Source organism: Niabella aurantiaca DSM 17617, from assembly GCF_000374125.1.
In the GTDB taxonomy this organism is placed as follows: domain Bacteria; phylum Bacteroidota; class Bacteroidia; order Chitinophagales; family Chitinophagaceae; genus Niabella; species Niabella aurantiaca.
In genome coordinates this window covers 1-57,671 of record NZ_KB893629.1, presented here as the reverse complement: position 1 = coordinate 57,671, position 57,671 = coordinate 1, and the positions used below count along the sequence as shown (strand labels likewise).

Genomic DNA, 57,671 nt, shown 5'->3' with positions numbered 1-57,671 from the left:
CTGCTCCGAAAGCTGGTACAGGAAACGGACACTCCTTAAAACAACGCCGATATAAATGAAAAGAAATTATTACGTCCTATCTGCGCTCCTGCTGCTCATAGCATTTTTGTCGGGTATTTTAACATCCGGCATTTCATTGGTTGGGCGCGTTGGCGTCAATACTTTTTACAAGAACTACCGTTTTTTTAAGGTATGGTGGCAGGCAGCGCTTGTATGCCTGGTATTGCTGGCGCTGGTAACGCTTTTATTGTATGGGATCGATAAAAGATTTAAAGGAAGGAAACGCGTGCTCCTGCTCCTTGTTTTTCTCTTCGCTTTCCTGGGTGGCCTCTATATCACCTATTCCGATTTTCGCAATGCGCTTTCACATCGCTGGCTTGGAGAGCGTTTTCACCTGGGCATCTATTTATACTGGATGGGGTTTTGCATCAGCAACCTGTTCTTCCTGCTTACCCAAAGAACGGCTTTGCCGGCAGCAACCGTCCCGGAAGCACCTGCGGAGGCGCCACAGGTTCAATAGGTTCCGCTGCAGGCTCTTTGAAGCGGCAACACATCCATACTAAAAAATAGCGGTCAGGGATGCTTTGCCGGTGTGAACGGTTTTCGTTCCCCCCGGCTTGCGCCCGTCATACTGGAAGCTCAGCTCCAGGTTGCTCATCAGCCGTTTGGTGAGCATAATATTCCACAGATAGTTCTTACCGGGCAGTAACCCGTCCAGCATGACATAGCTCACTGTTGTGGTATTGGCCGTTGTGGATTTATAATTCAGCTGGTCCAGCGTAAAACGCGCTGTAAGAGCGGCACTCTGTAAAATATTGTATTTCGTTTCAGCAGTAAGCGCATTGGAAACCGCTCTTTCACCTCCATAAGCCGGTTTGTTCTTTTTAGCTTCGTATTGATACCCGGCGGTTGCTCGGAAAGTAGTACCGCTTATAAAAGAAAGTGAAGGTCCTGCACTGTTCTTTGTAATTTCATAATTGCGGTTTTCAAACTGTGCGTTGTCCGAATACAGCGCCTGCAAGCCCGTCCGGAGATCCAGGTTAAAAGTAAGGCTGCTGCCAAAAAAATGCCGGTACTTCAGCGACCATTCTCTGGTTTTCCTGCTTTCATATCCATAGGTCAACAGCGATTTTCCGGTATTCTGCAGGTTGCTGATGTCCAGTCCCCAAACAGTGCTCAACCGGTTAAACGAAAGCGTATTTGCCAGGATCGAGCTCATGGCAATAAGATTGGTATCATTCAAAGCATACCGGAACGGATTGAGCGATACAAAGCCGGTAGCCTGTGCCTTGCGGGACACCTGCAACGTGCTGGTCCAATTAAAGCGGGAAAGGAACTTTTGAAACCCACCCGCTGTCTGTTCATTCCACAGCAATTTAGGATTCAGTCCCAGGCTGTAGTTGAAGGTATTATAGTTTGCTTTTATATACTCATTGGTTGGGGTGTTGATCCTTATAAACCGGGCCTGATCCTGGAATGCCGCCAGCTCAAATTCATTCAGCTGCTGAATGCTGTCCTGGTTCAGATCGATCCATGTATATTGACCGGTACCCGCCGGTACTTCAAGGTAAGCGTATTCCCTTTTTTGCTCCTGGCCGGACCCCGCTTCGTACAATACATTTCCCGTAAGAAATCCCTTAAATTCATTCATATTGTATTCCACCCTCGAAAGCAGGGTGTTCTCTTCGGGTTGCCGGCTTACCGCAGCATCCAGCACGTCCAGTTTGCGCAGCGTCGTATTCAGGTAAAGCTGCCGGTGCTCATTGGACAACAATTCCGCTTTAAAATTCAGATTATAGCTGCGATCGCCTTTTACCAGATCTCTCTGTACCGGGTATTGATCCTCCCTTGTATAAAAACTGACTCCGTACCGGTTTTGTTTTGCCTCGTCCGATTTAATAAAGAATGTATACGTGTTAAAGGAAAAAGCAGTGGCATTTAAAGTATCCGTGGCTTTGTTGCGGTTCTCATTCCGTTCCAGCGCATAACGCGCGCCAATGCTCCAGTTTCCAAGCGCCGGCATCTTCTTGCTGATATCCAGCACAGGGCGGAGAAAAGACCCTTTGTCCAGCGCGCCATTGTATTGAGTAGCCGTTACGTCATTATTAAAGGTCCAGTTCCGCCACTGCGTAAACTGGGTGAGAGCATGCTGATAGCCTGTATACCGGTCGCTGCGGTTATAGTTCGTAAACCGGTACTGCAGCCGGTTCCCTTTTTCACTCAGCAATTCCGCAGATGCACGTATAATGTGCTCGTCAGCCCGGTCCGCAACCAACGGCAGTCCCCAGTCCCGGGTAAATTCCACACTGCGCAAACGCTCTACGGGCTGAAACCGTGCCTGCACCATTTCATAGTCGAGCGAGGACAACAGCTGCAGTTTGCTGCGTTTGCTGACCATGGCCGTATTGGAAAGAGTCACCTTTGCCGCAATCCCTTTATCATCCCCGCTATGAAATCTGGAAAAAGTGTTCACATCATAACTGCTGGCGGCAACCTCCGTTTTCAGCAATGTTTGTTTGGCAAGGGCGTAGTCGATTCCCAACGTAAGCACCTGCTGCTTCCGGGGTGTTATCAGTGCCATCACCGGCGCGTAGCTCCCTTGCTTCTGACCATTCTCCGGTGGTATGTACCGGAACACTTTTCCGTTGGCATTGGTATTGTCCGGTACATAATCACCCCGGCCAGGGCCCACCTCTGTAAAAGAAACATTGTATTGCGCCGAATCACGATTCACCGTGTACCGGTAAAAAGAATCCACGATCTCCAGCCCCTTTATCACGTAGGTGCGGGCATACAGTACTTTCCCTGCAGCAAATGTATCCAGCACCGCGGAAGGATACAGCGCGTTTTGAACACTGTCGCCGATCTGCGATAAGAACTGTTTTTGCCGATTATCCAGGACCTGGTTAATGGAAGAGTTTTTTGCGTCGCTATTGTTGAAGAACCCAACCCGCAGCTTTACCCGGTCATTAAAATTCAGTTCCTGCATTCCATACACATTCGTGTTCAAAAAATTCCGGTCGGCATATTCAAACTCCACCTGGATACGGCTGTCTTTGGTGATCATGCGGCGCGGAGTAAAGCTAACCTCTGCGGTATTATAGTTGATCACATAATCCTGGTCTTCCCCCCGTTGCAGGAGCTCCCCGTCAATAAAAACCCGTTCGGTATTGGCCAGCACAATAAAGAACAATTCATTGTTTGCTCCCTGCAGCTTATACGGTCCCTGGTTCCCCTCCAGACCTTGAAAAACATTGCGCGTGAATTTCCCTTTAGCAATAGAGCCACTCACCAGTGTATTAGCGGTCGTTTTTTTTGAAAGCGCATTTTCAGTCTGAAAAGACACCCCCTGCAGGCGTTTATAAAAATTGAGAAAATAGCTGCGGTTCTCCCGGAGGTCCATATCTCCTATATTCAGCTGCCAGTTTTTCTTTTTAAACCGGATATACACCTCATCAAATTCATTCAGCTGTTGTGTATTCCCGTCGGGCTGAATGGGGATATTATTGTCGGTAATAGCGGCCTGCAGCTCGATGCTGTCGGCCAGCATACCGCTCAGCTGTACGTTTAAATTGGAGTTCAGCACCAGGCTTTGGTTATTACCAAATCCCATTTGCCGTCCAAAACTCCCCTGCGCATTGATGTTGCCAAAATTAAGCAGCGGGCCACGCTCCCGGGCAGCTGTTGCCGGGGAAGAAATGGGCGCAGCAGAATTCATTGCCAGGCTGTCAAAATTCATCCGCTGTACCGCCGGGTTCAGCTTCATCGCAAACACGCGATAGTGTACCGTTACATTAGCTGTTGCAGGCTTATGTACCCAGTACAGCAGGGCATTCACACAATCCAACCGGTAAGCGCTGCTGTCAATGCCTTCTATCCGGAAGCTTTGTGGAATGATGCTCAGACTGTCGAGCTGCACGTTATCTCCAAGCACGGCGATCCGCTTCGTTCGCAGGTTCGATAAAGGCCGGGCAGCAGGTACATCCTGCCCGTACAATCCACCTGCCATACAAAGAAGAAAGAAAAAAAATGTTATGCTTCTCAATAGACGCAATGCCGGTTGTTTTAATTCAGCAAAAATCGGCTTTTTAGGCTTACGTAAATGCGCGGTGGCGATATAACATTTTGGATCCGTATAAAGGGCGAAGATGCGCTCACAGCGCAGCACCTGGCCGGAAGTTTCGATTCATAGCACCGATCGTTCCTCCTTTCCACCGCCTGATCTGCACATCAGCCACAAAATTGCAGACGCTCTGAAAAATTCGGTGCTTCAGTAGCCATACCCGAAACAGAAGCATAAATGCCTTTACCAACACCTGCGTATCTGTGGCCATCTGTTCATTCAATTTGCCGCCGGCCAGCAACCACCTGATCCTCCAAAACCTGCCAGATAGGCACAACAGCGCCCTTATAACAGCTAATAAAACCATTTTCGAACGGAATGGCATAAATAAGCCCCCCATTGCATTCGAGCACAAAAATTGCTGGGACCTGTATTATGAATGTAATAAATGCGAATACAAATAAAATGCAGGTTGAAATATGGAGCGATGTGATGTGCCCCTTTTGCTATATTGGCAAGCGGCATTTTGAAACAGCGCTGGAAAAATTTGCAGATAACCCGCAGGTAGAGGTCATCTGGAAAAGCTTTCAGCTGGATCCTTCACTTCCTGAAAAAGAAGAGCTGGACCATGAGCAATACCTGGTAACCCGAAAGGGATTGCCCAAGGACCAGGTCAAATCTCTTTTGGAGCACGTGACGCAATCCGCAAAACAAGCAGGATTGGATTACCATTTTGAAAAAGTGGTCACCGTTAATTCGTTCAATGCCCATCGCGTCATTCAAATGGCAAAAACAAAAGGACTGGGAACTGTTGCGGAAGAGCGGCTCTTTAAAGCATATTTTACCGAAGGCTGTGACATCGCTGATAGGAACACTCTAATAGAACTGGGAAAGGACATCGGTCTTTCCGCGGAGGAGGTACAGGAAGCGCTCTCCAATGAAATATATGCCGAAAAAGTGAACCGCGATATGAATGAAGCACAGCAGATCGGCGTCAGAGGCGTTCCATTTTTTGTGCTCGACCGCAAATATGCGGTTTCCGGAGCCCAGCCGCCGGAAGTATTCACACAAACACTGGATAAAGTATTTGCAGAATGGCGCGCAAAAAATCCCGGGTCCCCGTTCGGGATCTCAGACGGGGAATCCTGTACGCCCGATGGCAGCTGCGGGTAAACAATACATCTTTTAAGAGCACTAAAGCTGTATCAAAACTGCTACAGCTTTTTATTTATCTCCGCAGCCTGGGAGCAGGACACACCGGACAACACATCGGAATTTTATAAGTGCCCCAGGCTTGATTTTCAATATAGCCTCTTAGCCAAAATCCGGAACGGGAAGCGTCATAGACCCAACATATAATGTGCCTGGTCTATAGCGCTCAACGTCTCTTCGGGATTTTTTTATACGGGTTAGAATCCGCTTTTACATATTTCCCGGGTTCCGGTGTCCCTTTTAGCTGCGCTTCTGATTCAGACGCATTTGTCCTGGCAAATGAGGAGGAATCCATACAATTTATCATATATTTGTTCGAAATAACCAGCAAATATGAGGAAGCCTCTCCTGCTACTGCTATGCATTCTCGCCTTTTCCATTGCTGACGCCCAGAAAACGGAAAAATATTACGATTACAGATGGAAGGCATGTGCTCCCCGGGAAGCGCGGTTTTACAGCATCACTACAAAAACGGACTCCGGATGGCTGCGCAGGGACTATTACATACGCGAGCAAAAATTACAGATGACGGGGTTGTACAAGGACGACTCCTGTACAATAAAAAACGGGGGTTTTGCCTTCTACTATCCAAGCGGAGCCCTGCAATCTGCAGGTCGTTATACCGATCAGAAAAAACAGGGGCTTTGGATACAACTGCGGGAGAATCAGCAACTGTGGGACTCAACGGTCTACAACTACGGGCAACCCATTGGCACCAGCCTGAAATGGCACAGCAACGGGCTGCTCAGCGACTCGGCTGTTTATCGCCCCGATGGCAGTGGCAGTCTGGTTTCCTGGTTCGATAATGCGCATACGGCTGCCACCGGAAACTATACTGCAGGAACAAAACAAAACGGGGAGTGGCGCTACTACCATCGCAATGGTCAGGTAAGCGCTGTGGAAACATACAAAAACGGCCGCCTGGTTAACAAAAAATATTATACAGAAGAAGGAGTGCCTGTAGCCGACACCACCGCCAGGGAAAAGGCTGCCAGCTTTCCCGGCGGACCGGAAGCCTGGAAGCAATACCTTTCCGGGAAGCTGAAGTTTCCCAGGGAATATAAAATCGAGAACGGCGATGCCGCCATTGTCGTGGTCGACTTTGCCGTCACAGAAAACGGCGATATTACAGATGTCGCAACCTCCAGTTCTTTCCATCCTGCTTTTGACAGGATTGCAGAGGATGTGATCCGGAGATCTCCGAAATGGGTTCCTGCCTTCGACCGTCATAACCGGAATATAAAGGCCCGGCGCCGGCAGCCGCTGGTATTTAAACAAACAAAACAATAAACCGTTTGCACATGTACAAAACGGTGCTTACCATTTATATCCTTCTCTTTTCCCTTTGCCTGCAGGCACAGCGGCCTTTTGCTGACCGCTCCTACAAGACGGCACTAAAAGAGGCCCGCCAAAAGAACAAGCTGATCTTTCTGTCGCTTGAATCTGCGTATTGTACCGGGTGCAATGATTCTATGAACCGGTATTTCAGCAATAAAGAACGGAAAGCGGCCATCAGCAGTTCGTTTATCCCTCTCAGCATCGGGCCTCATCACAATGACCGGGCCTACATTACAGAGTCGCTGAACATTGAGCAGTCATCGGGCGTTTTCTTTATCGACAAAAATGAGCAGCTTATCTATTCTTCAAAATACCGGCGACAGGGGTTCGGTGCAGTAATTAAAGAAGCACGAAAAAGAGCCGAAAGCATTGCGGTACTTGAACAAAAAGAAAAGAGTTATTTTAACAGGAACCAAAAAAACATCGGCGATCTCGAACAGATCATCCAGGCAAAAACAGACCTGGAGCAAAATACCGGCCTGCTGTTGGTCGAGTACCTGAATCTCTTACCCAAAGACACTGTGAACTCCATTCATGTGTTGCAATTCCTCGCCCAACAGGCCCCCATTTATCGTTCGAAAACCTGCAGGGCCATGCGGAACGCATCCCGGTTCAATGAAGCCTGGTACGCATTGCCGCAGGAACAACGGGTCCGCATCAACCGGCGGATCTTTCAAAAATCCATTCGGGTTGCGGCGCAAAACAGAAATGATGCGTATGCAAACGATATCTGCAGATTCGCCAGGGGCACGTATTCCGATGAGGAAGGTAAAGCCTATATAGAAGGCGTTATCATGATGAATTATTACCGGCAAACACAGGATACCAGCCGTTACCTGGCCGTTGCCGCGCCCTTCTACGACCGGTACCTCACCTTCGTTTCAAACAAAACAGAAAACACCATGGCGGACACCGCCCAGATCGCCGGCCTGCCGGAAACATTGCAAAAGATGCGGCCGCCTTCAGCAGTGATAGCCCCTTATATAAAAAAAGAATATGCTCATTACCTCTATACCGCCGCTCATTTTTTTTATAAGGCGGACCGGCAAAACAGGTACATGAACCATGCGTTGCGCTGGGCTGAAGAAAGCGTGCTGCTGTTTCCCCATTACAGGATACTGCATTTGTATGCCTTGCTTCTTTACAAAACCGGCATCAGCGATAAAGCCATCGAATACCAGGCCCTGGCTATTGAAAAAAGTAAGCCCTTTCCGTCTGTTGGAAAAGGTTGGGATGTTATCTTAAATAAAATGAAACAGGGGCTCCCATTGGAATAATAAAAAAAGCCGCTCCTTTGGGGAACAGCTTCAGCATTTTTACCTTTCGGGGATCTTTAGTATTCGTCTTCGTTGAACAGAAAATCTTCCTGGGTGGGATAGTCGGGCCAGATGTCTTCGATCGTTTCATAAACATCTCCTTCATCTTCCAGTTCCTGTAAATTTTCAACCACTTCAATGGGCGCTCCACTTCTGATCGCAAAATCGATCAGCTCATCTTTGGTGGCTGGCCAAGGGGCATCTTCTAAATAAGAGGCTAACTCAAGTGTCCAAAACATACAATATTCGGTTTTTTAATATTAACAGGATACCTGAAACAAGGTTCAGGATATTTCCAAATTTTTGCAAAAGTAACTGTATTCTGTAATTTAAAAAATACTTATTTTCTTCCAGAAAAGAACAGGAAAAACAGGGTTTCTTACTGACTGCCAGGACCAAAAAACACCCCGAAGCTCAACCGGTCCGTCGTTTGTCTGCAGACAATAACGATTTTTACGTTGCTCTATGCCCAGGACGGCGAAGAGCCGTTTCCCCGTTCCGGGAAGCGGCCTGCCTGTCGCACCTGGTTTCTTTGCAGCATAAAATTCGGTCTCTCCAGCGGTAGCCTTTCTTCCCCACCCCCAGGAACAAACCATTCCACCGGATGACAAGCAGTGCGGCAAGTCTCAGCCGGACCAAAAGGATGACCGGCCTCCGTTATTATCCGTTTTAGTACCGCCTCCTTACCGGCACAATCGTTATATTTACGGTCATATATCAACACAATGATCTCGGGGAAAAATATACACAAGGCCTATGGCACAGTGCAGGTGCTCAAAGGTGTAAACATTGAACTGACCAGGGGCGCCGTAGTTTCCATTGTAGGGCCCTCCGGCAGCGGAAAAAGCACGCTCTTACATATATTGGGCACACTGGATAAGCCGGATACCGGATCTGTTGTCATGAACGATACGCCGGTAAACGCGCTCACCGGTAAACAACTGGCCGCCTTCCGCAATAAACATATCGGTTTTGTATTTCAGTTTCATCACCTCCTGCCCGAATTTTCAGCGCTCGAAAATGTATGCATTCCTGCCTGGCTAAGCGGGCGCCGGAAAAAGGAAACCGCCCGGAAAGCCCGGGAGCTTTTGACTATACTCGGTGTTGATCACCGCCTCGATAACAAACCGAATGAACTCAGCGGCGGCGAGCAGCAGCGGGTAGCGGTAGCGCGGGCGCTCATCAACCAGCCCGATATCATTTTTGCAGACGAGCCTACGGGCAACCTGGATACCACCAATGCACGGGAACTGCATCGCCTGTTTTTTGATCTGCGTGACCGGTTTCAGCAAACCTTTCTGATCGTAACACACAATGAAGAGCTGGCCCAATTAAGCGACCGCACTCTACACATGAAGGACGGCCTGATCGTATAAAAAAAACGGCTTCACGAGCCGTTTCGGATTGATCTGTATTTTACGTTCTTATTGCCGGTCCCTGTAAAAAGCCACCACCATCTTTTTTGAGGTCGGGTCTATCAGTGTCAGGGTTTTCGAGGAAGACACAAAGTTTTCCTTTATTTCATACTCCACATTGTTCCAGGTCATTCGCTTTGTTCCGTTGTTAAACGCAAACTGATCCGTCCGGATCTGATCGCCGCTTACATTGTAGTAATGGATCAAATGATCCTGTTTGGAAAATTCGGCACGGCCACCGGTAGGCACCAGGTCCACGCCGGCTGCAGTGATCACACTTTTCCAATTACCAACGGACACCATGTTTTCTATGGTATCTGTACCGATCGCGTCCTTTGTACGTGAACAGGCGCCCAGGAAAAATACACCCGTTACCAGAATACCCAGAATAATTTTTGAGATTGTTTTCATATTTCTGTTTTTGCGGTTTAAAAGTCTGCTGTGCTTTAGCTGTTCCAAGATTTATGCCAAGCCCGGACAGGGCAAAGCACGCCACAAAAAAGACGTTCAGCAGCAACCTGGTGGATGCGGGCTGTTCCTTTAAATTTTTGTTAAAGCAGTTGCGGTACGGTACAGCAAAAAGCCCCCTGATGAAGATCAGGAGTTACGTGGCCGCCAGGGCCTGTCGGCGATTCCCGCCAGAAATCCGGTGTACCGGGCCAGGATAAACAGGTAATCGCTCAAACGGTTGAGGTATTGGATCACAATGGCATCTACCGGTTCTTCCTCCTGTAGCCGCACACAGGACCGTTCTGCGCGCCGGCAAACGCACCGGGCAATATGCAGGCTGGAGATGGCCACACTTCCTCCCGGCAAAATGAATGATTTCATTTCCGGCAATTCAGCGGTCATCCGGTCGATCGCTGTTTCCAGAAACCCGATGTCCTCCGGACGCAGATCCGGCAGTTGCATTTTTGTTTGTTTATCCGGATCCTGCGCCAGTACCGCTCCAATCGTAAACAGGCGATCCTGTATTTCCTGCAACAGGGATGCTGCCGCGGGGTTTGCCTGCATATCCCCGCACAATCCGATACAGGAATTCAGTTCATCCACATTACCGTAGGCTTCAATACGCAGGTGCGCTTTAGAAACCCTGGTTCCACCGATAAGAGCGGTTTTCCCCTTATCCCCAGTCTTTGTATAGATGCGAAAAGTCATCTGTTAAAGTTTGAAAACATGGAAAGGAACAGGCGCCAACCAGGAACATTGAACTTGAAACTTTAAGCCTCAAACCTGGAACCCGCCATCGCCCGGTCACTCTCAATTACCCCATCACGCAACCGTACAATCCGGTGCGCATGCTTGGCAATATCTTCTTCGTGCGTTACCAGTACAACCGTATTCCCATTGTGATGAATGCGATTAAAAATATCCATGATCTCGTAAGAGGTCTTGGAATCCAGGTTGCCGGTTGGCTCATCCGCCAGGATCAGGGACGGGTCATTCACCAATGCACGGGCAATGGCAACACGCTGGCACTGGCCACCGCTGAGCTCATTGGGTTTATGGTGATAGCGGTCCGTCAGGCTCACGAGCTCCAGCATCCGCATGGCTTTTTCATTCCGTTCGCTCTTGCGGATGCCGGCATAAATGAGCGGCAATGCAACGTTCTCCAGTGCCGTAAGACGGGGCAACAAATTAAATTGCTGAAACACAAATCCGATCTCTTTATTCCGGACTTCCGCCAGCGAATTGTCCTCCATTTTACTTACATCTTTCCCATTCAGGACATAATTGCCGGAGGTGGGGGTGTCCAGGCACCCGAGGATATTCATCAACGTACTCTTGCCGCTGCCGGAGGGCCCCATCAGCGCCACGTACTCATTTTTATCAATATTCAGGGAGATCCCTTTTAAAACAGGCAGTTCCTGCTGGCCCATAAAATAACTCTTACGCAGGTTGTTGATATGAATAATAGCTTGGTTCACCTTCTTTATTTACGGATCACTTTGGGTACTTTAAAAAAGACACCATCAGTAGCAGGGGCATTCAGCAGCGCATCCTCCCGGCTGATGGATCCGTTGATCCGGTCATCCCGCAACACATTGATCTCTTCGCTCATATGCATCAACGGATCAACTTCCTTCAGATCAAGCTCGTTCAATTTTTCAACAAACCCGATCATTTTTTCAAGGTCACCCTGGAATTCCAATTTTTCTTCCGGGGAAAAGCTCAGCTTCGACAGGTGGGCCAGTTTATCAATTAAAGCCTCGTTTACTTCCATTTGTCAAAGATAACGGGTAGAAATCTCAAATACCAAATAACAAATAGTAAAAATTCAAATACCAGATATGAAACCCTGAATTCTACATATCCAAATGGCAGACAGAAGCATGATTTCACTCGAAAACCGGGCATCACATATCCGGCGCCAGGCAGCTTAACCACTCTTAGCGGTTTCTGCCATGCATTGAACGATCAGCCACACCTGGTTCCATGATCAAATCGCAAAAACCATTCGCTCTCATTTCAACCTTCACTCTTCCCCTTTCACATTTCACTCGTCACTTTTCACTTTTCACCCTCTACATCTCACTTTTCACCCTTCGCTTTTCACCCTCCACATCTCACTTTCACTCGTCACTTTTCACATCTGCGTTCCCAGCCACATCGCTCCTCCCGCACTATCGCGGCTGGCCCCGGTTACCGAGCTCAGCACATTTACCTCCTCCCGCCAGCGCAGCACCGCCATCAATGCCATAATCATGGCCTCTTTATAGAGTACCAGTTTCTCGTCCGGAACGATCACCGTTAATTTCAGGACTTCTTTCATCCGGCTGATTAAAAAGTCATTGAGTGCCCCACCTCCGGTTACCAGCAACTGGTGGTCATCCTGGCCATAGCCGGCATCCGTTTCCAGGGCACGGGCCACTTGTTGCACGATATGTTCTACGTAGGTCCGTAACTGGTCTGCCACAGGGCCCCCATTTTTTTTCAGGATGGGATAAACGGTATCGGTTCCAAAATCATTTGCCAGGGACTTGGGTCCTCCTAACCGGTAGTAATCCAGTGCATTCAACTCTTCCAGCAACGCATCCAGGACCACACCGCCGGCAGCCAGTGCGCCGCCTTCATCGTAGTCTTTTCCCAGTTCACCCGCCAGCAGGTTCAATACCCTGTTGGCTGCACAAATATCAAAAGCCCTATAAACATTCCCTTTAACAGACAGGTTGGCGATGCCTCCTATATTCAGCAAATAGCGATAGTCGCTCAACAGTAGCTGTTCCCCGATCGGTACAATAGGAGCGCCCTGTCCGCCCAGCGCCACATCCATTGCCCGGAGATCCGAAACAACCGGAAGCCCGGTCTCAGCCGCTATTGCAGCACCATCGCCGATCTGACCGGTCATCCTGCGTTCAGGAATATGAAAAGTGGTATGCCCGTGAGACCCGATCACCGCTATCTTATAGTGCAGATCATGCCTGTCGATAAATGCATTGACGCGCGTGCCGATATAATGTCCGTAATCGGTATGCAGCAACTGGTATTCCCGGGCACTCAGCGTAACGGCCTGCTCCAGCTTCGATCTCCATTCGGGCGGGTACGCCAGACAGTCACCCTGCCGGATTTCAAATTGCCATTTCCCGCCGTTTTCATGAAATTCCGCAAATACGATATCCAGCCCGTCCAGCGAACTGCCGCTCATGATTCCAATAGCCCTGTAGATCATATTAAAAACTTTAGATTTGTCAAAAATAGCGGATTGCTGTATGTTAAACGCTCCTATGTTTGTTCAGGGTTTAAAGTTCAATGTTCCGTAGGATCCCCGATTCTTATAATATTGATGCGGATTTCGCCGGGCGAGAACAAATTCCGGAGCAGCATCGGGGGCGATCCTTTTACATTTAAAGTTTTTTATTGAATATTTTACATCCCTCCGCAAGGAAGGTCTCCTGGTTGGATTCTTATTTCTCCCGTTTCCACATTCTTTAGATTTTCAAATGCTCTTCCGAAGGTTCAAATCTGACAGCCGATACCAGAACTTTATTCTCAAATATTGTCTTATTTTTATTCTTCGGGGAGCACAACAATAAACAACAAACACTATGGTCATCAATTTAAGCAAGCAACATAGCCTGGTCAGCAATTGGGTGAGCGAACTGAGAGACATTGACGTTCAAAATGACCGTATGCGTTTCCGCAGGAACCTGGAGCGCATTGGTGAGGTCATTGCCTACGAGATCAGTAAAGAGTTGCCGTTTAAAACGCAGGAAACCCAGACTCCGCTGGGCATTTCCGCTGCAAAAGTGCTGCAAGAGCAGCCGGTGCTGGCTACCATACTGCGGGCTGGGCTTCCTTTGCACCAGGGGCTCTTAAATTATTTAGACAAGGCCGACAATGCCTTTGTATCGGCCTACCGCAAACACCACAAAGACGGCAGCTTCACCATCAACGTGGAATATTTAAGCAGCCCCGAACTGGAGGACCGGATCGTCATTGTGTCGGACCCCATGCTGGCCACAGGCGCTTCACTGGTAAAGACCATCCAGTTCCTGAGAGCAGTTGGCCGGCCCAAACAGATCTATGTGGCGGTGGCCATTGCCTGTACGGAGGGGATCGAATACGTGTTGCGCGAAGAACCGGCCCTAAAGCTCTGGTGCGCGGATATAGATGACGAAATAACCGCCAAGGGATATATTGTGCCCGGCCTGGGAGATGCCGGCGACCTGGCGTTTGGAGGCAAGGCACAGTATTGACTACCGGCAGATACCGGCCAGGAAGCAGTTTTACGGGCCATTACAGCGTGCCCTTGAGCAGCGCCGCTCAATTACAGGGCCGCGCAAAGAACTTACCAAACAGGCCTGGGCACAGCAAGCAGGATGCCGGCGGGTTGTATAAAGACCGGAACGTGACAACCGGGTTGATTTTTGTCAATATTCCGGTCATAAAAAACTGCATCAAAATGAGCAAAAAACTAAACATTCGCTAATATTTTTCCACATCTGATGCAAGTATTTCAAAAAAGCTAATGCATGTTAAAAAAATATTTTTGTACTTTTCCAAACTAAAACCCATCTTAGTTATTTTTAAAATATGAATGAATCAATCAGGCCTTTTATCGAAAAGGTAAGTGTAAGGAACGCCGGTGAGCCGGAATTTTTACAGGCCGTTGCAGAAGTTGCAGAATCAATCATCCCTTATATTGAAACGCAGCCAAAATACAAAGACAGCAAAATTTTAGAGCGGATCGTAGAACCGGAACGGGTAGTTATTTTCCGGGTCCCCTGGATCGATGATAAAGGAGAAGTACAGGTAAACCGTGGCTTCCGGGTTCAGATGAACAGCTCCATTGGCCCCTACAAAGGGGGACTGCGGTTTCATCCAACAGTGACACTCAGTGTTTTGAAATTCCTGGCATTTGAGCAGGTATTTAAGAACAGCCTCACCGGCCTGCCCATGGGCGGCGGAAAAGGAGGGTCTGATTTTGACCCGAAAGGAAAGTCCGATAATGAGATCATGAAATTTTGCCAGAGCTTTATGATCGAGCTTTACCGGCATGTTGGGGACGATATTGATATCCCCGCCGGTGATATCGGCGTGGGCAAACGCGAGATCGGTTACCTGTTTGGCCAATACAAACGCATTACCGGCACTTTCAACGGGGTGCTTACAGGCAAGGCATTTGAATGGGGCGGCAGCCTGATAAGGCCCGAAGCCACGGGCTATGGTCTTGTTTATTTTGTGGAAGAAATGCTGAAAGAGCGCGAAGAGTCTTTACTGGGCAAAAAAGTGCTCATTTCCGGCTCGGGCAATGTGGCACAATTTGCCGCAGAAAAATGCATTGAAAAAGGAGCCAAGGTATTGACCATGTCCGACTCTGAAGGATTTATCTATGACCCGGTGGGCATTGACCAGGAAAAACTGGAATATATCAAGAACCTTAAAGATCATCAACGCGGGCGGATCAAAGAATATGCGCAGCGCTATTCCTGCGACTTCTTCCCCGGCGAAAAACCATGGCGGATCAAATGTGATATTGCCCTTCCCAACGCCACCCAAAATGAGCTGGATCTATCGGATGCAGAAATGCTGATACAAAATGGTTGCAGCTGTGTGGCGGAAGGGGCCAATATGCCCTGTACCCCGGAGGCTGTGGCAGCTTTTCATGAAGCAAAAGTACTGTATGCCCCCGGCAAAGCAGCAAATGCAGGAGGCGTGGCCGTTTCCGGCCTTGAAATGTCGCAGAACTCCCAGCGCTACTCCTGGGGAAGGACCAAGGTAGACAATAAACTGAAGGAGATCATGAGCGATATTCACCACCTCTGCTTAAAATACGGGCACGAAAAGGATGGGCACGTCAATTATGAAAAAGGAGCCAATATCGGAGGTTTCGTAAAAGTTGCAGAAGCCATGCTTTCACAAGGGGTCGTATAGCGGTGCTGCTGCTCTTCCCGCTTCCGTTGCCATAAATTTGTCGTAACATTGCCTCATGGCAGCACAGGTATTCCTGATCCCGACATACTTGCATGAAAGCAACCTGAATGTTCTACCCGCTTATTTGCTGGAAGCCATTGAAACCTGCTCCGTACTTTTTGTAGAAAACGAACGGACCGCGCGGCGCTATCTTAAACAGCTGAAAAAGGAGATCAACATCGACTCCTTTACATGGTTCGGCCTTCAAAAAGCCGAAGAACAGGTCTTGCAGCAATTCAAACAGCAATTAAAAGAAGAAAAGGTCATTGGCATTATCAGCGAAGCAGGTTGCCCCGGGGTAGCAGATCCCGGCCAGCTGCTGGTAGCCGCAGCCCAGGAAGCCGGTGCATTGGTCGTTCCGCTGGTGGGTCCCAGTTCTATATTACTCTCCCTCATGGCCAGCGGATTAAACGGGCAGCAATTCAGTTTTGTGGGATACCTGCCTATTGACAGCGGGCAGCGCCTGAAAGCGATAAAAGAGCTGGAGCAGGAGTCGCAGCGCAAAAACAGTACACAGATCTTTATTGAAACCCCCTATCGCAATAACCAGTTGCTGGCGGCTCTGTTAAAACAATGCCAGCCCCAAACCAAACTGTGCATTGCTGCCGATATCACCGGCGAAAATGAATGGATCAAAACAAAGACGATCCTGCAATGGCAAAACGAACCGGTTGAGCTGCACAAAAGACCGGTCATTTTCCTGTTAAAAAGGTGAAACGCCCGCGTCCGTCATGGTGATGATACTGTCTACAATATAAACCGTATTCCCCCGCCAGGGCAGCACCCCGCGATACTCTTTGTAATGCAGGTCAAAACGTTTGCCGCTGTGTATGGCCAGCGTATCATAGATCTGCTTGCTTTCAATAGAAAAAACAAAATTATTCGACTGCGCACCCCCGCCTACGGCGCCTTTAATTCCTGCCTGGATCAGTTCACCTTCAAACGTCTTAAACACCTGTCCTTTCCTTACCACATTTTTTAGAATGCCAGATTTAACACCGTCCCCGAATACATTGTAGTAGTGCCAGTACACATAAGCTCCGGCCAGGAGTACAAACACCAGCAACGCCATAAAAAAGTACCGGCGGCACCCCGAACGTTTGTTTGTTCCCTTTTGGTTCTCAATTGGTAAGGTTTCCATAAAAAACGGTTTAATTAAAAAAATTTAATGCGCAATATTCAATATTGCATTATTTTTGTGAATCGAAAGTACAATTTGTTTTTAAATGAATAACTTTTTAAAACATACAAAACACGTTGCATTTCATGCAAATATAACCACGGGGATCTATGCCGTTGGTTTTGACGTGGCTGTATGTTTTCCACGACCGATGCGCTGTCCTGATTGCTGACAGGACGAACCCCTGACCTGGGCCCTGTCAGTGAAATATCCCCGGAAAAACTTATCAGGACTGGTCTTCCGCAAATCTCATCAACTACACATCGTGGACAATCACAATCAGGAAATTATCGTACGGGTAGCCGAGACTACCGATAAAAAATATTCAACGATCATTACGGACGAAATGGAATCTTCTGCAAAAGCCCGGGGTACGGGTATCGCCAAAAGAAGTCCGGAGTATATCGAAAAAAAGATCGACGAAGGCAAGGCTGTGATAGCCGTTACAAAAGGCGGGGAATGGGTAGGTTTCTGTTATATTGAAACCTGGAGCCATGGCGAATATGTAGCCAATTCAGGACTCATTGTTGCCCCTCATTTCCGCAAAAGCGGGGTTGCCAAGCAGATCAAACAGACCATTTTCAAACTCAGCCGCAAAATGTTCCCCGAAGCCAAGATCTTTGGGTTAACCACCGGCCTGGCTGTAATGAAGATCAACAGCGAGCTGGGTTATGAACCGGTAACCTATTCGGAGCTGACCCAGGACGAACAGTTCTGGGCAGGCTGTAAAAGCTGTGTCAACTACGAGATCCTTATGGGTAAGGACCGGAAGAACTGCATGTGCACGGCAATGCTCTATGACCCCAAAGACCACTACGAGCCGGAAGAGACCAAGGCCTTTTTTGAAGAGAATAAAACGGGGCTGGAGCGGCTTCAGCGTTTCAAACAATGGAAATTCTTAAAGGCATTCCGGAAAAAAGACAAGACCGGCACCGGTTCCGGAACCTTAAAATCATTTTTTAATTTATTTCATTCATAATAACAGATAAAGATGGCTAAAAAAGTTGTACTGGGTTTTAGTGGTGGTTTAGATACTTCATTTTGCGTAAAATACTTTACAGAAGAAAAAGGATATGAGGTCCACAGCATTATTGTAAATACCGGGGGCTTTAGTGAGGACGAATTAAAAAAGATAGAGGAACATGCCAAGAAGCTGGGTGTAAAATCGCACAAGACAGTAGACGCCGTTAAAAACTATTACGATTCCATTATACGCTACCTGATATATGGGAATGTACTGAAGAACAATACATACCCGCTGAGCGTATCTGCAGAACGTTTAAGCCAGGCCCTGCACATTGCCAACTATGCAAAAGAGATCCATGCGGATGCCATTGCCCACGGCAGCACCGGCGCCGGCAACGACCAGGTGCGGTTCGACATGGTATTCCACATCATGGCCCCGGAGCTGGAGATCATTACCCCGATCCGGGATATGAACCTCAGCCGCGCATCGGAAGTGGAGTATTTAAAAAGCAAAGGCGTGGAAATGAACTTCGAAAAATCGGTTTACTCCATCAATAAAGGACTTTGGGGCACCAGCGTCGGAGGTAAAGAGACCCTTACATCCAACGGGTACTTACCGGACGATGCATGGCCTACACAAGTGACCCAGACAGGAACAGAGCCTGTAAAACTTTCTTTTGAGCAGGGGGAACTAAAAACGGTGAACGATCAGCCGTTCGATCATCCGACAGAGGCCATCCGCCACCTGCAGCAAATAGCTGGCCCTTATGGCATTGGCCGTGATATCCATGTAGGCGATACCATTATCGGCATCAAAGGGCGCGTAGGCTTTGAGGCGGCAGCGCCCATCCTGATCATCAAAGCACACCATGCGCTGGAAAAACATGTATTAAGCAAATGGCAGCTGCAGTGGAAAGATCAGATAGCGCAATTCTATGGTACCTGGCTGCACGAAGGGCAGATCCTCGACCCGGTAATGCGCGATATGGAAGCTTACCTGCAAAGCAGCCAGCGCAATGTGACCGGGGATGTCTTCCTGCAACTGCACCCCTACCGTTACCAGGTACTGGGCATTGAAAGCCCGTATGATCTGATGAATAATGCGTTTGGCAGCTATGGTGAATCGAACAGGAGCTTTACAGGTGATGATGTAAAAGGCTTTACACGGATCTTTGGAAACCAGACATCCATCTATCATCAGATAAAAGAAAATGCCCACGAAGGAAAATAAAGTAGTCAGCAGTGCGGCTCCCTTGTCGTCATATCAATGGGGAGCAGGCAGCGAGGCATTTGTTTTAAGTAGCAATCCATTCTTTTCGATCAAAAAGGAACAGATACCGCCAGGATCAGGCGAGCAATTGCATTTACATAACAAGGCCACCCAGTTCTTTTATATCACAAACGGGGCGGCCACATTTGAAATGGATCAGCGTTTCTTTACAGTCGATGCCGGGCAGGGGATCGAAATTTTTCCCGGTCAGCCACACCGGATCTTCAACGAAGGAGCAGAACCGCTGGAATTTCTTGTGTTTTCTCATCCGTTAACCGAACAGGATCGCTTAAATTTGTGATTCCCAAAAAAGTACAATAAAAAACAAGACAAGCATGAAAATAAAAGCTGGAATAATAGGAGGCGCAGGATATACTGGTGGTGAATTAATCCGTTTATTGATCCATCACCCCTTTGTAACTGTTTCATTTATTCACAGCCGAAGTAATGCCGGAAAATCCGTTACAGATGTGCACGCAGACCTGGTAGGCGATACGGATCTTAAATTCACCAGCGAGATCCTGCAGGATATTGATGTGCTTTTTCTCTGTTTGGGACATGGGGAATCCACTAAATTTTTAAAAGAGACCCCCATCGCGCCCTCCATCAGGATCATCGACCTGGCCAACGACTTCCGTTTAAGAAAGGACAGCAATCAGCCGGAGCTGAACCGCACATTTGTGTACGGACTTCCCGAGTTGAACCGTGAGGCGATCCGGAAAGCACAAAACATTGCCAATCCCGGATGTTTTGCCACTACCATCCAGCTTGGACTGCTGCCCCTGGCCCATACCGGGGTCCTTAAAGAGATCTATACAACGGGCATCACCGGTTCTACAGGAGCCGGCCAGAAACTCGCAGCTACTTCACATTTCAGCTGGAGGGCCAACAATATACAGGCCTATAAAACGCTTACACACCAGCACCTGGGAGAAATTGGCGAATCATTGGATCTGTTGCAGCCGGGAACAGAAATTGACTTAAGCTTTGTACCCTGGCGGGGCGATTTCGCAAGAGGGATCTTCATCAGTTCCACGATCACCACCGATCTGTCATTAGAAGAGCTCTATATCTTATTCGAAGACTTTTACAGGGAACATCCGTTTACCATAGTGAGCCGTGTACCCATCTTCCTGAAGCAGATCGTAAATACCAATAAAGCCGTTATTCAGCTGGAAAAAGTAGGAACAAAGCTTGTAGTGCATTCAGCTGCGGACAACCTGTTAAAGGGAGCCAGCGGACAGGCGGTGCAGAATATGAACCTGATCTTTGACCTGGATGAGCGAGCCGGTTTAAACCTTAAACCGGCTGCGTTTTAAAGCTCTCAGGCTTCCGCCTAAAGATTTCAACTAAAACCGGATTCGACTTTGTCCATGATCAATGGAGCACCAGGGATGAGATGGATCTAACGTTAAACTTTATCCTGAAGTTTAAGTTCCGTAACTGAAACAAAAGAAAGCTCATCAGGCATAAAAGCGGCCCCGACCAGAAACCTCAAAACTTAAACTTCAAACAGATACAGGAGTGTCCTACCCAAACAGCCGGTTATCCAGCCCATACGGCCGGGAATCTGTGATTTTTACCTTTTCGAAATCCGGATGCCGCGGATTTAGCAGCAGGTTAGATTCTTCAGGGATCACGGCAGAAGGCATCCGTAAGCCAAAATACGCCTGTTGAAGCAGGAACTGGTCACCCATAAAACGGGTATATTCAAAATCCTCGATCCATTTATCTTTCAATACATTCAGGTGGATCTGCACCAGGCTGCTTTCCGGTATTTCCATCGTCAGCAGGTAATACTCCGGTTGCATTTTAGAGGCACTCCGGTCATAATTAACAACGATCTCCAACGCCGCAAGCGAAATATGTTCCGATGTATAAAGCGCATACACTCCCTTAGAGTTCCAGCGCCCTCCGTATAAAAAGGCCCCGTAACCGGATATATCTTCCCTGTAGGGTGCATGCACCAGGCGATAAACAAGCATCAGGCAGAAATTCCGTGTTCCATGCGATGAAGCAGATCGATAACCTCCTGTATTTCGTTATGGGTGGTAAGCAGATCTTTTACCTGGGACCCGTTCAGTGAAAAGGGACGGCTATGCAGCCATTGACCGAAACCTTCTTTCCCAAAAAATTCATTTCCGGTATCAATAAGCGTTGCCAGCAGTAAGATCCGTTCTATTTGCAGCCCGTTAAAACCGCTGCCTTCTTTTGCGTACCGGTGCAATGAGCGCTCGCTGATATAAAGAAGATCAGCCCATTCATTCAGGCTAAATGGTGCCCTGTCCGCGATTTTTTTAAAATGCTGATATGTAAAGTCTTTTACAGCGGGCTCCTTTTTTGTGGGCTTATGACGTACCTGGTAAACGGCTTCAATATCGGAAACAACAGAAAGCGGCCAATCTTCTATGATAGGATATTTCTTTACACTTTTCTTCATAACTGCCATTTGTCACAAAGATACTTGTTTTTTGTCGGTTTTCTTCTTTTCTCCTACCTTTCGCTATTACTGGTTTTGGACCATACTTCATAGATCGGCGCGCCCTTCGAGCTCAATCCTGTATGCACCCAATTCTTCCCTTCAAGCCGGTCCTTAAATTTCAGCGACATACCTACCCTTGAGCTGTCTCTTGAAAAGAACACGATCGTTTCGGTATAAACACCGTTTTCAAACGTATAAGTGCCACCGCCAGTACCGGAAAATTCGCCCGTTTCTATATTGATCGCTGCCCACTGGAACCGGTCATTGGTAAGAAATTTCAGGGTTCGCCGCGGTGCCAGCTGAATCTCCCGGAGATCGTTTCCTTCCTTTCGTTGCGTAATGCGCCAGATTCCGGTCATTTCGCTGTTTGCGTCCCCGACTTTAACCCATTCATTCATTGCTCCGGATATATTGCTTTCTATATGGCCGCCTTTTGCTTTCCATACAAAAACATCCCGGTTTCCTGTTTTACGCTTATCCTCCGAATGAAAGCGGTAATCAAGCTGCAGTTGCCCGTTTTCCACGCTCTGAAAACCGCCAAAGGTTTTAAAGAACTTTTTTCCGGCAGCGTCATAATGAGCAACCATGCAATATCCGTCTGCTGCCATCAGCATCCAGGTTTCATTACCTTTGGTACATTTCCAGCTGCCTTCTATGGAAGTTTTCGTAACCGGCGGGGAAAAACCGGCAAACAGGGCCAGGGAAAACAGGCCCCATAAAATAGGTTGATATATTGATTTCATCTGAAATGATTTTTACCATGAAATGGCCGATTGCCGCTATCGTTCTTTCAGAATATGTGCTATCTGGGTCAACTCGTCGGTACTAAAGGTACTATTTTCCAGGCAACCTACAGAATCCAGCAACTGCGCACTGCTGCTGGCGCCCACCAGAACGGAGGTGATCCGCGCATCTTTAAGTATCCAGGCCAGCGCCATCTGGGCAAGACTTTGCCCGCGCTCAACCGCCAGTGTATGAAGTTGTTGCACCTGACGCAACCGGTGTTCCGTGATCTGTTCCTTCTTTAAAAAACCATGTTTTTTGGCGGCTCTTGAGTTTTTAGGGATCCCTTTCAGATATTTACTGGTCAGCAGTCCCTGAGCCAGCGGCGAAAAAGGAATACAGCCAACGCCGTCTTTCTCCAGCAGGTCCAGCAAACCGTCCTCCACCCAACGTTCAAACATAGAATATTTAGGCTGGTGGATCAGGCAAGGGGTACCCAGTTTTTTTAATATTTTAAAGGCCTTTGCGGCCTCTTCCCTACGGTAGTTGGAGATCCCGACATACAGCGCCTTTCCCTGTCTTACGATCAGGTCCAATGCCGTCATGGTTTCTTCCAGTGGTGTTTCCGGATCAGGCCGGTGATGATAAAAAATATCCACATATTCCAGCTTCATGCGCTTCAGGCTCTGATCCAGGCTTGAAACCAGGTATTTTTTAGATCCCCAGTCCCCGTAAGGGCCGTCCCACATCGTATAACCGGCTTTCGTGGAAATGATCAGCTCATCCCGGCGCTGTTTAAAATCGGCATGCAGGATCCGGCCAAAATTGGTTTCCGCAGTGCCGGGGGGCGGGCCATAATTATTGGCCAGGTCAAAGTGCGTGATGCCCGCATCAAACGCGCTGTGCAGGGTTTTGCGGTACACTTTTTCATCATCCACATCGCCAAAGTTGTGCCACAGGCCCAGGGAAATAGCCGGCAACTTTAAACCCGATGCGCCGCACCGGCGATATTGCATTCCGGTATATCTCAACGGATTAAATTTCATTTGATTACTTTTTATATTTCCAGGTCTCCTTTCGCTATTGATTTTTCCCATTGACTATTCACCATTCACCACCAACTATTCACTCTTCATTAAAAACGATGCCCCTACTTCAGCTCATCCAGTACCTTGTACATTTTGCGGATCAGGGCATACTGGCTCCCGCTGTAATTATTGACGAGGAACGAAAAAATATAATCCTTCCCGTCCTTTGCCTTTTGGTACCCCGAGAATCCTTTTACCCGGTTAATGGTGCCGCTCTTCATCTTCATATCATTATACAATGGAAAGCTTTCGTAATAATCCGGGAACCAGGATTGCTGCCGGGCATATCTCAAAACGGTCACCTGCGCTCTCGTTGTGATCCTGTTTTGAGGAGACAACCCCGACCCGTCGTACAAATGCAGTTCATCCGGATCAACGCCCCTCGCTTTCCAGTGTTCCTGTATGGTTTCAATTCCGTTGTCTGTGGTAGCCGTTCCCTTTTGGAGCAATCCTACCGTCTTCAACAAAGCCTCCCCGTAAAGATTCACACTCTTCCGCAGGAACCAGTAAATGATCTTTGAAAGCTCGGGAGAGCTATGGGTATAAATCCATTTTACTGCTGTAGCTTCCTTACCGGTGGTACGCACCTGATCACTGGAAAAACTTACAGTGCCCTTAAGACTTTTAATGATCGTTTTTACAAACTGATTGGCCGGGTCATAAATAGAGCCCGAAACCACAAACCCGCTTTGCCCCGCCGGGATGGTTCCACGCAGAACGCCCGTTTTTCCGCCCATAGAAGGGTAATACAGGATACTATTATCTCCGGAATTCTTTTCCCCGGCAGTAGCCAGGGAGGTGATCCGGTAATCATAAAGATACGGGGTCGTCGTCACCACAGTGACCGGGCTGCCCGGTGCGCTGCCGGATCTCAGTATAAGATCAAATTGATTCTCGCGCCAGTTAATTGCCTGGGCTCCCGCGCCATAATAGTTCCCAAGATCCTGCCAGATCCATCCATCCGGGATCGTTTCATCTCCCCACTTACCCGTATAGACCATCACTGCGGCCAGTTGTTTAATCCCGGCCGTTTTTAAGGCGGCTTTCAGCTGCGCCAGGAACACCATATCTTTGGTCTCTTCCCAGCGCCAGCTGGCCAGGCTGGGGTCCCCGGAAGGGTCCACATACAAACATTTTCCATGGGAAGTGTTCACAATGCCGAAGCGGGTTTTGTATTTGTAGCCGGCCCCCAATAGATCAAAAGCTGTGGCTGCGGTCACAATTTTCTCGGTTGACGCGGTAGCCATTCCCGTGGTGCTGTTCTGATCAAAGATCACCTTACCGGTTTCTGCATCGATCACATAGAGCGAGCTCAACGCATATTTCAGCTGCGCATCCGCGTTAAATACATCCATTGCTGCAGAAAGTTTTTGAGGCAGCTGTCCCGATGCTGTCATCCATCCCAGCATGATCCATAAAAGAGAAAAAAATCGCATACCAAATACCATTGAGAGGGGAAAGTACAACATAATTCAGGAAGAACCGCAACGGGATGATAACATTTTTCAACCGGTCAGCAAACAAAAACGGGTATCCCTTTTTACACGGTCAATAAAACCGGGCACGTTCAGCCGGTTATTGATCACGACCTCCGAAAGTGTTACCATTTCTGCCAAACGTTCATTTTCCGCAGAGTCCCTGGCGGCCTCGCTTACCTGGGCCTTCATCCGCAAATGCATGCACATCAGGGAAAAAGGACAATGAACTGCTGCCAACAAGCGCTCATAGGGCCAAAAGGCTACAGCCCCGGATATCGCTGTTATCTCTTCTGCCCAATACTTCAAAGGCACCCCCGGGATGAACGATCCCCAGATCATCCGTGGCAATGAAGCTGCAGGAATAAAGATTTGCCAGGTCAACAATATTGAGCACTCCGCGACCCGGCCCGCCAATTACCGAAAGCGGATCTTCCTCTTCTCTCAGAACCGTTCTCATCCAGGGAGGAGTAAAAAAAATCCCGTCGCCTTTTGAGTACGCCTGCGAGAGCAATTCTGTCATGCCGTATTCTGAATGCACGGCAGGCACCTGGAAATGTTGTTTCAACCGGTCGTGCACCTCTTCCCGGATCAATGCCCGCCGCCTCCCTTTCATGCCCCCCGTTTCCATAACGATCGTATGGTGGAGCGGCATTGGATATTGTTCGGCAAAATCCAGCAATGCATACGTTACCCCAATGAGCAACGTTTTTTGACCGCTCTTTTCCAATATCTGCAATGTATCGGCCAGAGATGCAAAGTCGTGAAGATAGAACCCACTCTGCGGATGCCCGCTGTTTCGGATCAACTGGTCCACCATAAAGACCAGCGAGGAGTTGCCGCGCTCCAGGTACGAAGGAAGCAACCCCAAAATGCAAAAATCATGCGCAGAGCCGTAAAACAGCTCAAACGCTTTGGTAAAGCTCCGGGTGTACAGACCCGCTTCTTTTACCAGGTGCCGGCTGTTTATAGTTTCCGTAGTACCACTGCTTTCAAAAAACACCTCCGGCTCAAATACGGTAGAAGAAACAGCGTGGGTTTTAAAAAAGCGGATCGGCAGAAAGGGGATATCCGGTAAGCCGGATATGGCGGAAACCTTGCAACCAATCGCATCTGTGTAGCTCCTGTAAATCCTATTATGCTGATATTGAAAGGAAAACACCTCCATTACTGTGGATTCAAACCCAGCAGCATCAACTGAAAATATAGACGCTTTCAATGTTTCCATTCTCGAAAATAAGCCGCAAAAATACAAATAGGGAACAGATAAATAAAGGATTAAGTTTGCAGTTGAAACCGGATTTTCATGACTGGGAAGAGCAAAGTTTTCTTTGATTTTATCATCTTCAGCAACCTGTTCATCGCATGTTGTGCGGTTGCCATGTGCCTTTGTACTGTTGCCCTTTTTAACATTGGAAAACTACCTGCCGATTATGCAGCATTTGTTTTCTTTTCCACACTTTCCAGCTACAGCATTCACTGGTACCTCACCAACGAAAAAGTAGAAACTACTGCCAGCCGTACCGACTGGCTCCGGGAAAACAAAAAGATCCATGCCAGCTTTTTTATCATCAGCGCCATTGGTACGTTTGTTTTCCTGATCCGGTTAAAGCCGTTCTGGCTCTACATTCTGCCGGCCGTGGGGCTTACGCTTTTATATACAGCACCTAAATTCCCGCACCGCATCTTCAGGTCGCTGCAAAAATACATCCTCGGAAAAACCTTTTTGCTGGCCGCCATGTGGACCTATGTAACCACGGCACTGACCTTTTTTGTTCAGCAGATCAGCTGGGAGATGCGGCACTTCATCTATGTTGCCGACCGGTTTGCCCTGATCTTTGCCATCTGCATCCTCTTTGATATAAGAGACAAACAATTTGACCGGCAAACCGGCATAAAAAGTCTGGTGACCATCCTGCCTCTCGAAAAAATAAAAATAATTTTTACCCTGTTTATTTTGCTGAACATTGCAGGTTCTTACATCCTATATACTTATACTCAGGATATTATACATTTCATCTTTCTTTCGCTGCCCGCGCTGCTCACATACCTCTTGTACCCTGCCGCAATAAAATCCAAAAATGATTACCTTTTTTATTTTATTTTAGACGGCCTGATGGCGCTGACATCCGTATTGTATTTTATGAAAACCGTTTTTGCCCTGTACATACGATAAGTTAGCACAAAAATTGATAGAGATAACTTATGCATACTTCATTTAATAAAATTGTACACTTCACCCGCCTGATAAAGATCAATGGCCGACTAAGAGAATTTAATTACCGGAAAAATAACAACGCCGGCAGCTATGTATTTGATGTAGATACCGCAGATGATCGCGGCAACCGGTTATTTTTCAGGTTGCTGAAAGAAGACAATGATTGGGAATTGACCACCAAAATGTCGATACCGGATTGGGTTACAGACAACCGGGAGCTATTGATCTCAGAACTTGAAGAAGGTGTGCTGAACAATTAGCTCCTCAGGCCCTTTTCATCCCCTGTACAACACTTTTTACGACCCTGAAAACGGATTCCCCTCAACTGGATGACAGGACCGGATCAAGTCGCTTGTAAATGCCGAAACAATCCAGGATCTCCGGATCAGTAAGGAAATGGAGGCAGCCCCGGTTATACGGACCGGGTCCAGCGTCCTTTCAGGGCAAACATCGTTACTAAAAACCGGGCACACGGGAAGCCGCACCGCGTCACCCTCCCGTACCGGCAATGAACGGGGGTTCGAAGTACCTGTAGTGAAAGCCGGAGCACCATCAACCCGTCTGTCGTCAGGCGGGCCCGAACCATAAGTTGACGGTCACAGTGAAGACGCGAACCAGGATAACCAGCCATGGCTTGTGTTTCGTGCTACCTGGTAAGTAAAAATGGTATAGTTCCATCAGTTACGATTTCACCTGCAAAAGTGTAAAATAGCGTACATTGCAATGGCAGCAGCTTCTGCACCAGTGCACCGGTTATACTTTTTTATCGGCAGGCGTGCACTGCTTTTTCCGGATACAGGTATAAAAACAGGAAAAGCTGCGCGCCTTTCGTTAAATCGGTTAATTATGACAAAGTTGTCGGTAAACATTAATAAGATCGCCACCCTGCGCAATTCGAGGGGTGGAAATAACCCCGATCTCGTGAAGATAGCGCTGGATGCGGAAAGCTTTGGGGCCGACGGCATCACCGTGCACCCCCGGCCGGATGAGCGGCATATCCGGTACCAGGATGTACACGATTTAAAACCCCTGCTTACTACGGAGTTCAATATCGAAGGGAACAGCAGGGAACAAAAGTTCATTGACCTGGTGCTGGATACAAAACCCGACCAGGTAACACTCGTTCCGGATGCTACCGGGCAGCTGACATCCGATCATGGATGGGATACCCTGCAACACAAAGATTATCTTAGCGGTATTATCCGGACCTTCAAAAAAGCCGGGATCAGGGTTTCTATTTTTGTAGATCCCGATATCCGGATGGTAGAAGGGGCTGCTGCCGTGAAAACAGACCGGATAGAACTGTACACAGAGGCTTATGCACGGAATTTCCCTGTTAATAAGGAATCGGCCATAGCGCCTTATGTAAAAGCCGCAGAAAAGGCAAAGGAACTGGGCCTGGGCCTGAATGCCGGGCACGATCTGGATTTGAAGAACCTGAATTATTTCAGTCAGCAGATCCCCTGGCTCGATGAGGTCAGCATCGGACATGCGCTTATTTGCGATGCACTTTATCTCGGACTTGAAAACACCATCCAGCTGTATAAAAGACAGCTCACCATGAGAAGCAGTTTATAAAAAAAGCCGGGGGGTATGTACGATCCGGTTTTCCGGATCATGGATTGGCCGGCGGTTGCGCAGCCGGTGCTTTTTCAAGAATAAACCCGTTCTCCGCAGCAAACCGCACCTGTGTGTCCTGCAAACGGAGGATCACTTCTTCCTGTGCTGCCAGGATCTGGTTCATCCGGTTGCTTGCGGTCATGCGCGCCGCTTCATCGGGCGCATCCCCTATTTCCCTGTAGGCAGTGTACAGGCTCCGGAAGTATTCAAAATATCTAACGGCCACCGTTTTAAAATCTTCCCCACCGGTAAATCCGGAAACATCGATCTTTTCGATCTGGCTTATTTTTTCCTGTATGTTCGCCTCCATTTTTGCGGCAGCGGCGGAAACGCCTTTATAATCTGCACTGTCGGCATACATCTTGATCGCATTTTCCGTTTGCCGGATCGGCTCGGCCAGGCCCTGTTCCAGCGTGGCAATTTTATCGCTGAATTGCTTTGCTGTCATCGTGATCTTGTCTTTACATGCAGCCAGCAAAAAAAGGACCGCCGTGCATAATAGTATGTTAACGCGCATGTACATTCTATTTTTGTTATTCAATGAAACTGCCCGAATGCCGGGCAGCGACGCCACAGCATTGCCGCCGGGTGGCTGCCCATACTCAAAGAGGCCGCAGCGTCTATTGTCCGGCTTGCTCTCCCGGGGCGCCATTCGCTTTCCGGGCGTTATAGTAGTAAATCGGCACTCCAATAATAACAATAACCAGGCCTAATAATGAAGTAAAAGTCTTTGAATACAGCAAACCCACCCCTAAAGTTCCTGCCATCAGCAGATAGATGATCGGGATCACCGGATAGCCAAACGCTTTATAAGGGCGCTCCGCATCAGGACGGTTCCTGCGCAGGCGAAAAACACCGATGATCGTCAGTATATAAAACACAACTGTAATGAACACCACATAGTCCAGCAGAACACCATATTTCCCGCTGAGACACAATGCGCTTGCCCAGATACATTGTGCCCACAGCGCCCATTGCGGCACTGCATTTTTATTCAATGTACCAGCCTGGGGCAGGAACAGCTTGTCCTTGGCCATGGTATAGTATACCCGTGCGCCGGACAAAATAAGACCATTATTACAACCAAAGGTCGAGATCATGATCATCACCGCTATGATGGCGGCTCCGTAATGGCCAAATATGGAGGAAGCCGCAGCTGTTGCCACCCGGTCCTGTACGGCAAAGGCGATATTGGGCATTGCTACTTCGGATGCATACGCCACTTCTCCACCCGAGGCCGGAGGGATCATAGGTAAAACAGCCAGGTACATCAGGTTCGCCAGCAGGTAAACGGCAGTTACGATCACGGTTCCCAAAAAAAGACTTAGTCCCACGTTCCTTTTAGGGTTCTTTATTTCGCCCGCAATAAAGGTAACGTTCTCCCAGGCCACGCTGCTGAAGACCGATCCAACCATCGCCGCGCTGATCAGCCCCAGTGCCATCATCATGCTGCCCGGGGTCTGAAATATCGACCAGCCCTGCTTGGCTCCGGTAGCCGCATCAACAACCGGCGCTGTAAATTTCATATCAAACCCCGTAGCCCAGTTCGTATTCCAGATATCTGCTTTGGCAGCTACCAGCAATCCAAATACGATAAGGCCAAATAAAGAGAAGAGCTTGATAATTGTAAAGATGGTCTGTATTATTTTCCCGTCTTTGACTCCACGCGTATTGATATAGGTCAGAAAAATGATCAGCGCAATGGACACCAGCTGGGCGGGAAAGACCCGGATCCAGCCAAACTCAAAAAGCAGATTCTTTTCATCCATGGTCAGCGCCGGAATAAAATAACCGGCAAATTTGCTGAATGCAACGCCCACAGCGGCAATGGTCCCGGTCTGGATCACGGAAAAAAAGCTCCAGCCATACAGGAAGCCCAGCATGGGGTTATACGCTTCTTTTAAGTACACATATTGCCCGCCAGCCTTAGGGAACATGGAAGACAATTCCCCATAGGTGATCGCCGCAAAAACGGTCATTAATCCGGTGATAACCCAAAGGGCTATCAGCCAGCCGGCAGACCCTACCTGCCGGGTCATATCTGAGGTTACTATAAAAATACCGGAACCAATCATGGATCCGGCTACAATCATTGTCCCGTCAAATAAATTGAGCGATTGTTTAAACGTAACTTTCTCAGCCATTGTTTTTATTTATTCACTCAAAATAAGATTTTATTGGAAATAAATAGCAAAAAAAAATAAGGCGATCGCAAAGGACCGGCTGCCGCAAAGCCGGCTAAACCGTGCGCAATTGCATACAAAACATCCCGCGCCCGGAGGGTACGGGCAACCCGTTAAGAGAAAATATATTTTTGGAAACAGGCAGTGCTCACAAAGCACTGGTACCAGGGCTATTTTTTTTCCCTGGCATATTGTTCATTCAGTCCCTTTACGACTTCCCGCGTAATGTCATAAGCAGTGTCCTTATAATAGAACAAACCGGGCTCATAAGCCAAAATGAAAGAAAAGGTTTTGTCGGCATTAAAGATCCTTAGAAATTCCTCGATCTTCTTTTTTACACTCATATTTTTGCTGGCCACAAAATTGTTGAATTCATCCATCAGGCCCTGCCGTTTTTCCATCATCTGTGTTTGGGTGGTTTCCACATCCTGACGAGCAGCCAGCGCCTGTTCTTCCGTCATGGTATTGCTTTGTTGCTGATAGCCGCCCACTTTAGCTTTAAAGGACTTGTCCATCTTATCCAGCTCTGCGGTAATGGCGCCCTTTTTCCTTTCTACCTCCCGCTCTACATTCCGGGCCAGCTCATAGTGCGCCTGGATCGAGTCCATATCAATATAAGCAAATACAGCCGCCTTATTCAGCATAGAGTCTTTTCCTTTTGACAGCAGGCCATCTGCATGCCGCGGCTTGTCCGTATTGGTATTCCGGCTAAATTGTTTGTATAACAAAAAAGCTACGGCAATCACCAGCAATGCATTAACAATAAGGAGCACATTCTTCATTTCCCAGATTTTTACAATAAATATAAAACAACTTGCAATATACCAATGAATGAAACAAAAAAAATCTCAAATGGCTATCTTATGAAAGCGTTAACAGGCACAAAAAAAGCCCCGAAAGGTTCGGGGCTGTCAAAAAATATGGTTCAGCGGTTATAAGACCTATACGATCTTTTCAACCTGCATGTAATTAAGTTCAACCGGCGTAGATCTGCCGAAGATCTTAACGGTCACTTTCAGTTTTTTCTTCTCATCATTTACTTCCTCGATCACTCCGTTAAAGTCATTAAAGGGCCCTTCCACGATCTTAATGGTTTCCCCAACAATAAAGGGTTCCACCATGCTTACGCCGCCGGCTTCGGCCATTTCATCCATTCTGCCAAGCATTTTATTCACTTCGGCCTTCCGTAACGCGATCGGGTTGTCTTTTCCCAGAAAATGGATGACGCTATTGGTATTTACCACCAGGTCTCTCAGGTCATCGCTCATTTTTCCATCCAGCACCTCCACCATTACATAACCCGGATAGTAGTTCCGCTCCCGCATCACCTTTTTCCCGTTCTGTACCTTATACACTTTCTCCACCGGAAGAAACACCTGCTTTACCACTTTCTCGAACTCGCTTCTTGAGATCTCTTTATCCAGATATTCCTTTACCTTCCGTTCCTTTCCGCTAACTACCCGCAACACGTACCACTTGGTATCTGGCTGGGGTGCATCGGGGGTTATGTTATCGGTTATGTTTGCCTCTTCCATGCTTTAACTATAAAGGATTTTGTATAAAAAATTGAGCCCGCCTCCGGCAATAAAATCCATCAGCCAGATCATCAATGTGATCAGCACCGTAGCGCCCAGCACAATCATGGTAGACTGTTGCAGTTCACTCCAACTCGGCCAGGTTACTTTTTCTGCCAGCTCTTTATAGCTGTTTTTTACATAATCTGCGAACTTATTCATCCTCAAGGTTTGAGGTTTGAGGTTTGAGGTCCTTCAACATCAAACATCAAACATGAAACAAAAATTTTGGCACGGGCACAAGGATTCGAACCCTGATCAAAGGTTTTGGAGACCTCTATTCTACCATTGAACTATGCCCGTAAGAAGCGGCCTCCCCAATCCCTTCAAGGAAGGGACTAAACGAAGCCGCTATAATTTAAAGAACTTTTTCAAAAACAAAGTACCCAAGCTTACCGCCTAAGGTACTTTGCAAAAGTATAAAAAGCTTTTCCAAAGCCTCCCTCCGGGAGGGTTTAGGTCGGCTTCTATTTGATGATCTCTGTTACCTGACCTGCACCTACTGTACGGCCACCTTCACGGATCGCGAACTTCAAACCTTTTTCCATCGCGATCGGAGTGATCAGTTTTACAGTTAAAGAAGTGTTATCGCCAGGCATGATCATTTCAGTACCTTCAGCTAATGTACACTCACCGGTTACATCTGTAGTACGGAAATAGAACTGAGGACGGTATTTGTTAAAGAAAGGCGTGTGACGACCACCTTCATCTTTGCTCAGTACATAAACTTCAGCTTTGAATTCAGTGTGCGGAGTGATGGATCCGGGTTTGCAGATTACCATACCACGACGGATCTGGGTTTTCTCAATACCACGTAACAGCAGACCTGCGTTGTCACCGGCTTCACCTTCGTCCAGGATCTTACGGAACATTTCCACACCTGTTACAGTAGAAGTCAGGGGCTTTTCCATCAGACCTACGATCTCAACCGGCTCACCAGTTTTGATCTTACCTCTTTCGATACGACCAGTTGCAACAGTACCACGACCAGTGATAGAGAATACATCCTCAACACTCATCAGGAACGGCAGATCAATCGGACGGGGAGGCAGGGGAATGTAGCTGTCAACAGCATCCATCAATTCTACAACTGCGTTTACCCATTTTTCGTCACCAGCCAAAGCACCGGTAGCAGAACCTTTGATGATGGGGGTGTTGTCGCCGTCGAAACCACGCTTTGTTAATTCATCACGCACTTCCATTTCCACCAGGTCCAACAGTTCAGGATCGTCAACCAGGTCCACTTTATTTAAGAAAACAACCATTTTAGGTACACCTACCTGTGCAGCCAAAAGGATGTGCTCTTTTGTTTGAGGCATCGGACCATCGGTAGCCGCCACAACCAGGATGGCTCCATCCATCTGGGCAGCACCAGTGATCATATTTTTAACATAGTCAGCGTGACCGGGGCAATCTACGTGTGCATAGTGACGAGTAGCGGTTTCATATTCAACGTGAGCGGTATTGATTGTAATCCCTCTCTCTTTTTCCTCAGGTGCACCATCAATTTCGTCATATTTTCTTGCCTGTGCTAAACCTTTTTTAGAAAGAATATCGGTAATAGCGGCAGTCAAAGTGGTCTTACCATGGTCAACGTGGCCAATGGTACCAATGTTTACGTGGGGTTTCTCCCTCTTAAAGGTCTCTTTTGACATTGTTATCTTTTTTAATTGTTTTTACTAAATTTTTGTTTATTCACAAATCCAGCCGGGGCCGAATTGTAATACTGAGTTGAATCGCTGCTACAGAGGTGCAACCCATCTAAAATACCAAAAGAAGAGCCATATATCCCGGCCGGAACCGGAATGGCTGCTTCTATGAAGAGCCGTTGATGAGACTTGAACTCACGACCTCTTCCTTACCAAGGAAGTGCTCTACCCCTGAGCTACAACGGCGATCTCAGTTGATAGCTCCGGAAATTGTGATACACAATCCCCGCCTGCAACGGGGCAGGCTCAACTACAAACGAAACGGAGCGGGAGACGAGGCTCGAACTCGCCACCTATAGCTTGGAAGGCTATCGCTCTACCAAATGAGCTACTCCCGCTTAACTAATTTGAAAATTTGAACATGAACTAATTTGAAACTTAGCCATCCGCAAATATTCAAATTCAAAGAACTCTTAATGGTTGAAAAGTATCATTTTCAAATCTTCAAATGGACACATTTTCAATTGAACTGTGGGCAGTGAAGGATTCGAACCTCCGTACTCCGAAGAGAACAGATTTACAGTCTGTCGCCTTTAACCACTCGGCCAACTACCCGTTTGTTAAGTTGTACGTCCGCATGCCTGTCAGCATACAAACTTATCAACTTTACTGAGCCGAAGAAGGGAGTCGAACCCGCGACCTGCTGATTACAAATCAGCTGCTCTACCAACTGAGCTACTTCGGCTTGTAAAAAGAACTAATTTTCTGATAGTTAGGTGCCTTGTAAATCACTTAACCGCCCCAAAAATTTGGAAAGCAAAGGTAGGGTTTTTTTGCAATCCAATAAATTTTGTTGCACACTTTTTTTATATTTTTTTATTACTGAAATAAAACGACGATCCTGCCTTATTTAGCAGTGTTTATTCCCGCTTTTGCGCCGTTATCCGCACAAAAACAGGCCTCCGGGCGTCATTCCTTCAGGCCCGGCAGCAGCCCCTGAATTCCAGGCCAGGCCGCGGTTCGGGAGCCGGCAGCCAACAGTCCGGGAAACAGGCATTTCCCTCCCAAAGCCGGCAAAAGGGTACTCAAGACCGGTCACACTTCCGGCGCACCCGGTCCGTGCTGCAAACGGTGTATATGGCTGCAATTTTCAAAAAAAGAAGGACCCCCATATTTGTCCTGCTGCATAACCGAAAAAATTACCCGTCTCTTTTTTTAACTACGGTTCTGAAAAAACCAAGGTCCTTGTTACCGGAAGGACACCCGTATTTATTATAAAAGACCGACCCAAAAGAAATATAACCATACAGAAAGTCCCTGATGGAATAGCCCGCCTTATCCAATACCAGTTTTTGCCATAACGGGAAATTCACGGGCTCCGGTAATCAATAACATCCTCATAAGCGTAAGGCGATGAACGCTTTTCCTGCTGCCGGCGGTCATCCATCGTTTTAAAGGGAGAAAGGGCTCCTTTATGCCATTGATCCGCTGATCGGCCGTATCAGCAGAAAGATGCGGATCCACCTCAAAGAAGTTCCAATAGCGATCGAGCTGTCGTCAAAACATCCATAATCAACCGTGCATTGACGGCCCCCTGAGTCGGGAACTGAGCGATTAACCCTGGCGCAGTTCCCTTCTTCTCTGCTTACAGGCTCCCGATACCGGTTTTCAACCGTGCTTTCTGTCCATTCCATAAAAAAGAGCGGCCGTAAAAGCCGCTCTTATAAATCTTTTAGGTCTTGGAAACCTGACAGATCGTTTATTCTTCTTCGTCAAAAGACATCGCCTCACGTGCGGTCTGCAACAGTTCGTATTCTTCTTTGCTTCCTACGATCATGTTCTCAAACTCACGCAAACCGGTACCGGCAGGGATGTGGTGACCTGTGATCACGTTCTCTTTCAGACCGAGCATTTCATCTGCTTTACCATGGATGGCCGCAGAAGACAATACTTTGGTGGTTTCCTGGAAGGAAGCCGCAGAGATCCAGCTTTGTACTCCAAGAGAAGCCTTGGTGATCCCCAGCAAGGTGGGAGCCGAAGTAGCCGGCTGTGCATCGCGGTGTTCGACCGTTTTCTTGTCGTTCCGACGCAGCACGGAGTTTTCTTCCCGCAATTCCCTCAGGCTGATGATCTGTCCGGCACGCAGTTTGGAAGAGTCACCCGGATCGGTGATCACTTTCTTCTCGTACACGAAGTCGTTCTCATCCACGAACTCAAATTTATCCACCAGGTCATCTTCCAGGAAGCGGGTATCACCCGGATCCACAATGCTTACTTTACGCATCATCTGGCGCACGATCACCTCAATATGTTTGTCGTTGATCCGAACCCCCTGTAAACGGTACACCTCCTGGATCTCGTTCACCACATATTGCTGTACGGCAAAGGGTCCCTGAATGGACAAAATGTCCTGCGGAGAGATCTGTCCATCGCTCATCGGGCTTCCCGCTTTTACAAAGTCGCCGTCCTGCGCAAGGATCTGTCTTGTTAAAGGCACCAGGTATTTACGGGTTACGCCGTCTTTCGCTTCAATAATGATCTCCCGGTTACCGCGTTTAATGGCGCCCATGGAAACCACCCCGTCAATTTCAGAAACAACAGCCGGGCTGCTTGGGTTCCGCGCTTCAAACAATTCGGTTACACGCGGCAGACCCCCTGTGATATCTTTCAGCTTTCCTAAGATACGCGGTATTTTTACCAGTACCCGGCCCGCTTTCACTTCATCTCCGTCATCCAGCATCAAGTGGCTGCCTGTTGGCAGGTTATAGGATTTGTTTTCCTTGCCCTCAACAACAATCGACGGGATCTTTGTTTTATCGCGGGTTTCAATAACCACTTTCTCACGGTGTCCGGTTTGTTCGTCCGCTTCTTCACGATACGTGATGCCCTCGATCACATTTTCAAACTTCAGCGTACCATCTGCTTCTGCAATGATCACGTTGTTGTACGGATCCCAGGAGCAGATCGCCTCTCCTTTGGTAACCTTCTGGCCGTCTTTTACCAGCAGGGTAGATCCATAGGGTATATTATTGGTAATTAATAACCGGTCATTCTTGGTATCGATGATACGGGCTTCACCGGTACGACCGATCACCACACGCACATCATCCCCTTCTGCATTGGTTGTTATAACAGAGCGCACCCCGTCAAACTGTATGTTACCGTCAAACTTAGCAATTAAGGTAGAATCTACGGAAGCAGAACCCGCCACACCACCTACGTGGAAGGTACGCAGTGTTAACTGGGTACCCGGCTCACCAATGGACTGCGCAGCAATGATACCTACGGCGTCTCCTTTCTGGGCCAGGATGCCCGAAGCCAGGTTCTTACCATAGCATTTCACGCAGCAGCCCCGTTTGCTTTCGCAGGTAAGCACGGAGCGGATCTCGATGGATTCGATGCCTGCAGCTTCAATATTACGGGCTTTTTCCGCAGAGATCTCCGTCCCCGCTTCCAGCAACAGTTCGTCGGTTTGCGGGTCATAGATATCATGCAGTGAAGTACGGCCTTCGATCCGGTCTGCCAGTGGTTCGATGATATCTTCATTGTCTTTCAACGCTGCAATGGAAATACCACGTAATGTGCCGCAATCTTCTTCGGTGATCACCACGTCCTGTGCTACATCCACCAGGCGACGGGTCAGGTAACCGGCATCGGCCGTTTTCAGGGCCGTATCCGCAAGTCCTTTACGCGCACCGTGGGTAGAGATGAAGTAATCCAATACATTCAATCCGCCTTTAAAGTTGGAAAGGATCGGGTTCTCAATGATTTCAGACCCGGTAGAGCCTGATTTTCTCGGCTTGGCCATCAATCCCCTGATACCGGCCAGCTGTTTGATCTGCTGCTTGCTACCACGGGCCCCGGAATCCAGCATCATGTATACAGAGTTGAACCCTTGTTTATCGGAGCTCAGTTCCCGGATCAGTGTTTCTGTAAGACGTGTATCCACACGGCTCCAGATATCCACGATCTGGTTGTAACGCTCGTTATTGGTGATCAATCCCATGTTATAGTTATCCCACACTTCATCCACTTCACCTTTTGCATTATCCAACAATTCCTGTTTAATTTCAGGAATGATCAGGTCATTGATGCTAAAGGACAATCCACCCTGGAAGGCCGTACGGAATCCGAGCTGCTTGATATCATCCAGGAATTTAGCCGTTTTGGGAACGTCGGTGATCTCAATGATATCCCCGATGATCTCCCGCAGGTTCTTCTTGGTGAGCAAGGCATTTACAAAACCCACTTCTTCCGGTACATTCTGGTTGAAGATCACACGTCCAACGGTGGTTTCAATTAATTTCCGTTCCAGTTCACCGGTCTTCTCGTTCCGCACGATACCTTTTACTTTGATCCAGGCATGCAGATCGATCTGCTTTTCGTTATAAGCGATGATCACTTCTTCTGCAGAATAAAAGGCTTTTCCCTCTCCGCGTACTTTTTCAGTATCGGTAGATTTCTTTCCTTTCGTGATATAGTACAGACCCAGTACCATGTCCTGTGAAGGCAGGGTGATGGGCGTACCATTCTGCGGGTTCAGGATATTGTGCGAAGCCAGCATCAGCAGCTGGGCTTCCAGGATCGCCGCATTGCTCAGGGGCACGTGTACCGCCATCTGGTCACCATCAAAGTCGGCGTTGAACGCAGCCGTAACCAACGGGTGCAGCTGTATCGCTTTTCCTTCGATCAGCTTCGGCTGGAAGGCCTGGATGGATAAACGGTGCAGCGTTGGTGCACGGTTCAGCATAACCGGATGCCCTTTTAATATATTTTCAAGGATATCCCAAACAACGGCTTCTTTTTTATCCACCAGCTTACGGGCAGATTTTACCGTTTTTACGATCCCTCTTTCGATCAGTTTACGGATGATGAACGGTTTGAATAATTCTGCCGCCATATCTTTTGGCAGACCGCACTCATGCATTTTCATTTCAGGACCTACCACGATCACCGAACGGCCGGAGTAATCTACACGTTTACCCAACAGGTTCTGACGGAAACGGCCCTGCTTTCCTTTCAGTACATCACTCAATGATTTCAATGCCCGTCCGCCTTCGGCTTTAACGGCATTGGATTTTCTTGAGTTATCAAACAACGAGTCGATCGCTTCCTGGAGCATCCGTTTTTCATTCCGGAGGATCACTTCAGGCGCCTTGATCTCCATCAGGCGCTTCAAACGGTTGTTCCGGATGATCACCCGGCGGTACAGATCGTTCAGATCCGAAGATGCAAAACGGCCGCCATCCAGGGGTACCAACGGGCGCAGTTCCGGCGGAATTACCGGGATGTACTGCATGATCATCCATTCCGGACGGTTGGTAATTCTTGTATTGGCATCGCGGAAGGCTTCAACCACGCTCAAACGCTTTAAGGCATCTGCCTTGCGCTGCTGGGAGGTTTCGGTAGCCGCGGAGTTTCTTAAGTCAAAGGACAACTGGTCCAGATCAATGCGCTGCAACAGGTCATGTACCGCTTCCGCACCCATCTTTGCAATAAATTTCTGCGGGTCATCATCCGGCAGGTACTGGTTATCTTTCGGAAGGGTATCCAGGATATCCAGGTACTCCTCTTCGGTTAAAAGATCTCCGTAATTCTGGCCTTTATCAGCGCGCACACCTGCCTGGATCACCACATATCTTTCGTAATAGATGATGGTCTCCAGTTTTTTGGAGCTCATCCCCAGCAGGTATCCGATCTTATTGGGCAGGGATTTAAAATACCAGATATGCACTACCGGCACCACCAGTTTTATATGCCCCATCCGCTCACGGCGCACTTTTTTCTCTGTAACCTCTACACCACAACGATCACACACGATGCCTTTGTAACGGATGCGTTTGTACTTTCCGCAGGCACATTCATAATCCTTTACCGGGCCAAATATTCTTTCGCAGAACAAACCGTCACGCTCAGGTTTGTAAGTACGGTAGTTAATAGTTTCAGGCTTTAATACCTCGCCATGACTTTTTTCCAGGATGGTATCCGGAGAAGCAAGGCCGATGGTAATTTTTGAGAACGCTGCCTTTGGGCGATTGTCTTTTTTAGTAGCCATAATCTTATTGAAGATTTGAGATCCGGGATTTGAGATTTAAGACCTTCAAAATCCTGATCTCTATTTTAATTATGTTTTTTGCTTTTGTTATTGATTCCGATTTGATGATCAATAGTGAAAGTCAACAGTGGATGCACGATTGACTTTTCACTAATCACTTTCTTTATTCAAAGGTCAGGTCTAATCCCAATCCTCTTAATTCGTGTATCAATACATTGAACGATTCCGGTACGCCCGCTCTTGGAATGTTATCGCCTTTCACAATGCTCTCATAGGTTTTTGCACGGCCTATGATATCATCCGACTTGATGGTTAACAGCTCCTGCAGGATGCTGGATGCTCCGTAAGCTTCCAGTGCCCATACCTCCATTTCGCCAAAACGCTGACCGCCAAACTGGGCTTTACCACCCAGCGGTTGTTGTGTGATCAGGCTGTATGGCCCGATGGAACGTGCGTGCATCTTATCATCTACCATGTGGTGCAGTTTGATCATGTAGATCACACCCACAGTAGCTTTCTGGTGGAAGCGTTCCCCGGTTTCACCGTCGTACAGGTACGTGTGCCCGAATTTCGGAATGCTCGCATCCGCGCAATATTTCTCAATCTCTTCCGGCTCGGCACCATCAAAGATCGGCGTGGCAAATTTTACACCCAGCTCTTTACCAGCCCATCCCAGTACGGTTTCGTAGATCTGTCCCAGGTTCATCCGGCTGGGTACCCCAAGCGGGTTTAGTACGATATCAACCGGGCTTCCATCTTCCAGGAACGGCATGTCTTCCTGGCGAACGATCTTGGCAACAATACCTTTGTTCCCGTGACGACCTGCCATTTTATCGCCCACTTTCAACTTACGTTTCACCGCCAGGTACACTTTAGCCAGTTTCAATACTCCTGCAGGCAGTTCATCCCCGATGGAAATATTGAATTTTTCGCGTTTGTACCGTCCTAATTCTTCATTGAATTTGATGTTGTAGTTGTGCAGGAGCGTATTGATCTGGTCGTTGATCTTTTCATCATTGGTCCAGTTCAGCGGATTGATGTTCGCATAATCCAAAGAGCTTAGATTTTTGGCATGGAACTTAGACCCTCTTCCGATCACGATTTCGTCAAAGCTGTTCATCACCCCTGCAGAAACCTGGTTTTCCAGGATGGTTCCCAGTTTTTCCAGCAATACATTCAGCAGGTCCTGCTCGTTCTTTTCGTGCGCTTTATCCAGCTTTTCGATGGCTGCTTTTTCACGAACCTTGGCATTCTTATCTTTCTTCGCGCGCTGGAACAGTTTTTTACCGATCACCACACCTTCCACACCATTGGGCGCTTTCAAGGAAGCATCTTTCGCATCCCCTGCTTTATCACCAAAGATGGCACGCAGCAGTTTTTCTTCCGGGGTCGGGTCGCTTTCTCCTTTTGGAGTGATCTTACCGATCAGGATATCGCCTTCCTTTACCTGGGCGCCGATACGGATGATACCGTTCTCGTCCAGATCTTTTGTTGCCTCTTCTGAAACGTTCGGGATATCGGAGGTCAGCTCTTCTTCACCTAATTTGGTATCGCGTACTTCCAGTTCATATTCTGAAATATGGATGGAAGTGAACATATCTTCTTTTACTACCCGCTCGCTGATCACAATGGCATCCTCAAAGTTGTAACCTTTCCAGGGCATGAAGGCCACCTTCAGGTTCTTACCCAGGGCCAGTTCACCATTCCGGGTGGCATAACCGTTGGTAAGGAAGTCGCCCGTTTTTACCTTCTGCCCTTTCATAACGGCCGGGTTCAGGTTCATACAGGTTTCATGGTTGGTCTTGATAAACTTGGTCAGTTTATACACTTTAAGGTCTTCTTCAAAGCTTACCAGCTTTTCGTTCACATCCCGGTCGTAGCGTACATGGATCTCGTTGGCATCTACAAACTCAACTACCCCGTTCCCTTCGGCATGGATCTGGATCCTTGAATCTCTTGCAGCCTTGCCTTCCAGACCGGTACCCACGATCGGTTCATCGGGGCGCAGCAGCGGAACAGCCTGGCGTTGCATGTTCGATCCCATCAGGGCACGGTTGGCATCATCGTGCTCGAGGAACGGGATCAGCGAAGCGCTCAATCCTACGATCTGGTTCGGCGCTACGTCCATATATTCTACCTCGCTTTTATCGAGGATCGGGAAATCACCTGTTTCGCGGCTGGCCACACGCTCGTTCACAAAATTACCCTGCTCATCCAGCTTCGCACTTGCCTGCGCAATCTTCGCTGTGTCTTCTTCTTCAGCACTCAGCAGTTCCAACTCCTTCATATTCACCTTACCATCGGTTACCTTCCGGTACGGTGTTTCAATAAAGCCCATTTCATTGATCTTCGCATGCACGCAAAGCGTAGAGATCAGACCAATGTTAGGTCCTTCCGGTGTTTCAATGGTACAAAGACGGCCATAGTGCGAGTAGTGTACGTCACGCACCTCAAACCCGGCGCGCTCACGGCTCAGACCGCCTGGCCCCAGCGCAGAGATCCGGCGTTTGTGCGTGATCTCCGATAAGGGGTTGGTCTGATCCAGGAACTGCGACAACTGTGAAGTTCCAAAGAAGGAGTTGATCACAGAAGACAGGGTCCGCGCGTTGATCAGGTCAACCGGTGTAAATACCTCGTTGTCCCGTACGTTCATACGTTCGCGTATCGTACGGGCCATACGGGCCAGCCCTACGCCAAACTGAGCATATAATTGCTCCCCTACAGTACGTACACGACGGTTGCTCAGGTGGTCGATGTCATCGATCTCCGCTTTACCGTTCGTTAAACGCACCAGGTATTTGATGATTTCAATGATATCTTCCTTGGTAAGGGTCTTTTGTGTTACCGGCGCATCGATATTCAGTTTGCGGTTGATCTTGTAACGTCCTACTTCGCCCAGGTCATACCGTTTATCGCTAAAGAATAACTTGTCAATGATCCCGCGGGCGGTTTCATTATCGGGTGCGTCGGCACCTCTTAACTGGCGGTAAATGAACTGAACGGCTTCCAGCTCGCTGTTGGAAGTATCCTTATTTAAGGTATTATAAATAATGGCATAATCGCCCCCCACATCTTCCCTTTGAACAAAAACGCTCTTCACATCCATATCGGCAATGATGTCGATCGCCTCTTCATCCAATACCACGTCGCGCTCCATTACGATCTCGTTCCGCTCGATGGAAACCACTTCGCCGGTATCTTCATCCACAAAATCTTCCACCCAGGTACGCAACACACGGGCGGCAAGACGCTTGCCTAATTGTTTTTCCAGTGATTTACGGTCACCGGGAACCTCATCAGCCATCCCGAACAGTTCGAGGATATCCTTATCGGTTTCATACCCGATGGAGCGCAGGAGCGTAGTTACCGGGAACTTTTTCTTCCGGTCGATGTACGCATACATTACATTGTTAATATCCGTTGCAAACTCCATCCAGGATCCTTTAAAGGGGATCACACGGGCAGAGTAGATCTTGGTTCCGTTGGGGTGCACTGATTGACCAAAGAATACACCAGGTGAGCGGTGCAACTGGGAAACGACCACACGCTCGGCACCATTGATCACAAAGGTACCGCGGGGGGTCATATAAGGAATATTACCCAGGAATACGTCCTGTACAATGGTTTGAAAATCTACGTGCTCTTCATCATTACAACTCAGCCGCAACTTGGCCTTTAAGGGAACCGCGTAGGTCAGGCCGCGCTCCATACATTCATCAATGGAGTAACGGGGCGGATCGATAAAGTAATCCAGAAACTCCAGCACAAAAATGTTACGGGTATCGGTAATGGGGAAGTTATCCTTAAATACCCGGAACAGGCCCTCAATGTTGCGTTTGTCTGGTGTGGTCTCTAATTGGAAAAACTCCTTAAAGGATTGAATCTGTACTTCCAGAAGATCCGGTGTTTCAGCTAAATGCTTGATCTTTCCGAAATTTACTCTTGAATTCACTTTTGTAGATGACATATGTTATAAACCCGGTTTTTTTAATAATTGATTATATACAAAACAAAATCAGGATTACTTTTATCGCTAAAAGAAATCCATTGAAATTCAATTACATGAACCTATTTTGTTTAATCAAATTTTTATTGGCCAAAATAAAAGGAAGGCAAAGTTACGGAAAACTTTGAAAAGAAGAAAACTTCTCACAAGAATATTGCCAGATACGGACGTTTCTGAAAATTTATCAAAAAAAACGTTGCGACGATCTGTTCTGAGGCGACCTTATCAGCCCGATCCTGAACGCTTAGCCTGAGGCCCGGGGCATTTCTTTTAAAAATGATAGATTATTGATAATAAATATATTATGTGCCGCGCGGGGAAGCGCACCGGGCACCGGCGCCACTATTTTATTTCTCCGGAGGCCACGACTGCCCGCAACCGGCGGGCGGGCCGGAAAGATCATCCGGTAAACAGGCCCGGAACCCGGTTTAAAGCGGACTCCGGGCCTGTGCCGGTAATATTACGGAAAGAGCAGTTGTATCAAAAAAGACACATTTACTCTGCTGTTACCTTTACAATTTTTGAATAGTTGGTGGTTGTGCCGTCTTTGTTGATCTGGCCGATCTTAACAAACACGGTCGGGTACTCATCCACATCCAGCTCCTTATTTTCCTTGCGGCAGCCGATCCCCACAGTAACCAACAATGCCAGGGAAAGGAACATGGCTCCTTTTTTGGCGCGTTTGGCAGCTACAAGGGAAGAAATCAGCAGCAACGCCATAATAGCCAGCTGGATCGGGGAGAAACCAAACTGCTTGGCTATTTCCTGCCAGTCCCTGCTGTATGTGTACTTGATCTTAGCGTCTGAATTGCCGTCCGGTGCCTGGGTGCTCACTTTGTCCAGGGCCACAAATTTTTCACCATCGGTAGAAGCTTCGATTACAAAGGATTCGTTATCCTTTTCTGAAACGGTTTCCCATTCCACCTTTAATTTTCCGCCGCTAAAGCTGGCAGTAGTGAACCCAAATCCGACAGGCAGGAAGCCGCTCGTATAAGTATACCCAGAGGTATTATCGTTGTTAGCGTCACCATTTCCGCCCGCACCCGGCTGAACATTTACATTTCCGCCGTTACCGGTACCTGCAGTAGCTTCCGCCTGTGTTGATTCCGCTGTAAAGATCACCTCAAAAATGACGGGACCTCCTACACCTTGTTGTGGACTTGCCGCCGCAGGTATCACTTTATTTTGAGTACCGGTAATCGTATGGGTACCGGAATTGTAGGTCCAATTAAAATAATCGGCTCCGGCCCCGCTTACCTGAAGGGCACCTGCATTAAGTATGGGGTCAAGCTTGTTAAGGGTTATCTTGATGGTCGTTGGTACCGGAGCCAGGTCCAGCTGACGGTCGCCATTATTCTGAAAATTGAAACTAAACGTACCCTGACCATTAACCAGCCCCGGCTCGGGGAGGGTTTTTGCTCCGTTGACGCCTGGGTCTGCAATAGTTTGGGCTAATGCTATATTGAACAACGTCAGGGTAAAGATAAAGGTGTAGATTTTTTTCATATTAAATTTCATTTTTTTTGTTTTCACTTCTTCCATTATTTGCCTTTCTATACATTGATTTACGCTATGACATGCACTTATCAAAATCATGGATTGTACCTGATCGTTTCCGTATCGCTGTTATTAGCGGAAGTACCGTCACCGCCGGAGCCTCCGAAAATGTTCGCACCGATCTTTTCCACACCGGCATTGCTTCCTCCGTTAAATGTAACCGTGCAGCCAAAGGTTGAGGCAGAAGAACCATTGATCACTTTTTTCAGATTGGTGCCTCCAAGTTTGAACAGATAATTCAGCTGATTTCCATCCATCCCTGCAAATTCCCAATCGGCATTCTGAACCGGTTGCCCGTTCAGATCAGTCAACGCCGGCGCATAAGTATTCAGCGTAAAGTTGGGAGATTTAGGAATCCGTACATAAACGTCGCTGCCATTGGTGGGCTCAGCATTTGTAGTGTACACGGTAATTCTTAAATCAATGGCCTTTGTCCCTTCTACCTGGTTGGGTTCCGCCGCCAGGATCACTGTCAGATCCGTTGCAGATCCTTTTGTGTACACATATAAAGTTCCTGTAGCACTGGCGCCCTTGTTATCATGAATCTCATATTTAAACTGTGCTGTTCCGGAGAAACTGGCCTTGGGGGTAAAGGTGTACCTGCCATCTGAGGTCAGTACGAAATTACCAAGTACAGGGTCATTCACTATTTCCTGTGCCGTTACGGTCTGTGGATCTCCTTCTGCATCGATATCATTATCCTTTACATTGCCGCTCACCGCAGTACCGGCATTCGTCATATTAAAATCATCCGTAGCGCTGGTGGTATTGATCTGTCCGGGTTTTACTTCAACAAATACATAAGCATACGCGCAGAGGTTGGTACCCGGGGTTTCACAAACTTTATACACAACGGTATCTTTACCCATAAATCCGTCCGACGGGGTATAAACCAGCTGGCTGCCATTCATTGTGGCGGTACCATTGGAGCCCTGTTTAAATACTTCCGGTGTACCTAGCGTGCCGCCCTGGTTGCCGGCATGATCGTTTGCCAGGATTGTTACGGTTACCGGTGCGCCTGCATTGGTCACCGCAATGTCTGTATTGGCAACCGGCAGGTTGGTGGTAGTTCCGGGATCCGAAACAATAATGGTCAGGTCCTGCACTTCCGAGTTGGTTCCGCTGGTAGCTGTAATATTGTAGCTGTAGGTTCCGGGCGTTGGGGTTACAAATGTGTAGCCTCCGAGAGCATCCTGATCTAAGGTGAGGGTAGCTCCGGCAGGGTTGGGCAGGCCATCAGCACCGTTCACCGGCGTAGGATTGCTGTAGGTTGTTCCGCCAGGTACCATATCATTGGTAGCCACAGAGCCCTCTACCGGTTTATTGATCGTTGTATAATTGATATCCGGGTTGGTCTTGAAGAACGGGCAGCTCAAACCTCCACCCTCACCGTTGGAATACCGGGTATCAATCGCAAAGCCATAAATATCCAAGGCGCGCGGCAAGCCCACTTCAGCCAATCCGGTAGTGGAAATTTCAATTTCGTTAAATGCCGCCGGACTTACGAAACCTATCAGTTTAGTACCATGATCATTGCCCAACAGCGGCAATACCGCTGTAAGTCCTATCAGCTGACCGGTGCCGCCAACACCCACCTCGGTGCGTACGCCTGTTGCAGGGTTCCTGTAATAAAGGGTAACCTTCATCAGTTTAAGCAGGTTGGCCAATACCAGCGGCGACAGCCCGCCTACATTCTCCTTAACAAGGAAGCCCGCAAAAATACCCTTGGGGAACACCGTTTTGCCAGCGGCCACAGTAATAGAGCCGGTAGCAGCAACATCCGCAGCCAGGCTGATACGGGCAAAATCATTCACATCGCCATTGATGATATTCCATGGATTTTCAATCGATCCGGCAGCAGATACCAAACCGTTAAACCCGGTATGCGTACCATCAATTACCACATCATAACCGGTGGGACTTCCTGATGTAATCAATGTGGTTGTATTGCTACAGGTAATTACTTTTTCGCAATTGTTCTGTATTACAAAATCAAAGATATCCATGCTCCCCAACAGGGAAATATTCACAGGCTTCGAGATCACGATCTGCACTTCATCAAAATCTGTTCTTGCTATCATCCCCATCGGCATGCGTGTATAGGCCTGGCCAGCCAGCAGATCAGTCTTCACACCCGCCAGCAAGGAAAGACCCGTGGCGGTTTGAACAGGTGCCGTTACCCCTCTTTTGTAGAGATTGATCTGTATGTTGCTTAAAATATTGATATCTGCCAGTGTCCGCATCCGGATATCAAAGCCTACATAGGTTCCTGCTCCGTAAGTATCCAGCGCATTGGCAACCGCTATTTTATGCGCGTTAAGACCGATCAGGCTAAAATCAATCGTAGTAAATGTCTGATTGTTGCCGTCAATAATCTTATCATAATTTGCCTTGTTCGATAATAGGTTCACATCAGCCACTCCATCGGTACCGGTCTTACCGGCATCAATATAAACCGGGTGCTCCTCAGAAGATATGGGCGTAAGTGTATTACATGCAAGTGTTGGACCATTACAGAACCGCTTTATCACGGCATTGTACACATTTAACGAGCTCAGAAGACTGATTCCCACAATATTTTTCCGGATAAACCGGATCTCATTAAACGACTTTGTGGTAATAAATCCTACCGTTGTTTTTCCGCCGCCAGCAAGCACAGGAGCAGAGAGCAATAAATTATCGGAAGAAACAGATTCCTGAAAAGCCCCATCCAAATAGGTTGCAACAATTGTATTTTTCAATAATCCTATCTGCGCAAGATTACCACCGCCATCTGCAATTTCAAAACCGGCAAAATAACCGGCAGGATGAAAGTTGCCCAGACCGGCTTCCCTGACAGAAATATAAGCAGAGTCGCCTACGCCCACCAAAACTGTTCCGTTGATCGTCGCCGGACCTGGTTTTGTTTTATCAACTACACTTTCTATATTGCTAAAGACGCTTTGCAGTGCATTTACCGTTGCAAGCCCGCCCGTTCCGGATGATACTACTGCCGGGTAAGCGGTTTGTTGCACGGCTGTAATTGCATTACATACCGGCGCCGCCGCAGGTTGCTCCGGCGTTAATACTTCCGCATAATATACACTCCTGGACCCCGCTAAACCAACAGGCACGGTAAAAGTAATCCGGACCCTGTCAAATGCTTTTTTAGTAACAAACCCAACCTTTGCTGACGTACTGCTCAGCAAGGATGCAGAAAGCAGGCTGTTATCGGGGGTGTAAGTTTCTTCGGGACCGGTTGATCCTGTAATGAACGTTTCAATTTTGGTGGTGCTCAGCGCCTCCAGTAATCCTCCGGTGGAAAAAACAAATCCTGCATAGGACCCTGCCGCATATGAGCCGCTGTTTTTCTTTACTTCTATCCAGGCAGAACCGCCCAACGAAGCAAGATAACTCCAGGTTGCCGGATCGTCTACAGACGAATTGATCGCATTATCTTTTGAATCAAATACATCCGTTCCAAAAACAGGAACCGTACTTGAGGCCACAGTAAAACCCGCTCCACCAGGCCCTTTCAATGGCACGTAAGTATTAGTCTGCGCACGCGCATTTTGGGAGTGAACAAGAAAAAGACTTAATAACAAAAGGCATAGGGTAGCCTTTTTAAGGACAGTTCCAAGAGGTTGATTGGTTCTCATAATAGATATATTTTTTTATATCCCGGGGCATACCGGCCCCGGGCATCATTGAAAACAAAAGAAACCCGTTGCTCATCAGGGAACATACGCTATATACCGCCGATCAGCAACATATCGTATGCCCGATGCAACACATCTTTACAGTAATTCTGATAACAGAATGCAGCTGTAATAATCTTATGACCTATGTACCCATGTTAGCTGGTTTTGAGCAATCCAAAAAACACAGCGCTTTGGTGCGACACATTCACAAAACCATAATGAAGAAAAACATTTACTAAAGGGCCTTCTTCATTTCAAGCTATCACAGTGCTGAGAAATTATTTAGTAGTTTTTTAATAGTTCAAAGTAGGTTTACAATGCAATAGCTGATGGTAAAGATAGCCTTCCGGAAGACAATAAACCAAATTTTAGTGGTTTTTTTTTTGTGAACTTATTTTTTTTTATTTTTAACCAACACCTTTTCTCTAACCAATGCTAAAAAAATTCATCTATGAAAGAATACCTGAGGTTCACCAAAAAAGAGCTGCTGGGCCTGATCGTATTGATGATCGCGATCCTGCTCTTTGCTGTATTTCCCTTTGTGGATACAACAAAAAAAGACAGACTATCGAATGAAAAAAACAACACCTTACCCATCGATACCATTCATCCAACAGAACCGCCTTCCGTTAATGAACAGGCAGAAACCGGCCAGGCACAGATCACTTATGACCGGCACAACAGACCTAATACACCATCAGCACCTGCCATAAAAGCCACTCTTTTCAACTTTGATCCCAATACACTGGATGAAAACGGATGGCGGCAGCTGGGGCTTCGTAAACGTACGATCCGGACCATTATCAACTACAGAAACAAAGGGGGACGTTTTCGCAAAACAGAAGACCTGCTGAAGATCTACGGATTGCGCAAGGAAGCATTCGAAAGACTGCGTCCTTACATCGTTATTGCTGCGCAGCCCCGCCATGCGCCATCCTTTTCAGCGTCTGCTGTCCGAATTTATCCGCGCAAAGCACAGCAGCCTATAGACATCAATACTGCTGATACAAGCGCTTATAAAGCACTTTATGGCATCGGCAGCAAGCTGGCTGCAAGGATCGTGCACTACCGGGAGAAACTGGGCGGTTTTTACAGCATCCGGCAGGTTGGAGAAACTTATGGGGTGCCCGATTCTACGTTCCAAAAAATAAGGCCCTATCTTTTACTTCATGAACCCCGTATAAAAAAGATAGACATCAATACTGCCTCATACGAGGAACTGAACGCGCATCCCTATATCAGCAGCAAGCTGGCTTACCTGATCGTAAAACAACGAAGGGCAACGCCCCTCACTTCTTCAGAAGCACTGCAGGCACTGGTGGCACAAACAAAAGATGTGTTTGAAAAGCTGGAACCGTATATCCGGATGGAGGCCACGGAGAAATAAAAGATAATGCTCTGAGGCACGGAAATACTGAATACTGTATGCTTCTATAATCTACAGCTGTCTTAAAAGCCAGGCAAAAACACACACCGGAAACGCTGAAAATAATTCAGCGCTTCTATGGCTCCCGCCGATAAAACCGCTTATTTCTTATTTACAAAATCCTGCAGATAGGAGCACCTTGTAAGTGTTTCGTTGTAAAATTCTGTACCGGAATATTCCTTTTGATACTGCGAGAAAAAGGGATTTGCTTTGAATTCGCTGTAATATTTTTTTATCTTTTGATCATAAAGATCATAGTTATAGTTCACATCTGCATACTGGGGTTTTTGCAGTTCCTTCTGCCGGCATTTTGCCATCATAAACAGGCATTTTGCTTTCAATTCGGGATCTGTTGCGGATCGCAGCGCTTTCTCAAAATAACTTTTCGCTTTATAGCATCCATAATAATCTTTCTCAAAGGCAGTGACCCGCGGTGGAAGCATATACCCATCGGAGCCGCTTCTGTAATAAGTGGTCAGTTCCCATGCATACCCGTAATATGTAATATTGTAATAGCCCAGCCCCAGCTGGTACAGGGCCCGGGGATCACCGGGTTTTGCCAGCAAGGCCTTCATGGTTTTTGCATACGTCTCTTTCGTGGTGGTTACCGCGTCTCCGGGCAACCGTTCTTCCCGGTCAAACAGCAGTTCTTTAAACGGATCTTTTTCGATGGACTTCTGCTCTTCTTTGCCGAACCAGCTGATGGCTTTATCATAGTCATATGCCCGCAGGTAGGCGGTACCTATATAATCCGCCACACCCTTCCGGTCGAGGGTATTGACCTGCAACAGGAATGACTCAAAAGGCGTAAATCCTTTCCCGGTAAGAAAACCATAGAGGGTTTCTGCCTGCCGGACGCTGAAGGAATCCCGTACATAATTAATGGCCGAAGGATAGGTCCAGCCTGTTTTGTCTGCAGCACCATAGGCCAGGATCATCCGGTTATGGTTTCCCTGGTCGGTATAGCGGGCAGCCATTACGTCGACCATTATATTCTTAAAAAAACTGGTCCACTGATTTTGTTCCGGGTAGCTTTCCGTGCGCTTCTTTTCCTCATTCGCCCTCTTCCATAGCCACTGCAATGCCGGTAATATTTTCTGTTCTGCCGCCGCATCCATCCGGGGACTTTCATTGATGGATACCAGCAGGCGGGTCAGCATCCACTGGTCTTCCAGCCGCCGGGAACGCTTCATTTCCTTTGCGGTTGCCAGCAATGCATTGGCCTTTTTATAATCCTTCAGCATACAGGATATATAGGCCGCAGCTATGGGGTACAATGCAGTTTCCTGGTACTTCCGGTCTGCAGCAATGGCCTCCAGGGTTGCTACAAAAGACGCCAGCTCCGCTGTTTCTTTTGAGGACAATGCACCCGGAGCTACGCGGATCCCCTTTTTTACTGCCGGCCCTCTGAATGTGGGCTGGTAGCCCATCTCAATCTTATTGACCTCCCGGACCACCAGCGTGGGCATGACGGCCATACCCGGGTGCAGCCGGTGGATCTCCGATAAAACAGCCACATCGGGGGCATCATTATTCAGGCTGTACAGGGCCAGCATTCCCGCCTTTTCCCTATTGTTCCTGCAAAGTGAAAGATAGGTTTTCCGGAATTGCGCCTCTTCCGGAACAGCCCATGCAAAGCTGTTAAAGTTTGCGATCTTTTTTATATCGGTTGCATTAAAAATCTGCGAAAAGATATACGCTGCCTCCGGTTTCCGGTTAAGCTGATAAAGTGCACCGGCCTTTAATCCCAGGCTCAGCGATTGCAGCACACCCGGAGCCGGGTTGCCGCTTACCAGCTCATCATAATACCGGATCGCATCCGCATACCGATGATTATAATGTGCCAGCCGCACTACCTGATACCCGTATTTTAACCGGAACCACGGATCTTTGGCAGCTTTATATAACTGCAATCCGTTCTTCAGCAGCCCGTTCATACGGATGCTATCCCTGGGTGTTGCATCCCAGCTATTGTATTCGCGGGTAACATAAGGCTCTACCTGCTTGGCATACATCAGGTAGCCCAGGGCCTCCAGGTTTTTCTTTTCCAGGAAGAACCGGGTCATCCCGTTGCTTTTCACCGAGTCGGGGATCATCAGGGGTTGGCCCTTCTCTATATGATCATAAAGCCCGGCCAGGTCTTTCCGGTCGTACCGCATCACAAAGGCATGGGCATCTTCCGGCGAAACCTGGTCGCCGGTAAACGCACTCCATTCCTTTACAATGGCCGCTGCCGTGGCAGGCCGCTCTTCGTCATCCCTTAAAAATTGCAGGTCGGAAAAATAAAAAGGTGCATAGGCGGGTGTTTCCGAAGCATACCGGTTGAAGAACGATACAAAGGAACTATAACTGTCGTCAACATCTGCACAGCTAAAAATATTATTGGGGATCATCAGCAATAAACCGCTAATGCAGGCTGCTAAAGATGTCTTCCAATTCATAAAACGAATATTTATTTAAAGTTAAAGAATCCAGATGATAGAGCGCTACGGTCAGCTCCTGGTTACGGATCTTCCCCGATAACGACCTGCCCACCGCCATCACTGTTGAAAAGTCGCTGTTCTCGGGCCGCAGCACCTGCCCTCGCTTCACCTGCCGTCCACCCAGCAGCGTGTCCTTCAGCGCCCGGTAGCCGGTACCGGATGGCTCAAACGCGTTGGAGCCCGGTATTGCCGGCATATTCCGGATCAGCCCGGCATACCTTCCCTGGTCAAAGACTACGGTCCATGAGAACAGCGGCAAACCGGCATCCAATGGCAGCGGATAGGTTGAAAGACGCCGGACATAGCGCTGAAACTCCCCGGCATCGATAATGGAGTTACGGGTATGTTCCTGTTGCAGATCGCCCATATTATAGCACATCAGCAAGCCCCTGTCTACCGGCGGTATGCCCGAAGATCCCTGATACTTGACCTGGTGCAGACGGATGGTAGCGGTGATCGCCCGGTTCCCATTCATTGCTTTTATGGCGCGCAACAGCTGAAAATACCGTTCCCGTGTTGTTGCGGACCAGTCACAGTCGATCTGCAGTTGCCGGTACTCCCCAAACCCGTTTTGTGCGGCAAGCTTGTTGGCAAGCCTGGCTATGCGCATTGCCAGAAGCTGGGTTTGCGCGCTGTCCTGCCCATACAGGCACTCATTGGTAATGAACACTACCGGCACGATGTTTTTTTGCAGCAGCCAGGCCGTATCGCGCACCAGCAATTTGGCTGCCGGCTCGGCAGCCCGTGTGGTTTTATTCCAGACCACATCAAAGAGTTTCAGGTACAGTGTCATAATGCCTAGGCTGTCGGCCCGGCGCTTTTCAAAAGCTGTGGGTGCAAAAACACTTTTCCAGTAGTAAAATGCCCGCGCTGTTTTCCGCGGGGGGCGGTCGTTTTTACAGGCGGGGAAACAAAGCAGGAGCATAAAAACAAAAATTGCGGTCCGTGTCAGCATGCTATTTCCAGTTGCTGCAAATGTAGGCGAAGTTTTTGAATGAAGCACCGAGATCTGAGTGCTCAGCCTTTAGTTATCGGCAGCCGGCGATTGGCCGTCAGCGTCCGATAAGCTATTGCTTCTTAACCGGCAATACCTGTTGCAAAAAGGCCAATTTACCATTCGCATTCATACCCTGCACAACAACCAGATAGTTTTTGTCGCTGTCCGAAGTATAAAAACCGGCCTTCAATATACCCTTGTTGTCCGGCATGAGGTAGTTCTTCCAGTACACTGTGGCCGGCAACTGCGGCAGTTCATCTTCTTTCAGGGGAACGCTGTACCTGGGCTGGTAAAACTCTTTGGCTATTACAGGAATTAAGGGAAAATAATATTCTTCTCCGCCCTTATATGGATTGGACCGGTACATGCCGGGGCCTTTACCGGTATAGGTGGTTACTTCAACGACATAGTATTTCATCTTGTTAAAGTTGGGCAGATTGACCCAATCTTTTGTAGCGCCCGGAACAACCAGTTCGTGCCAGTCGTATTTGTTTTGATAGACCATTACCGATTTACGGTCTGTGAGTGCTTCTACCGCTTTGATGTCGTTTTTCATCGAGTAGAAAAAAAGAAAACTGTTTTTGCTTGCCGAATAATGTAAATCATAAGCCGGATCATTAAACCTGCACCAGTCAAAACCGGCAAAGACCCCATCTGCGAAAAAGGCGACCATTAACCCATTCCCTGATGGGTTTTTATCACGCAACCCGGGGAAGACCTTCCCAAAAAAAAATTCGCTAAATGTTTCATCGTCTTCAAAACCGGTAAACACATAATCGGCCGGTCTTAGTAGATGCGAACCGGGGATCTTCCCCTTTGCTTTGACCACCACCTCCTCCAGGTATTCTTTCCCCCGTTTCAGCTGAACCTGTTTTTGAATATAGGTTTTTACAGCAGTATCCAGTGCCAGGTTCTCTTTTACATAACGCCGGTCCTCCATTTGTTCGTAACCGGGCAGCTCGTCGATCTTAATAGCGCCGATACTTTTCATAAACGTGTTGGCTTTTCTTTCAAATGCTTTTATGGCGAACCCGGCACTGTCTTTCAATGGTGGAAAGTTGTTGAACACAAAACGGCCTTCCTGGTCGGTGGTAGCATATTTTACAAAATCCGCTCCCGCTACTCCGGATTTCCCTTTCAACAAAAGATTGATCCCTGTCAATCCTTTATCCCCTAAATTAATGACCCGGCCGCTTACGGAGACTTCTTTTTCAGGGCTGAATTTAAAAGACGAAGGCTGCCACCTGTATTGTACCCACCCCTGGGTCAGCATCAGGGCTTCCATAGCGCCCGGCACAGGGTCTTTAAAATAGTAATACGGATCTTCCACTTCACCTTTCAGATCGGAGCTTAGCAGCATATAGCTAACGATGTTTTCCCGGTATACATTGTAAGGCACCTGGCTGCTGTCGATGACTGCCAATGAAAAAAAAGCGATACTGTCTGCCGGATCATAGCCCTTGATCCGGATGGATAGCCCGACGCTGTCCCGGGTGATGTATTCCGGCTTATCCGAAACCATATCCAGCTTCAGATCGTCGCTGTGCCAGATAAACGCGGCCCGTTCATTCAGCGGCCGCATTTGTGGATCATAAATAGTAAAGCGCACCACGCCGGAAGGAAAATTGCTTTTTGCCAGCATCAATCTGTACAGCCCCTTTTTCAATTCGATTTTTCCTCTTACATAAGCAACCCCTCTTGTAGCAGCCGCAAGGTATAAAGTGGGGTCGCCATATGCTACGGTGCTCCGCACCTGCACCAGCAGGCTGTCTGTATGCTCTGTCACTGAAAGACAGAGACCGGCCGTACCCGCCTGCGGCAGTTCAAACTGCAAGCCGTTTTCCAACACAGCGGTATACTGCTCTCCTGTTTGGGGCGTGAATATAACACTTCCCATTCCCTTGTAGACAGAGGTAAATCCGGTAACTGTTGCGCCCTTACTGTTTTTGATCAGGCCTTTTACATCCATGCCCTTACCATAGGGATCGGTGGCTTTAAACCCCAGCCGCTGGCGGCATCCGGCTATAAAGCTGCCGCCCTCTGGCAGGAATTGCAGGTCGGCGGGTTGTAAAGAGGTCATCGTAAGCGGTATGGTGATCAGGGAACGGCCTTCCTTCAGCAGTTCCAAAGAGAGCTCTTTTTTATTCAATATTTTGGGGAACAAGGTATCAATAGCAAAATTCCCTTCTATATCGCTGAAGCCCGAAAGCGTGGCTATTTTTTTCCGTTTTGAACGGATGATCGCTTCTACCGGCTGTATGGGCTGCAGGGAGCTATGAAGTTGTTTTAGCTGCGCCTGCAATTGCAGGTGGGTATCTGTAATGCTGAGCTTTTTAATGGTGGTCTGCCATTTAGGACTTTTAAAATCAAGGATCTTAAAATAACTTTGGTAAAACAGGCTATCGCCAAAGTTCAGCATCCATCGGGTATACGCCCGCAGCAGGTAAGTGCCCTCTGTGTACATGTCTTCTTTCAGCGATATCGAAGCATCAAACTGTCCCAACAAACAGGAAGCGCTGCTGCGATGCACTATTTTTCCTTTGGGATCAATAATTTCCAGGTACACCAGCCGGCTGCTATCGTTGAGCGAATGGTTCCAGGCAACTGCAATATAGCCCCTTGCCCATAATGTATCGCCCAGGTTATAATGCGGCCGGTCATAATGGATAAAGATCTTCTCGCGGGCATGGTGGCGGTTCATTGAATCCACACTGCTGATAAAGGCCTTAAAGCCGCCCTGCCCCATGCAGGGAGCGGTAAGGATCACAATAAGTATGGTTGCAAAAAGCCGGCGCATTTTGATTGTTGAGCTGGTCCTGACAATATTTTATACGAAAGATACACATTAATTAAAAAGGAAACGTCGGGCAACCGTAGCCGGCAATGCGCGTCCAGGCTTAACGCTTGCGGCTAAGCGTCCGGTTCCCTGCTCAAATCCTTCATTGATCTTTCCTTTTATAAACGATAATCGCCACTTACTTATTTTCGTGAGAAACCGTGGTTTTATTAGAAGCCATCTCAAAAGTATTTTTTCATAATGATCATAATGCAAGCTATTTGAACAAAGGCCAGGAAGTTGGTATCATGATATTCGTAACGCACATAACATCTTCGATAATTGTGAATCCAGGCAAACAATCTCTCCACTTTCCAGCGATTTCGATAGCGCCGCAAGGGTCGTCCGTCCTGGGTGGGTTTGGCCTTTCTGTTAGAACGATGTGGCGCGATCAGTTCCACCTGCTGTTTTCTAAGCTCTTTGTCAGCCTTATCACTATCATAGG

47 protein-coding genes and 5 tRNA genes (1 of these 52 running past the window's edge) are annotated in these 57,671 nt (G+C 47.9%); 17 read left to right on the top strand and 35 right to left on the bottom strand.

Annotated features, from left to right (window positions below; all coding sequences use genetic code 11):
* Both B160_RS0110360 and B160_RS0110355 read left to right on the top strand, forming a co-directional pair.
* Nucleotides 1-39 carry the end of a DinB family protein gene (locus B160_RS0110360; RefSeq protein ID WP_026309679.1) on the top strand. It extends 441 nt beyond the left edge of the window, so 39 of the gene's 480 nt are visible here — the last part of the coding sequence; the start codon falls outside the window, past its left edge; it ends in the stop codon at nt 37-39.
* Between the two features lie 16 nt (nt 40-55).
* A complete protein-coding gene (locus B160_RS0110355) occupies nt 56-520 on the top strand; it encodes a hypothetical protein (RefSeq protein WP_018627840.1) in 465 nt (154 codons plus the stop codon).
* Between the two features lie 39 nt (nt 521-559).
* On the opposite strand, the gene B160_RS0110350 is transcribed toward B160_RS0110355, so the two are convergent.
* Nucleotides 560-4,009 carry a hypothetical protein gene (locus tag B160_RS0110350; RefSeq protein WP_018627839.1) on the bottom strand — a complete coding sequence of 1,150 codons (3,450 nt, stop codon included), beginning with the start codon at nt 4,007-4,009 and terminating at the stop codon, nt 560-562.
* 519 nt (nt 4,010-4,528) lie between these two features.
* On the opposite strand from B160_RS0110350, the gene B160_RS0110340 reads away from it, so the two are divergent.
* The 3 genes from B160_RS0110340 to B160_RS0110325 all read left to right on the top strand — a co-directional run bounded on the left by B160_RS0110340 (nt 4,529) and on the right by B160_RS0110325 (nt 7,890).
* The gene (locus B160_RS0110340; RefSeq protein WP_040679739.1) at nt 4,529-5,236 is read left to right on the top strand and encodes a DsbA family oxidoreductase; all 708 of its coding nucleotides are present in this window, start codon (nt 4,529-4,531) and stop codon (nt 5,234-5,236) included.
* Nucleotides 5,237-5,608: 372 nt separating this feature from the next.
* On the top strand, nt 5,609-6,565 hold the full coding sequence (locus tag B160_RS0110330; RefSeq protein ID WP_018627835.1) for an energy transducer TonB: 957 nt from the start codon (nt 5,609-5,611) through the stop codon (nt 6,563-6,565).
* Between the two features lie 11 nt (nt 6,566-6,576).
* Nucleotides 6,577-7,890: a thioredoxin domain-containing protein gene (locus B160_RS0110325; RefSeq protein ID WP_018627834.1), complete on the top strand. Its 1,314-nt coding sequence runs from the start codon at nt 6,577-6,579 to the stop codon at nt 7,888-7,890.
* Between the two features lie 56 nt (nt 7,891-7,946).
* On the opposite strand, the gene B160_RS0110320 is transcribed toward B160_RS0110325, so the two are convergent.
* Entirely contained in the window at nt 7,947-8,168 is a 222-nt protein-coding gene (locus B160_RS0110320) for a DUF2795 domain-containing protein (RefSeq protein WP_018627833.1), read from the bottom strand.
* A 486-nt stretch (nt 8,169-8,654) separates the two neighbouring features.
* Here B160_RS0110320 and B160_RS0110315 point away from each other — a divergent pair, with 486 nt between their 5' ends.
* A complete protein-coding gene (locus B160_RS0110315) occupies nt 8,655-9,305 on the top strand; it encodes an ABC transporter ATP-binding protein (RefSeq protein ID WP_018627832.1) in 651 nt (216 codons plus the stop codon).
* Nucleotides 9,306-9,353: 48 nt separating this feature from the next.
* On the opposite strand, the gene B160_RS0110310 is transcribed toward B160_RS0110315, so the two are convergent.
* The 5 genes from B160_RS0110310 to B160_RS0110290 all read right to left on the bottom strand — a co-directional run bounded on the left by B160_RS0110310 (nt 9,354) and on the right by B160_RS0110290 (nt 13,014).
* Entirely contained in the window at nt 9,354-9,755 is a 402-nt protein-coding gene (locus B160_RS0110310) for a hypothetical protein (protein ID WP_040679730.1), read from the bottom strand.
* A gap of 186 nt (nt 9,756-9,941) precedes the next feature.
* Nucleotides 9,942-10,502 carry a cob(I)yrinic acid a,c-diamide adenosyltransferase gene (locus B160_RS0110305; RefSeq protein WP_018627830.1) on the bottom strand — a complete coding sequence of 187 codons (561 nt, stop codon included), beginning with the start codon at nt 10,500-10,502 and terminating at the stop codon, nt 9,942-9,944.
* 62 nt (nt 10,503-10,564) lie between these two features.
* Complete coding sequence (locus tag B160_RS0110300; RefSeq protein WP_018627829.1) at nt 10,565-11,272, bottom strand: ABC transporter ATP-binding protein; 708 nt, start codon at nt 11,270-11,272, stop codon at nt 10,565-10,567.
* Between the two features lie 5 nt (nt 11,273-11,277).
* Nucleotides 11,278-11,568 carry an Asp-tRNA(Asn)/Glu-tRNA(Gln) amidotransferase subunit GatC gene (gatC, locus tag B160_RS0110295; protein ID WP_018627828.1) on the bottom strand — a complete coding sequence of 97 codons (291 nt, stop codon included), beginning with the start codon at nt 11,566-11,568 and terminating at the stop codon, nt 11,278-11,280.
* A gap of 363 nt (nt 11,569-11,931) precedes the next feature.
* Nucleotides 11,932-13,014, bottom strand: a complete 1,083-nt coding sequence (locus B160_RS0110290; protein WP_018627827.1) for an anhydro-N-acetylmuramic acid kinase — start codon at nt 13,012-13,014, stop codon at nt 11,932-11,934.
* A gap of 376 nt (nt 13,015-13,390) precedes the next feature.
* Here B160_RS0110290 and upp point away from each other — a divergent pair, with 376 nt between their 5' ends.
* From upp to B160_RS0110260, 3 genes are all read left to right on the top strand, one after another.
* Nucleotides 13,391-14,041, top strand: coding sequence for a uracil phosphoribosyltransferase (gene upp, locus B160_RS0110280; protein ID WP_018627825.1), 651 nt, complete (start codon nt 13,391-13,393; stop codon nt 14,039-14,041).
* A gap of 337 nt (nt 14,042-14,378) precedes the next feature.
* Nucleotides 14,379-15,719, top strand: a complete 1,341-nt coding sequence (gene gdhA / locus B160_RS0110265) for an NADP-specific glutamate dehydrogenase (RefSeq protein ID WP_018627822.1) — start codon at nt 14,379-14,381, stop codon at nt 15,717-15,719.
* A gap of 55 nt (nt 15,720-15,774) precedes the next feature.
* Nucleotides 15,775-16,473 carry an SAM-dependent methyltransferase gene (locus B160_RS0110260; protein ID WP_018627821.1) on the top strand — a complete coding sequence of 233 codons (699 nt, stop codon included), beginning with the start codon at nt 15,775-15,777 and terminating at the stop codon, nt 16,471-16,473.
* Here the strand turns inward: B160_RS0110260 and B160_RS0110255 are convergent.
* Entirely contained in the window at nt 16,462-16,899 is a 438-nt protein-coding gene (locus B160_RS0110255; protein ID WP_018627820.1) for a hypothetical protein, read from the bottom strand. The two genes, B160_RS0110260 and B160_RS0110255, sit on opposite strands and share 12 nt — an antisense overlap.
* Nucleotides 16,900-17,203: 304 nt before the next feature.
* Between B160_RS0110255 and B160_RS0110250 the strand changes: the two genes are divergently transcribed.
* Genes B160_RS0110250 through argC form a run of 4 tightly spaced genes read left to right on the top strand, consistent with a single transcriptional unit; the run spans nt 17,204 to nt 20,493 of the window.
* Complete coding sequence (locus B160_RS0110250) at nt 17,204-17,917, top strand: GNAT family N-acetyltransferase (RefSeq protein ID WP_018627819.1); 714 nt, start codon at nt 17,204-17,206, stop codon at nt 17,915-17,917.
* Nucleotides 17,918-17,929: 12 nt separating this feature from the next.
* Nucleotides 17,930-19,135, top strand: a complete 1,206-nt coding sequence (gene argG / locus B160_RS0110245) for an argininosuccinate synthase (protein WP_018627818.1) — start codon at nt 17,930-17,932, stop codon at nt 19,133-19,135.
* Nucleotides 19,116-19,475, top strand: coding sequence for a cupin domain-containing protein (locus tag B160_RS0110240; RefSeq protein ID WP_018627817.1), 360 nt, complete (start codon nt 19,116-19,118; stop codon nt 19,473-19,475). Before argG ends, B160_RS0110240 begins: the two co-directional genes overlap by 20 nt.
* Nucleotides 19,476-19,509: 34 nt before the next feature.
* Nucleotides 19,510-20,493: an N-acetyl-gamma-glutamyl-phosphate reductase gene (gene argC, locus B160_RS0110235; RefSeq protein ID WP_018627816.1), complete on the top strand. Its 984-nt coding sequence runs from the start codon at nt 19,510-19,512 to the stop codon at nt 20,491-20,493.
* 210 nt (nt 20,494-20,703) lie between these two features.
* On the opposite strand, the gene B160_RS0110230 is transcribed toward argC, so the two are convergent.
* The 7 genes from B160_RS0110230 to B160_RS0110200 all read right to left on the bottom strand — a co-directional run bounded on the left by B160_RS0110230 (nt 20,704) and on the right by B160_RS0110200 (nt 26,170).
* Nucleotides 20,704-21,159, bottom strand: coding sequence for an RES family NAD+ phosphorylase (locus tag B160_RS0110230; RefSeq protein WP_018627815.1), 456 nt, complete (start codon nt 21,157-21,159; stop codon nt 20,704-20,706).
* Complete coding sequence (locus tag B160_RS28870; RefSeq protein ID WP_018627814.1) at nt 21,159-21,614, bottom strand: antitoxin Xre-like helix-turn-helix domain-containing protein; 456 nt, start codon at nt 21,612-21,614, stop codon at nt 21,159-21,161. Before B160_RS28870 ends, B160_RS0110230 begins: the two co-directional genes overlap by 1 nt.
* A gap of 53 nt (nt 21,615-21,667) precedes the next feature.
* Nucleotides 21,668-22,399: a hypothetical protein gene (locus B160_RS0110220; protein WP_018627813.1), complete on the bottom strand. Its 732-nt coding sequence runs from the start codon at nt 22,397-22,399 to the stop codon at nt 21,668-21,670.
* A 36-nt stretch (nt 22,400-22,435) separates the two neighbouring features.
* The gene (gene mgrA / locus B160_RS0110215; protein WP_018627812.1) at nt 22,436-23,425 is read right to left on the bottom strand and encodes an L-glyceraldehyde 3-phosphate reductase; all 990 of its coding nucleotides are present in this window, start codon (nt 23,423-23,425) and stop codon (nt 22,436-22,438) included.
* 104 nt (nt 23,426-23,529) lie between these two features.
* On the bottom strand, nt 23,530-24,903 hold the full coding sequence (gene dacB / locus B160_RS0110210; RefSeq protein ID WP_026309676.1) for a D-alanyl-D-alanine carboxypeptidase/D-alanyl-D-alanine endopeptidase: 1,374 nt from the start codon (nt 24,901-24,903) through the stop codon (nt 23,530-23,532).
* Between the two features lie 69 nt (nt 24,904-24,972).
* Complete coding sequence (locus B160_RS31615) at nt 24,973-25,152, bottom strand: hypothetical protein (protein ID WP_157557998.1); 180 nt, start codon at nt 25,150-25,152, stop codon at nt 24,973-24,975.
* Between the two features lie 37 nt (nt 25,153-25,189).
* Nucleotides 25,190-26,170 carry a LuxE/PaaK family acyltransferase gene (locus B160_RS0110200; RefSeq protein WP_026309675.1) on the bottom strand — a complete coding sequence of 327 codons (981 nt, stop codon included), beginning with the start codon at nt 26,168-26,170 and terminating at the stop codon, nt 25,190-25,192.
* 78 nt (nt 26,171-26,248) lie between these two features.
* Between B160_RS0110200 and B160_RS0110195 the strand changes: the two genes are divergently transcribed.
* The 3 genes from B160_RS0110195 (at nt 26,249) to B160_RS0110185 (ending at nt 28,738) form a co-directional block, all read left to right on the top strand.
* Nucleotides 26,249-27,118 (top strand): UbiA prenyltransferase family protein, encoded by an 870-nt coding sequence (locus tag B160_RS0110195; RefSeq protein WP_018627807.1) that lies wholly within the window; start codon nt 26,249-26,251, stop codon nt 27,116-27,118.
* Nucleotides 27,119-27,147: 29 nt separating this feature from the next.
* On the top strand, nt 27,148-27,420 hold the full coding sequence (locus tag B160_RS0110190; protein ID WP_018627806.1) for a hypothetical protein: 273 nt from the start codon (nt 27,148-27,150) through the stop codon (nt 27,418-27,420).
* A 586-nt stretch (nt 27,421-28,006) separates the two neighbouring features.
* Complete coding sequence (locus tag B160_RS0110185; RefSeq protein ID WP_026309674.1) at nt 28,007-28,738, top strand: pyridoxine 5'-phosphate synthase; 732 nt, start codon at nt 28,007-28,009, stop codon at nt 28,736-28,738.
* Between the two features lie 37 nt (nt 28,739-28,775).
* Here the strand turns inward: B160_RS0110185 and B160_RS0110180 are convergent, their stop codons facing one another.
* The 16 genes from B160_RS0110180 to B160_RS0110080 all read right to left on the bottom strand — a co-directional run bounded on the left by B160_RS0110180 (nt 28,776) and on the right by B160_RS0110080 (nt 49,442).
* Nucleotides 28,776-29,297, bottom strand: a complete 522-nt coding sequence (locus B160_RS0110180) for a hypothetical protein (RefSeq protein WP_157557997.1) — start codon at nt 29,295-29,297, stop codon at nt 28,776-28,778.
* 103 nt (nt 29,298-29,400) lie between these two features.
* On the bottom strand, nt 29,401-30,924 hold the full coding sequence (locus B160_RS0110175; RefSeq protein WP_018627803.1) for an APC family permease: 1,524 nt from the start codon (nt 30,922-30,924) through the stop codon (nt 29,401-29,403).
* Between the two features lie 209 nt (nt 30,925-31,133).
* A complete protein-coding gene (locus B160_RS0110170) occupies nt 31,134-31,745 on the bottom strand; it encodes an OmpH/Skp family outer membrane protein (RefSeq protein ID WP_018627802.1) in 612 nt (203 codons plus the stop codon).
* A gap of 159 nt (nt 31,746-31,904) precedes the next feature.
* The gene (nusG, locus tag B160_RS0110160; protein WP_018627800.1) at nt 31,905-32,498 is read right to left on the bottom strand and encodes a transcription termination/antitermination protein NusG; all 594 of its coding nucleotides are present in this window, start codon (nt 32,496-32,498) and stop codon (nt 31,905-31,907) included.
* Nucleotides 32,499-32,501: 3 nt separating this feature from the next.
* Nucleotides 32,502-32,699 (bottom strand): preprotein translocase subunit SecE, encoded by a 198-nt coding sequence (secE, locus tag B160_RS0110155; RefSeq protein ID WP_018627799.1) that lies wholly within the window; start codon nt 32,697-32,699, stop codon nt 32,502-32,504.
* A 67-nt stretch (nt 32,700-32,766) separates the two neighbouring features.
* Nucleotides 32,767-32,840 (bottom strand) — tRNA-Trp (locus B160_RS0110150).
* Between the two features lie 164 nt (nt 32,841-33,004).
* Nucleotides 33,005-34,192, bottom strand: a complete 1,188-nt coding sequence (gene tuf / locus B160_RS0110145) for an elongation factor Tu (protein ID WP_018627798.1) — start codon at nt 34,190-34,192, stop codon at nt 33,005-33,007.
* A 168-nt stretch (nt 34,193-34,360) separates the two neighbouring features.
* A tRNA-Thr gene (locus B160_RS0110140) sits at nt 34,361-34,432 on the bottom strand.
* A 79-nt stretch (nt 34,433-34,511) separates the two neighbouring features.
* Nucleotides 34,512-34,584, bottom strand: a tRNA-Gly gene (locus tag B160_RS0110135).
* A gap of 134 nt (nt 34,585-34,718) precedes the next feature.
* Nucleotides 34,719-34,801: transfer RNA gene (locus B160_RS0110130), tRNA-Tyr, on the bottom strand.
* Nucleotides 34,802-34,858: 57 nt separating this feature from the next.
* Nucleotides 34,859-34,931, bottom strand: a tRNA-Thr gene (locus B160_RS0110125).
* 454 nt (nt 34,932-35,385) lie between these two features.
* Nucleotides 35,386-35,559 carry a hypothetical protein gene (locus B160_RS31610; protein WP_157557996.1) on the bottom strand — a complete coding sequence of 58 codons (174 nt, stop codon included), beginning with the start codon at nt 35,557-35,559 and terminating at the stop codon, nt 35,386-35,388.
* A gap of 386 nt (nt 35,560-35,945) precedes the next feature.
* Nucleotides 35,946-40,241, bottom strand: coding sequence for a DNA-directed RNA polymerase subunit beta' (gene rpoC, locus B160_RS0110105; protein ID WP_018627794.1), 4,296 nt, complete (start codon nt 40,239-40,241; stop codon nt 35,946-35,948).
* Between the two features lie 163 nt (nt 40,242-40,404).
* The gene (gene rpoB, locus B160_RS0110100; RefSeq protein ID WP_018627793.1) at nt 40,405-44,208 is read right to left on the bottom strand and encodes a DNA-directed RNA polymerase subunit beta; all 3,804 of its coding nucleotides are present in this window, start codon (nt 44,206-44,208) and stop codon (nt 40,405-40,407) included.
* A 534-nt stretch (nt 44,209-44,742) separates the two neighbouring features.
* Nucleotides 44,743-45,753: a hypothetical protein gene (locus B160_RS0110085; RefSeq protein WP_157557995.1), complete on the bottom strand. Its 1,011-nt coding sequence runs from the start codon at nt 45,751-45,753 to the stop codon at nt 44,743-44,745.
* Between the two features lie 86 nt (nt 45,754-45,839).
* Complete coding sequence (locus tag B160_RS0110080; protein WP_157557994.1) at nt 45,840-49,442, bottom strand: Ig-like domain-containing protein; 3,603 nt, start codon at nt 49,440-49,442, stop codon at nt 45,840-45,842.
* A gap of 493 nt (nt 49,443-49,935) precedes the next feature.
* On the opposite strand from B160_RS0110080, the gene B160_RS30565 reads away from it, so the two are divergent.
* On the top strand, nt 49,936-50,871 hold the full coding sequence (locus B160_RS30565) for a ComEA family DNA-binding protein (protein ID WP_018627788.1): 936 nt from the start codon (nt 49,936-49,938) through the stop codon (nt 50,869-50,871).
* 140 nt (nt 50,872-51,011) lie between these two features.
* Here the strand turns inward: B160_RS30565 and B160_RS0110070 are convergent, their stop codons facing one another.
* The 4 genes from B160_RS0110070 to B160_RS0110055 form a co-directional block, all read right to left on the bottom strand.
* On the bottom strand, nt 51,012-53,351 hold the full coding sequence (locus B160_RS0110070) for a hypothetical protein (RefSeq protein ID WP_018627787.1): 2,340 nt from the start codon (nt 53,349-53,351) through the stop codon (nt 51,012-51,014).
* A complete protein-coding gene (locus tag B160_RS28855) occupies nt 53,317-54,318 on the bottom strand; it encodes a hypothetical protein (RefSeq protein WP_157557993.1) in 1,002 nt (333 codons plus the stop codon). The genes B160_RS0110070 and B160_RS28855 overlap by 35 nt, the downstream gene beginning before the upstream one ends.
* Before the next feature lie 142 nt (nt 54,319-54,460).
* Nucleotides 54,461-57,187 carry a hypothetical protein gene (locus tag B160_RS0110060; protein WP_018627785.1) on the bottom strand — a complete coding sequence of 909 codons (2,727 nt, stop codon included), beginning with the start codon at nt 57,185-57,187 and terminating at the stop codon, nt 54,461-54,463.
* Nucleotides 57,188-57,408: 221 nt separating this feature from the next.
* On the bottom strand, nt 57,409-57,671 hold a 263-nt coding region (locus tag B160_RS0110055; protein ID WP_018627784.1), incomplete at its 5' end, for a transposase.

What these genes read in the sequence shown, in the direction of transcription:
- B160_RS0110330 (WP_018627835.1), top strand. Translation starts at nt 5,609, where the DNA reads ATGAGGAAGCCTCTCCTGCTACTGCTATGCATTCTCGCCTTTTCCATT.
- B160_RS0110070 (WP_018627787.1), bottom strand. Translation starts at nt 53,351, where the DNA reads ATGAATTGGAAGACATCTTTAGCAGCCTGCATTAGCGGTTTATTGCTG.
- mgrA (WP_018627812.1), bottom strand. Translation starts at nt 23,425, where the DNA reads ATGAAATTTAATCCGTTGAGATATACCGGAATGCAATATCGCCGGTGC.
- gatC (WP_018627828.1), bottom strand. Translation starts at nt 11,568, where the DNA reads ATGGAAGTAAACGAGGCTTTAATTGATAAACTGGCCCACCTGTCGAAG.
- B160_RS0110195 (WP_018627807.1), top strand. Translation starts at nt 26,249, where the DNA reads ATGACTGGGAAGAGCAAAGTTTTCTTTGATTTTATCATCTTCAGCAAC.
- B160_RS0110355 (WP_018627840.1), top strand. Translation starts at nt 56, where the DNA reads ATGAAAAGAAATTATTACGTCCTATCTGCGCTCCTGCTGCTCATAGCA.
- B160_RS0110340 (WP_040679739.1), top strand. Translation starts at nt 4,529, where the DNA reads ATGCAGGTTGAAATATGGAGCGATGTGATGTGCCCCTTTTGCTATATT.
- rpoB (WP_018627793.1), bottom strand. Translation starts at nt 44,208, where the DNA reads ATGTCATCTACAAAAGTGAATTCAAGAGTAAATTTCGGAAAGATCAAG.
- B160_RS0110230 (WP_018627815.1), bottom strand. Translation starts at nt 21,159, where the DNA reads ATGCTTGTTTATCGCCTGGTGCATGCACCCTACAGGGAAGATATATCC.
- B160_RS0110290 (WP_018627827.1), bottom strand. Translation starts at nt 13,014, where the DNA reads ATGATCTACAGGGCTATTGGAATCATGAGCGGCAGTTCGCTGGACGGG.
- B160_RS0110080 (WP_157557994.1), bottom strand. Translation starts at nt 49,442, where the DNA reads ATGAGAACCAATCAACCTCTTGGAACTGTCCTTAAAAAGGCTACCCTA.
- B160_RS0110260 (WP_018627821.1), top strand. Translation starts at nt 15,775, where the DNA reads ATGGCAGCACAGGTATTCCTGATCCCGACATACTTGCATGAAAGCAAC.
- B160_RS0110170 (WP_018627802.1), bottom strand. Translation starts at nt 31,745, where the DNA reads ATGAAGAATGTGCTCCTTATTGTTAATGCATTGCTGGTGATTGCCGTA.
- B160_RS0110310 (WP_040679730.1), bottom strand. Translation starts at nt 9,755, where the DNA reads ATGAAAACAATCTCAAAAATTATTCTGGGTATTCTGGTAACGGGTGTA.
- B160_RS31615 (WP_157557998.1), bottom strand. Translation starts at nt 25,152, where the DNA reads ATGTGCATGCATTTGCGGATGAAGGCCCAGGTAAGCGAGGCCGCCAGG.
- B160_RS0110085 (WP_157557995.1), bottom strand. Translation starts at nt 45,753, where the DNA reads ATGAAAAAAATCTACACCTTTATCTTTACCCTGACGTTGTTCAATATA.
- B160_RS0110350 (WP_018627839.1), bottom strand. Translation starts at nt 4,009, where the DNA reads ATGGCAGGTGGATTGTACGGGCAGGATGTACCTGCTGCCCGGCCTTTA.
- B160_RS0110325 (WP_018627834.1), top strand. Translation starts at nt 6,577, where the DNA reads ATGTACAAAACGGTGCTTACCATTTATATCCTTCTCTTTTCCCTTTGC.
- B160_RS0110180 (WP_157557997.1), bottom strand. Translation starts at nt 29,297, where the DNA reads ATGCGCGTTAACATACTATTATGCACGGCGGTCCTTTTTTTGCTGGCT.
- argG (WP_018627818.1), top strand. Translation starts at nt 17,930, where the DNA reads ATGGCTAAAAAAGTTGTACTGGGTTTTAGTGGTGGTTTAGATACTTCA.
- B160_RS0110220 (WP_018627813.1), bottom strand. Translation starts at nt 22,399, where the DNA reads ATGAAATCAATATATCAACCTATTTTATGGGGCCTGTTTTCCCTGGCC.
- B160_RS28870 (WP_018627814.1), bottom strand. Translation starts at nt 21,614, where the DNA reads ATGAAGAAAAGTGTAAAGAAATATCCTATCATAGAAGATTGGCCGCTT.
- B160_RS0110200 (WP_026309675.1), bottom strand. Translation starts at nt 26,170, where the DNA reads ATGGAAACATTGAAAGCGTCTATATTTTCAGTTGATGCTGCTGGGTTT.
- B160_RS28855 (WP_157557993.1), bottom strand. Translation starts at nt 54,318, where the DNA reads ATGCTCCTGCTTTGTTTCCCCGCCTGTAAAAACGACCGCCCCCCGCGG.
- B160_RS0110320 (WP_018627833.1), bottom strand. Translation starts at nt 8,168, where the DNA reads ATGTTTTGGACACTTGAGTTAGCCTCTTATTTAGAAGATGCCCCTTGG.
- nusG (WP_018627800.1), bottom strand. Translation starts at nt 32,498, where the DNA reads ATGGAAGAGGCAAACATAACCGATAACATAACCCCCGATGCACCCCAG.
- B160_RS0110240 (WP_018627817.1), top strand. Translation starts at nt 19,116, where the DNA reads ATGCCCACGAAGGAAAATAAAGTAGTCAGCAGTGCGGCTCCCTTGTCG.
- B160_RS0110190 (WP_018627806.1), top strand. Translation starts at nt 27,148, where the DNA reads ATGCATACTTCATTTAATAAAATTGTACACTTCACCCGCCTGATAAAG.
- B160_RS0110315 (WP_018627832.1), top strand. Translation starts at nt 8,655, where the DNA reads ATGATCTCGGGGAAAAATATACACAAGGCCTATGGCACAGTGCAGGTG.
- dacB (WP_026309676.1), bottom strand. Translation starts at nt 24,903, where the DNA reads ATGCGATTTTTTTCTCTTTTATGGATCATGCTGGGATGGATGACAGCA.
- upp (WP_018627825.1), top strand. Translation starts at nt 13,391, where the DNA reads ATGGTCATCAATTTAAGCAAGCAACATAGCCTGGTCAGCAATTGGGTG.
- gdhA (WP_018627822.1), top strand. Translation starts at nt 14,379, where the DNA reads ATGAATGAATCAATCAGGCCTTTTATCGAAAAGGTAAGTGTAAGGAAC.
- B160_RS30565 (WP_018627788.1), top strand. Translation starts at nt 49,936, where the DNA reads ATGAAAGAATACCTGAGGTTCACCAAAAAAGAGCTGCTGGGCCTGATC.
- secE (WP_018627799.1), bottom strand. Translation starts at nt 32,699, where the DNA reads ATGAATAAGTTCGCAGATTATGTAAAAAACAGCTATAAAGAGCTGGCA.
- B160_RS0110255 (WP_018627820.1), bottom strand. Translation starts at nt 16,899, where the DNA reads ATGGAAACCTTACCAATTGAGAACCAAAAGGGAACAAACAAACGTTCG.
- B160_RS0110185 (WP_026309674.1), top strand. Translation starts at nt 28,007, where the DNA reads ATGACAAAGTTGTCGGTAAACATTAATAAGATCGCCACCCTGCGCAAT.
- tuf (WP_018627798.1), bottom strand. Translation starts at nt 34,192, where the DNA reads ATGTCAAAAGAGACCTTTAAGAGGGAGAAACCCCACGTAAACATTGGT.
- argC (WP_018627816.1), top strand. Translation starts at nt 19,510, where the DNA reads ATGAAAATAAAAGCTGGAATAATAGGAGGCGCAGGATATACTGGTGGT.
- B160_RS0110175 (WP_018627803.1), bottom strand. Translation starts at nt 30,924, where the DNA reads ATGGCTGAGAAAGTTACGTTTAAACAATCGCTCAATTTATTTGACGGG.
- B160_RS0110060 (WP_018627785.1), bottom strand. Translation starts at nt 57,187, where the DNA reads ATGCGCCGGCTTTTTGCAACCATACTTATTGTGATCCTTACCGCTCCC.
- B160_RS0110305 (WP_018627830.1), bottom strand. Translation starts at nt 10,502, where the DNA reads ATGACTTTTCGCATCTATACAAAGACTGGGGATAAGGGGAAAACCGCT.
- rpoC (WP_018627794.1), bottom strand. Translation starts at nt 40,241, where the DNA reads ATGGCTACTAAAAAAGACAATCGCCCAAAGGCAGCGTTCTCAAAAATT.